The organism is Parabacteroides sp. PF5-6, assembly GCF_029504695.1.
In the GTDB taxonomy this organism is placed as follows: domain Bacteria; phylum Bacteroidota; class Bacteroidia; order Bacteroidales; family Tannerellaceae; genus QVMG01.
In genome coordinates this window covers 57672-115342 of sequence record NZ_JAQFIN010000005.1, presented here as the reverse complement: position 1 = coordinate 115342, position 57671 = coordinate 57672, and the positions used below count along the sequence as shown (strand labels likewise).

The 57671-nt window shown below is 46.7% G+C and carries 55 protein-coding genes, 1 tRNA gene and 1 pseudogene (2 of these 57 cut by a window edge); 6 read left to right on the top strand and 51 right to left on the bottom strand.

The annotated features are described in order from the left end of the window. The 9 genes from lysA to M2133_RS08090 all read right to left on the bottom strand — a co-directional run. Positions 1-632, bottom strand: partial view of a diaminopimelate decarboxylase gene (lysA, locus tag M2133_RS08130; protein WP_277465580.1) — the 5' portion only. It extends 526 nt beyond the left edge of the window; the window shows 632 of its 1158 coding nt (coding positions 1-632); the start codon lies at positions 630-632; its stop codon lies beyond the left edge, outside the window. Positions 633-711: 79 nt separating this feature from the next. Further along, positions 712-2025, bottom strand: a complete 1314-nt coding sequence (locus tag M2133_RS08125) for an aspartate kinase (RefSeq protein ID WP_277465579.1) — start codon at positions 2023-2025, stop codon at positions 712-714. Between the two features lie 54 nt (positions 2026-2079). Next, positions 2080-2751, bottom strand: a complete 672-nt coding sequence (locus M2133_RS08120; protein ID WP_277465578.1) for an ATP-binding cassette domain-containing protein — start codon at positions 2749-2751, stop codon at positions 2080-2082. Positions 2752-2834: 83 nt separating this feature from the next. Continuing rightward, positions 2835-3476: a bifunctional phosphoribosyl-AMP cyclohydrolase/phosphoribosyl-ATP diphosphatase HisIE gene (gene hisIE, locus M2133_RS08115; RefSeq protein ID WP_277465577.1), complete on the bottom strand. Its 642-nt coding sequence runs from the start codon at positions 3474-3476 to the stop codon at positions 2835-2837. Beyond that, the gene (gene hisF / locus M2133_RS08110; protein ID WP_277465576.1) at positions 3476-4228 is read right to left on the bottom strand and encodes an imidazole glycerol phosphate synthase subunit HisF; all 753 of its coding nucleotides are present in this window, start codon (positions 4226-4228) and stop codon (positions 3476-3478) included. The genes hisIE and hisF overlap by 1 nt, the downstream gene beginning before the upstream one ends. 316 nt (positions 4229-4544) lie before the next feature. Then, the gene (gene hisA / locus M2133_RS08105) at positions 4545-5261 is read right to left on the bottom strand and encodes a 1-(5-phosphoribosyl)-5-[(5-phosphoribosylamino)methylideneamino]imidazole-4-carboxamide isomerase (protein ID WP_277465574.1); all 717 of its coding nucleotides are present in this window, start codon (positions 5259-5261) and stop codon (positions 4545-4547) included. Between the two features lie 6 nt (positions 5262-5267). Then, a complete protein-coding gene (hisH, locus tag M2133_RS08100) occupies positions 5268-5858 on the bottom strand; it encodes an imidazole glycerol phosphate synthase subunit HisH (RefSeq protein WP_277465572.1) in 591 nt (196 codons plus the stop codon). A 230-nt stretch (positions 5859-6088) separates the two neighbouring features. After that, entirely contained in the window at positions 6089-8308 is a 2220-nt protein-coding gene (locus M2133_RS08095; protein WP_277465571.1) for a heavy metal translocating P-type ATPase, read from the bottom strand. 98 nt (positions 8309-8406) lie between these two features. Next, positions 8407-9369, bottom strand: coding sequence for a hypothetical protein (locus tag M2133_RS08090; RefSeq protein WP_277465570.1), 963 nt, complete (start codon positions 9367-9369; stop codon positions 8407-8409). Between the two features lie 359 nt (positions 9370-9728). On the opposite strand from M2133_RS08090, the pseudogene M2133_RS08085 reads away from it, so the two are divergent. After that, positions 9729-9917, top strand: a pseudogene (locus tag M2133_RS08085) (cell filamentation protein Fic); the annotation flags it as partial. 264 nt (positions 9918-10181) lie between these two features. On the opposite strand, the gene M2133_RS08080 reads toward M2133_RS08085, so the two are convergent. Next, positions 10182-10258, bottom strand: a tRNA-Asp gene (locus tag M2133_RS08080). 412 nt (positions 10259-10670) lie between these two features. Between M2133_RS08080 and M2133_RS08075 the strand changes: the two genes are divergently transcribed. Then, complete coding sequence (locus M2133_RS08075; RefSeq protein WP_277465569.1) at positions 10671-11480, top strand: hypothetical protein; 810 nt, start codon at positions 10671-10673, stop codon at positions 11478-11480. Then, a complete protein-coding gene (locus M2133_RS08070; protein ID WP_277465568.1) occupies positions 11473-11910 on the top strand; it encodes a hypothetical protein in 438 nt (145 codons plus the stop codon). The genes M2133_RS08075 and M2133_RS08070 overlap by 8 nt, the downstream gene beginning before the upstream one ends. Before the next feature lie 101 nt (positions 11911-12011). Here M2133_RS08070 and M2133_RS08065 read toward each other — a convergent pair whose 3' ends face one another. From M2133_RS08065 to folB, 3 genes are all read right to left on the bottom strand, one after another. Beyond that, the gene (locus M2133_RS08065; RefSeq protein WP_277465566.1) at positions 12012-12656 is read right to left on the bottom strand and encodes a MarC family protein; all 645 of its coding nucleotides are present in this window, start codon (positions 12654-12656) and stop codon (positions 12012-12014) included. Positions 12657-12670: 14 nt separating this feature from the next. After that, entirely contained in the window at positions 12671-14107 is a 1437-nt protein-coding gene (locus M2133_RS08060) for a monomeric [FeFe] hydrogenase (RefSeq protein WP_277465564.1), read from the bottom strand. A gap of 99 nt (positions 14108-14206) precedes the next feature. Beyond that, positions 14207-14569 (bottom strand): dihydroneopterin aldolase, encoded by a 363-nt coding sequence (folB, locus tag M2133_RS08055; RefSeq protein WP_277465563.1) that lies wholly within the window; start codon positions 14567-14569, stop codon positions 14207-14209. Positions 14570-14689: 120 nt separating this feature from the next. Here folB and M2133_RS08050 point away from each other — a divergent pair, with 120 nt between their 5' ends. Then, positions 14690-15058, top strand: a complete 369-nt coding sequence (locus tag M2133_RS08050; protein ID WP_277465562.1) for a polymer-forming cytoskeletal protein — start codon at positions 14690-14692, stop codon at positions 15056-15058. Between the two features lie 432 nt (positions 15059-15490). Here M2133_RS08050 and M2133_RS08045 read toward each other — a convergent pair whose 3' ends face one another. From M2133_RS08045 to M2133_RS08035, 3 genes are all read right to left on the bottom strand, one after another. After that, positions 15491-19177, bottom strand: a complete 3687-nt coding sequence (locus M2133_RS08045) for a DUF6383 domain-containing protein (protein ID WP_277465561.1) — start codon at positions 19175-19177, stop codon at positions 15491-15493. Positions 19178-21261: 2084 nt separating this feature from the next. Beyond that, positions 21262-23949, bottom strand: coding sequence for a 4-alpha-glucanotransferase (locus M2133_RS08040; protein WP_277465560.1), 2688 nt, complete (start codon positions 23947-23949; stop codon positions 21262-21264). A gap of 132 nt (positions 23950-24081) precedes the next feature. Further along, a complete protein-coding gene (locus tag M2133_RS08035; protein WP_277465559.1) occupies positions 24082-26622 on the bottom strand; it encodes an adenosylcobalamin-dependent ribonucleoside-diphosphate reductase in 2541 nt (846 codons plus the stop codon). A gap of 121 nt (positions 26623-26743) precedes the next feature. Between M2133_RS08035 and M2133_RS08030 the strand changes: the two genes are divergently transcribed. Further along, the gene (locus M2133_RS08030) at positions 26744-26884 is read left to right on the top strand and encodes a hypothetical protein (RefSeq protein ID WP_277465558.1); all 141 of its coding nucleotides are present in this window, start codon (positions 26744-26746) and stop codon (positions 26882-26884) included. Here the strand turns inward: M2133_RS08030 and dnaA are convergent. The 14 genes from dnaA to eno form a co-directional block, all read right to left on the bottom strand. Further along, the gene (dnaA, locus tag M2133_RS08025; RefSeq protein ID WP_277465557.1) at positions 26881-28287 is read right to left on the bottom strand and encodes a chromosomal replication initiator protein DnaA; all 1407 of its coding nucleotides are present in this window, start codon (positions 28285-28287) and stop codon (positions 26881-26883) included. The genes M2133_RS08030 and dnaA overlap by 4 nt on opposite strands. 363 nt (positions 28288-28650) lie before the next feature. After that, a complete protein-coding gene (locus M2133_RS08020; protein ID WP_277465556.1) occupies positions 28651-29538 on the bottom strand; it encodes an MlaD family protein in 888 nt (295 codons plus the stop codon). 30 nt (positions 29539-29568) lie between these two features. Further along, positions 29569-30675 carry an N-acetylmuramoyl-L-alanine amidase gene (locus M2133_RS08015; RefSeq protein WP_277465555.1) on the bottom strand — a complete coding sequence of 369 codons (1107 nt, stop codon included), beginning with the start codon at positions 30673-30675 and terminating at the stop codon, positions 29569-29571. Positions 30676-30903: 228 nt separating this feature from the next. After that, positions 30904-31347, bottom strand: coding sequence for a 50S ribosomal protein L9 (gene rplI / locus M2133_RS08010; RefSeq protein WP_277465554.1), 444 nt, complete (start codon positions 31345-31347; stop codon positions 30904-30906). Between the two features lie 22 nt (positions 31348-31369). After that, positions 31370-31639: a 30S ribosomal protein S18 gene (rpsR, locus tag M2133_RS08005; RefSeq protein WP_277465768.1), complete on the bottom strand. Its 270-nt coding sequence runs from the start codon at positions 31637-31639 to the stop codon at positions 31370-31372. Further along, a complete protein-coding gene (rpsF, locus tag M2133_RS08000) occupies positions 31639-31992 on the bottom strand; it encodes a 30S ribosomal protein S6 (protein ID WP_277465553.1) in 354 nt (117 codons plus the stop codon). Before rpsF ends, rpsR begins: the two co-directional genes overlap by 1 nt. A gap of 199 nt (positions 31993-32191) precedes the next feature. Further along, positions 32192-33889, bottom strand: coding sequence for a RagB/SusD family nutrient uptake outer membrane protein (locus tag M2133_RS07995; RefSeq protein ID WP_277465552.1), 1698 nt, complete (start codon positions 33887-33889; stop codon positions 32192-32194). Positions 33890-33901: 12 nt separating this feature from the next. Next, positions 33902-36880 (bottom strand): SusC/RagA family TonB-linked outer membrane protein, encoded by a 2979-nt coding sequence (locus tag M2133_RS07990; protein ID WP_277465551.1) that lies wholly within the window; start codon positions 36878-36880, stop codon positions 33902-33904. A gap of 183 nt (positions 36881-37063) precedes the next feature. Then, complete coding sequence (locus tag M2133_RS07985) at positions 37064-38269, bottom strand: FecR family protein (RefSeq protein WP_277465549.1); 1206 nt, start codon at positions 38267-38269, stop codon at positions 37064-37066. A 215-nt stretch (positions 38270-38484) separates the two neighbouring features. Beyond that, positions 38485-39060, bottom strand: a complete 576-nt coding sequence (locus M2133_RS07980) for a sigma-70 family RNA polymerase sigma factor (RefSeq protein WP_277465548.1) — start codon at positions 39058-39060, stop codon at positions 38485-38487. Positions 39061-39174: 114 nt separating this feature from the next. Then, positions 39175-42357: a SusC/RagA family TonB-linked outer membrane protein gene (locus tag M2133_RS07975; protein ID WP_277465547.1), complete on the bottom strand. Its 3183-nt coding sequence runs from the start codon at positions 42355-42357 to the stop codon at positions 39175-39177. A gap of 136 nt (positions 42358-42493) precedes the next feature. Then, a complete protein-coding gene (locus M2133_RS07970; protein WP_277465767.1) occupies positions 42494-43846 on the bottom strand; it encodes a Gfo/Idh/MocA family oxidoreductase in 1353 nt (450 codons plus the stop codon). A 151-nt stretch (positions 43847-43997) separates the two neighbouring features. Beyond that, the gene (locus tag M2133_RS07965) at positions 43998-45134 is read right to left on the bottom strand and encodes a DUF5009 domain-containing protein (protein ID WP_277465546.1); all 1137 of its coding nucleotides are present in this window, start codon (positions 45132-45134) and stop codon (positions 43998-44000) included. A 274-nt stretch (positions 45135-45408) separates the two neighbouring features. Then, entirely contained in the window at positions 45409-46695 is a 1287-nt protein-coding gene (gene eno, locus M2133_RS07960; RefSeq protein WP_277465545.1) for a phosphopyruvate hydratase, read from the bottom strand. Positions 46696-46871: 176 nt separating this feature from the next. On the opposite strand from eno, the gene M2133_RS07955 reads away from it, so the two are divergent. Beyond that, a complete protein-coding gene (locus tag M2133_RS07955; RefSeq protein WP_277465544.1) occupies positions 46872-47093 on the top strand; it encodes a hypothetical protein in 222 nt (73 codons plus the stop codon). A gap of 368 nt (positions 47094-47461) precedes the next feature. On the opposite strand, the gene rplQ is transcribed toward M2133_RS07955, so the two are convergent. From rplQ to rpmC, 21 genes are all read right to left on the bottom strand, one after another. After that, on the bottom strand, positions 47462-47977 hold the full coding sequence (gene rplQ, locus M2133_RS07950) for a 50S ribosomal protein L17 (protein WP_277465543.1): 516 nt from the start codon (positions 47975-47977) through the stop codon (positions 47462-47464). Positions 47978-47984: 7 nt separating this feature from the next. Further along, positions 47985-48977 carry a DNA-directed RNA polymerase subunit alpha gene (locus M2133_RS07945; RefSeq protein ID WP_277465542.1) on the bottom strand — a complete coding sequence of 331 codons (993 nt, stop codon included), beginning with the start codon at positions 48975-48977 and terminating at the stop codon, positions 47985-47987. A 12-nt stretch (positions 48978-48989) separates the two neighbouring features. Then, positions 48990-49595, bottom strand: coding sequence for a 30S ribosomal protein S4 (rpsD, locus tag M2133_RS07940; protein ID WP_277465541.1), 606 nt, complete (start codon positions 49593-49595; stop codon positions 48990-48992). Positions 49596-49719: 124 nt separating this feature from the next. After that, positions 49720-50109 carry a 30S ribosomal protein S11 gene (gene rpsK / locus M2133_RS07935; protein WP_277465540.1) on the bottom strand — a complete coding sequence of 130 codons (390 nt, stop codon included), beginning with the start codon at positions 50107-50109 and terminating at the stop codon, positions 49720-49722. A gap of 11 nt (positions 50110-50120) precedes the next feature. Beyond that, positions 50121-50501, bottom strand: coding sequence for a 30S ribosomal protein S13 (rpsM, locus tag M2133_RS07930; protein ID WP_277465539.1), 381 nt, complete (start codon positions 50499-50501; stop codon positions 50121-50123). A gap of 31 nt (positions 50502-50532) precedes the next feature. Further along, positions 50533-50649 (bottom strand): type B 50S ribosomal protein L36, encoded by a 117-nt coding sequence (ykgO, locus tag M2133_RS07925; protein ID WP_277465538.1) that lies wholly within the window; start codon positions 50647-50649, stop codon positions 50533-50535. A gap of 12 nt (positions 50650-50661) precedes the next feature. Next, the gene (gene infA, locus M2133_RS07920) at positions 50662-50880 is read right to left on the bottom strand and encodes a translation initiation factor IF-1 (RefSeq protein ID WP_178595779.1); all 219 of its coding nucleotides are present in this window, start codon (positions 50878-50880) and stop codon (positions 50662-50664) included. A gap of 5 nt (positions 50881-50885) precedes the next feature. After that, positions 50886-51671 carry a type I methionyl aminopeptidase gene (gene map, locus M2133_RS07915; RefSeq protein ID WP_277465536.1) on the bottom strand — a complete coding sequence of 262 codons (786 nt, stop codon included), beginning with the start codon at positions 51669-51671 and terminating at the stop codon, positions 50886-50888. Positions 51672-51676: 5 nt separating this feature from the next. Continuing rightward, positions 51677-53017 (bottom strand): preprotein translocase subunit SecY, encoded by a 1341-nt coding sequence (gene secY / locus M2133_RS07910; protein WP_277465535.1) that lies wholly within the window; start codon positions 53015-53017, stop codon positions 51677-51679. A gap of 3 nt (positions 53018-53020) precedes the next feature. Beyond that, on the bottom strand, positions 53021-53467 hold the full coding sequence (rplO, locus tag M2133_RS07905; protein WP_277465534.1) for a 50S ribosomal protein L15: 447 nt from the start codon (positions 53465-53467) through the stop codon (positions 53021-53023). Between the two features lie 23 nt (positions 53468-53490). After that, positions 53491-53667: a 50S ribosomal protein L30 gene (gene rpmD, locus M2133_RS07900; RefSeq protein WP_277465533.1), complete on the bottom strand. Its 177-nt coding sequence runs from the start codon at positions 53665-53667 to the stop codon at positions 53491-53493. A gap of 16 nt (positions 53668-53683) precedes the next feature. Next, the gene (gene rpsE, locus M2133_RS07895; RefSeq protein WP_277465532.1) at positions 53684-54202 is read right to left on the bottom strand and encodes a 30S ribosomal protein S5; all 519 of its coding nucleotides are present in this window, start codon (positions 54200-54202) and stop codon (positions 53684-53686) included. A 5-nt stretch (positions 54203-54207) separates the two neighbouring features. Continuing rightward, the gene (rplR, locus tag M2133_RS07890; RefSeq protein WP_277465531.1) at positions 54208-54552 is read right to left on the bottom strand and encodes a 50S ribosomal protein L18; all 345 of its coding nucleotides are present in this window, start codon (positions 54550-54552) and stop codon (positions 54208-54210) included. 21 nt (positions 54553-54573) lie between these two features. Continuing rightward, positions 54574-55125: a 50S ribosomal protein L6 gene (gene rplF, locus M2133_RS07885; RefSeq protein ID WP_277465530.1), complete on the bottom strand. Its 552-nt coding sequence runs from the start codon at positions 55123-55125 to the stop codon at positions 54574-54576. Positions 55126-55141: 16 nt separating this feature from the next. After that, a complete protein-coding gene (rpsH, locus tag M2133_RS07880; protein ID WP_277465527.1) occupies positions 55142-55537 on the bottom strand; it encodes a 30S ribosomal protein S8 in 396 nt (131 codons plus the stop codon). A 131-nt stretch (positions 55538-55668) separates the two neighbouring features. Beyond that, entirely contained in the window at positions 55669-55938 is a 270-nt protein-coding gene (rpsN, locus tag M2133_RS07875) for a 30S ribosomal protein S14 (RefSeq protein ID WP_277465526.1), read from the bottom strand. A gap of 9 nt (positions 55939-55947) precedes the next feature. After that, positions 55948-56505, bottom strand: coding sequence for a 50S ribosomal protein L5 (gene rplE / locus M2133_RS07870; protein WP_277465524.1), 558 nt, complete (start codon positions 56503-56505; stop codon positions 55948-55950). Continuing rightward, entirely contained in the window at positions 56505-56825 is a 321-nt protein-coding gene (gene rplX / locus M2133_RS07865; protein ID WP_277465523.1) for a 50S ribosomal protein L24, read from the bottom strand. The genes rplE and rplX overlap by 1 nt, the downstream gene beginning before the upstream one ends. Before the next feature lie 18 nt (positions 56826-56843). Continuing rightward, a complete protein-coding gene (rplN, locus tag M2133_RS07860) occupies positions 56844-57209 on the bottom strand; it encodes a 50S ribosomal protein L14 (protein ID WP_277465521.1) in 366 nt (121 codons plus the stop codon). A gap of 1 nt (position 57210) precedes the next feature. Further along, positions 57211-57477 carry a 30S ribosomal protein S17 gene (rpsQ, locus tag M2133_RS07855; protein ID WP_277465520.1) on the bottom strand — a complete coding sequence of 89 codons (267 nt, stop codon included), beginning with the start codon at positions 57475-57477 and terminating at the stop codon, positions 57211-57213. Then, positions 57474-57671, bottom strand: partial view of a 50S ribosomal protein L29 gene (gene rpmC, locus M2133_RS07850; protein WP_277465519.1) — the 3' portion only. Its footprint extends 3 nt past the window's final position; only the last 198 of its 201 coding nucleotides appear in the window; its start codon lies beyond the right edge, outside the window — the gene reads right to left on this strand; it ends in the stop codon at positions 57474-57476. Before rpmC ends, rpsQ begins: the two co-directional genes overlap by 4 nt.

Sequence of the window (57671 nt, the reverse complement as noted above, 5' to 3'; positions counted from 1 at the left end):
TCCTGGATCTCATTCATGCGAATGGCCAGGCCGCGGAAAGCAGAGATATCCGTGATCTGGGAACCGATATGGCTATGGATACCGATCAATTTGACATTCGGCAGACCGGAAAGCTGGTCCAACACACTTCCCAACAAGCTGAGGTTGATGCCAAACTTATTCTCTTTCATGCCCGTCGTGATCTTGGCATGGGTACGGGCATCGACTTCCGGATTGATACGAAGCGCCACGCGGGCCACTTTGTTTTTCTCCCGCGCCAATTCATCGAGGATATCCAGTTCGACAGCCGATTCGACATTGAAACAGAAAATATCATTATCCAACCCCAGGTTGATCTCCCAGTCGGCCTTCCCTACCCCGGCAAAAACAATCTTATCCGCCGGAAAGCCCGCGTCCAAAGCCGCGCGGATCTCACCGCCACTCACACAGTCAGCGCCAAAACCATAGTCGGCAATGATTGAAAGAATACGGGGATTGGCATTCGCTTTGATCGCGTAATGCACCTGGTAGTTATATTTTCCGGCCTCCGCTTTTACTGTATCCAACGTCTCACGTAAGAGTTCGATATCATAATAATAAAAGGGAGTCGGGATCTTTTTGAACTTCTCTAAAGGGAATTTTCCTTTTAACATATACTATAAATTAAAAGCCCCTCCAACCTCCCCGAGGGGAGGCTATAAGGGAGCTTGTTTATTATTCGGTTGGAGGGGCCTATTTATTGAACAAATGGTCGCTCAGCGCCTGCAGCGCCTTTTTCTTATCGGAGGCTCTGACCAGAAGCGACACATTGTAATTGCTTCCGCCGTAAGAGATCATGCGCACAGGGATATCTTTCAAGGCATGGATAATGCTGGCTTCGAAACCGATATTCTCCCATTCCAAATCGCCTACCACACAGATGATCACCATATCGGAATCGACTGTTACCGTACCGAATTTCTTCAGGTCGTCTACAATCTCATCCAGGTGTTTGCGGTTATCGATCGTCACCGAAACACCCACTTCCGAGGTGGTCACCATATCGATCGGCGTTTGGTAGTTCTCAAAGATCTCGAACACCTTACGCAGGAAACCGGTCGCCAGAAGCATACGTCCGCTTTTGATCTTGATCGCCGTAATATTCTCTTTGGCAGCGACCGCTTTGATCTTATCTTTTTCCGTCGCGTTCGAGATCAGGGTACCCGGTGCTTCCGGCTCCATCGTATTCAACAAACGTACGGGAATATTATTCAATTTGGCCGGCAGGATACAAGTCGGGTGAAGGATCTTCGCCCCGAAGTAAGCCAACTCGGCAGCTTCTTCGAAATGCAGGTTGCGCACCGGAGCAGTCTTGTCGACCATGCGCGGATCGTTATTGTGCATGCCGTCGATATCTGTCCAGATCTGAATTTCATCGGCATTCACCGCCGCACCAATCAGCGAAGCAGTATAGTCACTTCCCCCGCGTTGCAGGTTATCGATCTCGCCATAGGCATTGCGGCAGATATAACCCTGGGTGATATACAGGTCGGCATCCTTATGTTCATTCAACAGCTTCGTCAGTTTCTCTTTGATATACACCGGATCGGGCTCCGCGTTCTTGTCCGTACGCATATACTCCAGCGACGGCAACATGACCGAATGCACACCCAGCTCATTCAGGTACAGATTGACCATACCGGTAGAAAGCAATTCACCCTGTGCCAGGATGATGCGCTCTTCAAACAAGGTAAAGAGGTCTTTGGTAAAGGTGCGGATATAATCGAAAATCGTTTTTATATGTTCTTTGGCTTTCTGTTTATACTCGTCCGTCGTGTAAAGATCTTCAATATGGCCATAATATTTCATCGCCAGTTTATTGATGATCTCGTTAGCACCATCGGGGTTCTTTTTGTACAAGTAGTCGGAAATCTCGACTAACGAGTTGGTTGTACCCGACATGGCCGACAGTACGATGATATTGCGATCACCGACGATCAGTTTTGCTACGTCTTTCATTCTCTGTGCTGTTCCAACAGAAGTACCGCCAAACTTTAAAACTTTCATTTTCTTCTTTATGTATTAAATATATATAATGTGCGTGCAAAGTTACGCAAAAAATCATTCTCCGATGTCACTTAGCTGTGCATTCTCGCATTTGACTATACGCGCGGGATAATTATGTACCAATGTATAGTTGTGCGTTGTCATAATTACGGCTGTTCCTTTCTCGCAGATATCGTGGAGCAGTTGAACGATCTGCCCGCTGGTCTCCGGATCCAGGTTACCCGTCGGCTCATCCGCCAGGATCAGCTTGGGGTTATTCAACAGGGCACGGGCAATCACAATACGTTGCTGCTCACCGCCCGAGAGTTCATGCGGCATCTTATAACCTTTGTTTTGCATACCGACCTGCTGCAATACCTCATCGATCCGGGCATTGATCTCGCTTTTCTTCTTCCAGCCGGTCGCTTTCAGGGTGAACTCGAGGTTTTTGATCACCGTCCGGTCTGTCAACAGTTGAAAGTCCTGAAAGACAATCCCCAGCTTCCGGCGAAGGTAAGGGATCTCTTTCCGTTTGATCTTCTGCAGATCATATTCCATCAGCCGGATATTTCCACTTTTCACCGGGATCTCGCCATAGAGCGACTTCAACAGGCTACTCTTACCCGAGCCAACCTTTCCGATCACATACACAAACTCGCCGTTACGCAACGTCAGGTTCGCATCGCGCAAGATCAGGTTCTCATCCCGACAGATCTCTACATTTTCAAGGGAAAGCAAGCAATCCATAGTAAATCGAATTATGAATTATGAATTATGAATTATGAGAATTGGGTTATCTCCTTTTTCTCATAATTCATAATTCATAATTCTCATTTGTGTCTTTTCTTCAGTTCTCTCGCCAGATCTTCGATACGCAGTCCTTTGCTGGTCAACAGGACAATCAGGTGGTAAAGCATATCCGAGGCTTCGTAGATCAGTTTGTCATCGGTGCCGTTCGTCGCTTCGATCACCGTCTCGACAGCCTCCTCTCCTACTTTCTGTGCCATACGATTCACGCCCTTGAGGAAGAGCGAGGTCGTGTACGAGCCTTCGGGCATCTCCTGGCGACGCACTTCGATAAAGTTCTGCAGGTGTTTGAAAAACATCACCTCTTCTTCATTCTTCTCGCCAAAGCAGGTATCGTCGCCCGTATGGCAGACCGGGCCTGCCGGGTTCGCCTTGATCAGTAACGTATCGTTATCACAATCGGCTTTGATGGAAACGACCTCCAATGTATTGCCGCTTGTCTCGCCTTTCATCCACAACCGCTCTTTGGTGCGGCTATAAAAAACAACCTTGCCGGTCTTCACCGTCTCTTCGTATGCCTCTTCGTTCATAAATCCCAGCATCAACACCTTACTGGTTGTATTGTCCTGTATGATCGCCGGGATCAAGCCTCCTTGTTTCTTAAAGTCTAAATTCATTATTGTTCGTAATTCGTAATTCGTAATTCGTAATTCGTAATTGTCCATTACCTTACGGCTATATTCTGCCCACGAAGATACGCTTTTAATTCGTCAATCCGGATCTCTCCGAAGTGAAAAACACTGGCAGCCAGAGCGGCATCGGCTTTTCCCAACAGGAAGGCATCACGAAAATGCTCCATCGTGCCGGCTCCACCGGAAGCGATGATCGGGATATGCAATTGATCGGCCAGGCGCGCCAACGCCTCATTGGGGTAGCCTTCTTTCACGCCGTCGTGGGTCATACTGGTAAACAAGATCTCTCCCGCGCCCCGGTCTTCCGCTTCGGCCGCCCATTGGAAAAGGTCTTTCCCGGTCGGCACGCGTCCACCGTTCAGGTAACACTGCCACTGACCGTCTTCGTAGTTCGCATCGATAGCCACGACACAGACCTGGCTCCCGAAATTACGGGCGATCTCTTCGATCAAAGCCGGATTGCGCAAGGCCGAAGAGTTGATCGACACCTTATCCGCCCCGGCACTCAAGAGGCGATCGACATCCTGCAATTCATTGATCCCGCCACCCACGGTGAAAGGGATACTGATCTTTGCCGCTACCTTCTTGACCAGTTCGGTAAAGGTCTTGCGCCCTTCGTGCGAAGCGGTGATATCCAGGTAAACCAGTTCATCGGCACCTGCCCGGCTGTATTGCGCACCCAATTCCACCGGATCACCGGCATCACGGAAATTCACGAAATTCACTCCTTTTACCGTCTTTCCGTCCTTGATATCCAGACAGGGGACTATTCTTTTTGCAAGCATTATTTCTAATTATAGTTATTAATCTAATCAATTCTATATCCTATACTCTCGGGCTGTTTGAAACTTGATTTTTGAAGCCGCATAGCGGCTATCTGTGTCCAGCCCCGTGCGGAAGCGCGGGGTTAAGGATATATCAAAAAGAAAGACGCCACGTAGTGGTGTTATGTGTTTGTTTTTTACACATAGCACCACCACGTGGCGCTGCCGACACTCCCCCCATTGACCCCGCGCTTCCGCACGGGGCTGAATACAGATAGCCGCTACGCGGCCTTAAGGCACCTTCAAATATTTGTTCCATCTTCCACCTCATAATCCATTACAAAAATCGTTCCAGCTCTTTCAGCTGAATCCGTCCTTCGTATATCGCTTTGCCGAAGATCACCGCCGGGATATTCGCTTCCTCCAATTTCGCGATATCGGCAACAGAGCTGACACCGCCGCTGGCAATCACATAGACGGGCACCTCTTCCTGTATCTCCCGGTAGAGATCGACCGCCGGTCCTTGCAACATCCCGTCCCGGCTGATATCTGTGGTGATCACTTTCGTGATGCCTTTTGCATGATAATCAGCAATAAAAGGGATCAATTCCAACCGGGTATCTTCTTCCCATCCGCTGATCGCAATGCGTTTGTCTTTGGCATCGGCACCCAGGATAATCCGCTCGGCGCCATAGTGTTCGATCCACTGCGCGAACACCTCGGGGTTCTTCACGGCAATACTGCCGCCGGTCACCATCCGGGCACCGCATTCGAAGGCGATATCCAGGTCTTCATCCCGTTTCAGTCCGCCACCGAAGTCGATCACCAGACCGGTCTTCACCGCCAGGCGTTCCAACACCCGGTAGTTGATGATCCGTCCCTGGCGCGCGCCATCCAGATCGACCACATGCAAACGGCGCATCCCGTGATCCTCGAACAATTTGGCCACCTCCAACGGATCTTCGTTGTACACCTTTTTCGTTGCGTAATCGCCTTGCGTCAGACGTACGCATTTCCCATCAATAATATCAATTGCCGGAATCAGTTCGATCATGGATCATTATAGGTTTAAGAAGTTTTTCAATATCGTTTCGCCCACCGACCCGCTTTTCTCGGGATGGAACTGGGTGGCGTAGAAATTATCCTTATGTAAGGCCGCGCTGAACGGAAGAATATAACGGGTCGTGGCAGCCGTACAGGCATTCACCGGCACATAATAGCTGTGCACGAAATAGACATACTGCTCTTCCTGCTCGGCCGTAAAAAGCGCACTCCGCATATCCGAAAGCGTGTTCCAGCCCATGTGCGGCACTTTCTCTTCCTGCCGTTCGGGAATGAATCGTTTGACTTCCGCGTCAAAAACACCCAGGCAGTCGGCATCCCCTTCTTCCGAATGGCGACACATCAGTTGCATACCCAGGCAAATGCCCAGTACCGGCTGTTTCAGTTCCCGGATCAACTCATCCAACCTGTTGCTTTTCAGATGCTCCATCGTTGTCTGCGCCTCGCCCACACCCGGAAAGATCACCTTATCCGCCCGCTGCAAAATCTCCTTATCGGCCGTAATGACCGGTTGGATGCCCAGACGCTTCAACGCAAAATCGACAGAGTAGATATTCCCGGCATTGTATTTGATTATGGCAACCTCCATATTCTCCTTTTTTTATTCTGCCGCAAAAGTAACAATTCAATACCACATATCCCCTATCCCCTTTCATTAATATCCGAAAAATCACATTTTTCTTTCCTTTTGGCAGACTTTTCGCATTCAAATCCGTAGGGAATATGTTGCAAATAACAGGAGAAAAGAAGTGCTGATAATTGTCGACACTTGTGCCGATAATTATCGGCACTTTTTCTCTCCTGTACTTTTTTTGATATTTACCCGATCTTTTTCGCTTTCAAGCGCAGGCTGTTGGTGACCACACTGACACTGCTCAGCGCCATGGCGGCTCCGGCGATCATGGGATTCAGAAGAAAGCCGTTAAAGGGATAAAGTATCCCGGCGGCGATGGGCACACCGATCAGGTTGTAGATAAAGGCCCAGAAAAGGTTTTGGCGGATGGTGCGCACGGTGAGTTTCGACAGACGCATCGCTTCGGGGATCTTGGTCAGGTCGGAAGAAACAATGGTCATCTTCGCCACATCCATCGCGATATCGCTGCCTTTGCCCATGGCGATGCTCAGATCGGCCTGCGCCAGGGCGGCACTGTCGTTGATGCCGTCGCCAACCATAGCGACCGTTTTGCCCGTTGCCTGAAGCTGCTTGATAAACAAGGCCTTTTCGTCGGGCAGGACTTCCGCTTTATAATTCTCTATCCCGGCTTGGGCGGCGACCACACGCGCTGTCGCGTCGTTATCGCCGGTCAGCATATACACTTCAATGCCCGACGAACGCAATTGCGCGATCGCCCGGACAGAGCTATCTTTCAAGGTATCTGTAATGCCGGCCACGGCAAGCGCCTGCGATTCATCGGCAAACCAGATCACCGTTTTCGCCTCTGCCGACAGTCGCTCGGCCTCCGCCTGCAACAAGGGATCCAGCGTAATGGCGTATTCTTCCATCAGTTTCCGGTTCCCGGCATAATAGGTCAGGCCTTCCGAACGGCCTTTGATGCCTTTGCCCGTAAGGCTTTGGAAGTCATCCACCGGTGCTTCCGCCCGATCATCCAAATAATTGACCACCGCTTCGGCCAACGGATGCTCCGATTTTTTCTCCAGACTCAACAGGATATTCGCGGCACGATCGTTCGCATCCAGCCAGATCAGGTCGGTCACAATAGGTTTGCCGACGGTCAGTGTGCCGGTCTTATCCAAAACGATGGCATTCACTTTCCGGGCCGTCTCCAGACTTTCCGCATCTTTGACCAATATGCCCCGCTCCGCTCCTTTGCCCATACCGACCATAATGGCCGTAGGCGTAGCCAATCCCAAGGCACACGGGCAGGCGATCACCAACACCGTCACCATCGCCAACAGGCCATGCGTGAAGCCATCCGCCGGATCGAACAACAGCCACACGACAAAAGAGAACACCGCAATGCCGATAATGACGGGCACAAACACCGCCGCGATCCGGTCGACCAGCTTCTGTACCGGTGCCTTACTGCCTTGCGCATCCTGTACCAGACGGATAATCTGCGCCAGCATCGTTTCGGCACCGACCTTCTCGGCTTTGAACCGGAAACTGCCTTTTTGGTTGATCGTTCCGGCAAACACCCGGTCATCCTTTTCTTTCCGTACGGGCACCGGCTCGCCACTCAGCATGCTCTCGTCGACATACGAGCTGCCATCGTCCACCCGCCCATCGACCGCAATCTTCTCACCCGGCCTGACCAAAAGCAGATCGCCCGGTCGTACCCGATTGACCGGCAGCTCTTTCTGATCGCCCCAGTCATCGACGACCGTAACCGTTTTGGGCTGAAGCCCCATCAGCTTTTTTATCGCCGAAGAGGTATTACCTTTCGCTTTTTCCTCCAACAAGCGCCCCAACAGGATAAAAGCAATGATCACGCTGGCCGCTTCGAAATAGACATGCGGATGTACGCCCCTGGAAAGCCAGAAGTCCGGAAAAAATAGATTAAACAAACTGAAGAGATAAGCAATGCCCGTGCTCAGCGCCACCAACGTATCCATATTGGCCGAACCATGCTGCAATTGCTTCCAGGCATGGATAAAGAAATCGCGGCCAAGCCAAAAGACCACCGGTGTGGCAAACAGCCACATCCCTTCGTTGGCATACGGCATGTCCATCAGAAACATGCCGACGACCACCACCGGCAGGGAGAGAATAACGGCCCAGATCGTCCGTTTTTTCAATGTGTTATACTTTTCGAGATGTGCCTGCTCCACCTCATCGGGCGTATCCTCATCCAGATCGATCAACAGATCATAACCGGCATCCTGCACCACCTTCCGCAATTGTTCGGGAGAGGTTTCCGCCGGATCAAATTCAACTGTCGCCGTGGCTGCCGCATAGTTGATCCCGGCCTTCAAGACCCCTTCCTGCGCATTCAATACCTTTTCGACCCGCGCGGCACAGGCGGCACAACTCATCTCCATGACGGGGAAAGTCTGCTGGGTCACTCCATTATTTTTCATACGATCTTACACACTTTTACGCAAAGATCGGCATAATAATCATTCCCCGGTTTATGAACATATAGATTTGGTTGATAAAAGAGTGTGCGTGCCCACCGTCAGCGCAAGGCCCGGATAAGCTCCCGCTGCCGGCTGAAGAAGGCAATCCGCTCGATATCCGACGATTTGGTGATTAGCGTGGAGGCCCTGATGGAAGAAAAGACCCAGTCTCTGATTTTGGCAAACACCTCCCGGTCAAACGACGTGACGGAGGTCATTATAAATGCTTTCATCAATGTGTATTCCACCGTATCGGCTTTGATATACGCACAACTAAAAGGCACTTCGATATCCGTGATATAAAGAGAGACTTTATTGCCCGTCTCTGTAAACTCGCCGGTTATGGTCAATTCCTCCAAATAACCGACCAAAGCCAATAACTCCTCTTTGATCTGTTGCACGCTCTGCTCGTCAATCAAACCGATACTCTCAAAGAAATCAATCTCCTTGACCAAACGAATAAAAATACGCTGATCGAAAACATAGTATGAATCCTTGAAATTTTTGGCCAGCACATATTGTCTTTTTAACGCATCCGTCACCCATTCCGAAACGACTAAATCTTTAAACGGAACCCGCTTTTCATAACTGTAGTAATATTGCCAGCGAAAGATATTCAGCTTGGTTATTAAATCATACTTCGAAAAGATCTCCTGCGGCAGTGCGTTGGTAACCATACCGGTTTCCGTCGTTTTCATCTGACTGATCGACTCATAGAAGGCAATAAAATCAGTAAACATATGACGTCCACTCTCATCCGGGGCAACAAAATCAGGGAGCTTGATTCGCAGCGTCTTACTCTTTTCCAGATCGACCCCGATCAGATCGTCCAGCGATATCGATAACTTCTTGGCAATAACTGCTGCTTCCTGCAAGGTAAAAGGAACATCACTTCTCAATCTCCGATAGGCCGCCTCTTTACCCAGAGATAAGGATTCCATAAGCACGCGAACAACCTCATTCGTTTTCAGTTGCGTCTTTTTAATCTCTTCCAACAACAGGCGATGTAATTGATCTTCCATATCTAATCGATTCAGCAGATGACTAAAGCATACATTGATCGAACAAAAATAAGCATTTCTTTCTAACTATCTTTGTTTCTGCAAATCGAAGATAGGATGCGCCTCAGCATAACTCAAGCAAGCTTGATTCTGCGTTCGGCTTTCACTATCTTTGTTTCTGCAAATCGAAGATAGGATGCGCCTCAGCATAATTCAAATTTCTAATGATAGTAAAACATCAAAATTTCGACCAACTGATTGTAAATGAATATCTTTGAGCCGATAAAAATATCAAATCATGACTATTGAAGTAGAAATATTACAGTATCTGCATTTTAACCCGCTATCATCCAGAACGGAATTGATGACTGGAATTCAAACAACGGACTGCTCGCATCACCAGTAATGCTATTCTCGTAGCGAACAACTACTGCCCTATATCTTTTCGTTCGGTAGATTCGGTAGACTACAAAAAGGCGATGTTGCTTTTCTATGAACAGAATAATATCTCTGCCTTCAAAAAGGTATTCATTGAACAATTTGAATTTGCGGTGAAAACATATTTTTAACTCTTTACGAAAATAGGTTAAATTAATCTGTAATAGATCGCAAAACAAAGAGGGCAATTGAAATAACGGAAATCTAACTTAAGGTTTAGCAAGAAACAAAGGGTGAACACTTTTTCTTAGGAGGGTGAACACTTTGGGGGATTACTTTTGTCTTTTCCTGTCCAAATCGTGTCCTATTTTGTCTTAGGACAGAAAAAGAAAAACCCTACAATACATTTATATTGTAGGGTTTAACATATTTTGTCGCCTCTTATCGTAGGCTTTTGGCGGTATGGACGGGACTCGAACCCGCGACCCCCTGCGTGACAGGCAGGTATTCTAACCAACTGAACTACCACACCATTTTTGTTTTTTGAAGGGCAATCGCTCTTGATTGCGGATGCAAAAGTAGGGATTATTTTTGATTGTGCAAACTTTTTTTGATAAAAATTTATCTAAAAGAGTAAGCTTATTGATATCCAGTTTATTATAAAACGGGGGTGACGGGGTGAGCAGTAAGGGGGAGGGAAACTTCCTTTCCTGATTGGCTAAAGAATATTTCAAGTCATCACAACAGAAGCATTGCAAGCTATCACAACAGGAGCATTTCAAGCCATCATATATAGAGAGTGGAGTTTTTCGGGAGTGCGCGCATACGAATAATCTAAATTGTAACAGAATTCTACAGAATTACGGAGCGGATCAGGCAATTCGACTTGTGCTCTTGGAAAATTATTTATTTTTGTAGCTTAATCTACTTTAAATCTTCAATGTATGACAACAAAAAGGAAAATCACACGTGTAGAGGGCAACGAGCCTACGGGCTCAAATGCTCCGAGAGAGAAGTTTAAACCCACTGCCGAGAGCCAGTCGAAGGCGAACACATTGCGTCTGTTCGCGGGCTTGTCGTGGCTTGTGGCTATCGTAGCCCAGGTGGCGGCTATCGTATTGTTGCTGCGCCAGCAACCGATAAACATGACACTCATAATCGTAGCCATCGTAATCGACTTGGCGGCGGCCATCACGGGAGCGCTGTTATGGAAGAAATCCAACCGGTTCGATCCGGCATCTAAAGAGCAGAAGTTCAAATTCTTTATGCAGAGTCAATTGGGCATGGTGGTTGCTTTGATAGCTTTCTTGCCGCTGATCGTGGTGATCTTGACGAATAAGAACATCGATGCCAAGCAAAAAGGCATTCTGGGTGGTATAGCCGGTGTAGCCCTTGTGATCGCGATGTTGTTCGGTGTCGATTTCGCGCCGCCTTCCGTGGAGCAATATACCGAAGAGGCAAACCGGGTGGAGTGGCTTAATGAAGGAAATGATTTTGTGTACTGGACAAAGTCAGGCACGGTATATCACCTCTATTCCGATTGTTCATACATAAACACAGACCGTACGGATGAAATCTTCGAAGGCACAGTCGCCAACGCGCACGAAGCCCGTAAAATCACCAGCTTATGCAGCCGTTGTGAGCAGAAAGCGATCAAAACGCGCAACCTTAACGAGAGTGATTATGTTAGTACCATAGTAGAGAATGTATTAGAAACAGAAGAAAACGAATTAAAAACAAAAGAAAATGATTGAAGCACTTAAAGGACTGGTTACCGACCAGATCGGAAAGATTATTTCGGAACAGAAAGAAATCCCGGCTACGCAAAAGAAGAAAGCAACAGACGCCGCAACCTCCTCTTTCCTGGATGTATTAACCCAGCAGACATCGGGCGGCAACGCCTCGTCGTTAGCCTCGTTATTGGGCGGCGGCGCATCGAGTTCGTTGCAGAAAAGTATCGCGAGCGCGGTCTCATCGGCCCTCACCTCGAAAGCGAATCTATCGAAAGGCGTGGCCGACAGCGTGGCAGGTATTATCGTATCGACCGTGATCTCTTATTTGAATAAAGAGAGTAAAGGTGGCGGCTTAGACCTCGGCTCACTCTTGGGAAGCCTGGCAGGCGGAAGCTCCAAAGGTGGTGGCGGACTGATGGATGCTGTCGGCAGCCTGTTCGGCAAGAAATAAGGATATCTTATCTTTTACAATTACGAATTAAAAATTAAAAATTACGAATTAAAAATTACCACCCTTTAATTCGTAATTTTTAATTCGTAATTCGTAATTGTTCAGGCTCCTGCCTGATTGAGTATGCTCACCAGGATCGGGCGAACGCCACTGACAAAGCACTCCACCGCAATCACCATCAGGATCAGGCCCATCAGGCGCATCATCACATTATTACCTGTCTCGCCCAACACCTTCACCAGACGGGTCGAAGTGCGCAGGATAAAGAAGGAGATCAGATAAACCGCGGCGATCGTGCCGACCAGTACCGCTTTCATACTCATCGTATCCGCATCTTCCATCAGGATAATGCCCTGGGCAATCGCTCCCGGCCCGCACATCATAGGGATAGCCAGTGGTGTGATCGAGATATCATCGGCATAGGTCTTGATCTCTTCTTTCTTCAGTTTGGCACTCGCGTACTTGGCCTGCAGCATATCGTAGCCGATGGCAAAGATCACAATCCCGCCGGCAATACGAAACCCATCGGTCGAGATGCCGAAGAACTTAAACAACAACTGCCCACAGAAGGTGAAAGTCATCAATGTAATAAACGAAGCAATCGTCGCCCGCTTCACAATGGCTTTGCGTTCGGTATCATCCAATCCGTTTGTCATGGTCAGGAACACAGGCATCGTGCCCAACGGGTTGGTCAGGGTAAAGAACGAGGTAAAACATAATAGAGCAAAAGGCAATAAGGTTTCCATACGTATTGATTTGTTTAGAATTTAGTAAGTTCTTTGATCAACTGCTTCTGCGCCGACATCTTATCAGCAAAGGTACAAGGCCCTGTCACGCAACCGCCTTCGCACGCCATCACTTCAATAAACTGAGCCGGTGCTTTCGCCGTCTTGGCATAGGCACGCAACAGGCTCACGTTCTTCTTCGTCAGGTTGGCGATCTGTATCGCATTCACATTCCCTTCTTTCAGATTCGTCTTCACGGCATTGATCACCCCACCGTTCTGCGCAAACCCATACGCTTCGCGCGAAGCAGCAAACACGACCGAATAAGGCTGCGTTTCTTCCAGTTGGATATCCATCCCGTTCCAGACCGAAGCGATCTCTTCGAAAGTCATCGTAAAGTCGACCTCCGGATTCATCCGCACCTCTTTCCGTTTCGCCACGCACGGCCCGATAAACACCAGTTTGGCGTCCGGATACTTCTCGCGCACAATCTTAGCGGTATAATACATCGGCGAGCCGGTCGACGAGATATATTTCTTCAGGTCCGGGATATGCTTCTCGGCCAACTGCGTATACGACGGGCAGCAACTGGTAGTCATAAACGGCTGCCCTTCGTGCATCCGTTCCAGGAGCTCTTCCGTTTCCAGGCGAGTCGTCTCCATCGCTCCCTGCGCCACCTCAACAACATCGGCAAAGCCCAACGCTTTGATCGCGCCATATACCTGTTCCACCGGCGCGGTAAACTGTGCCAGTATCGCCGGCGCCACCATCGCCACCATCTGTTCCCCATTCCTCAGGTGTTGCAGGATATCAAACACCTGCGAGATCTCGAAGATCGCCCCGAAAGGACAGGCGTTGATACATTTGCCGCAATAGATACATTTGGATTCATCGATATGTTCCACCCCGTATTCGTCTTTGGTGATGGCTTTCACCGGGCAGACCTCCTCGCAAGGGATCGGGATATACACAATCGCGTGGTAAGGACAGTTCTGCTGGCATTTCCCACAGTTGATACAAATATCATGATCGATCTTCGCCTGTCCGTTCGACTTGAAGCGAATCGCCTCTTTCGGGCAGTTGAAATAGCAGCTACGCGCCACGCAGCCCCGGCAAAGGTTCGTTATCTCATAGTTCACCGAAACACAGGAAGAGCACGCCTCATCGATCACGCACATCAGGTTTTCCTTCGTTTCGCCCTGCCGCGACAAGGCTCGCCTGGCGTATTCGGACAATGGCGTCAGTTCATCCTCTTCGTCCGACATATCCAAGCCCAATAGCGGAAGCGTTTTATAGCGCCATACCGCCCGTTCTTTGTGTACACAACAGCGTCCCTGTACTTTAGCTCTTTTTGGCGTCAGCTGAATAGGTAAACGGTCTATATCTTCAAGTAAGCGATTCTCTTTCCACAATCGCACCAAACGCGCCAATAATTCGTGGCGCACGATCATTACATTATTGGTAAATGCCATATAAATTCTGTTGAAGTTAGAAGTTAGGAGTTAGAAGACCTTCGAAACCTCTACTATTAACTCTTATTTCCGGGGACAAAGGTAAATAAAGAAATGTTACTAAACATATTTTTCGCGCAGAATAACCACAGCACTTTCGACATCACCCCCAAAGGGAGGCGTCAGTTTGGCCACCTTCACCTCGATAGCCGTCAACTGCGGAAATGCCGCTTTCAAGGCCGACAGGATCCGTCCGGCCAAGTGTTCCAAGAGCCGGGAAGGAATCTCCATCTCCTCTTTGACCCGGGCATACACCTCGGCATAATTGATCGTATCCTCCAGTTCATCACTCCGTACTGCCGCCATCAAAGGCGCCGTCAACGCCAGGTCCACCACAAAGTGATTGCCCACTACCCTCTCCTGCTCGGCAACGCCATGATAGGCGTAAAACTTCATCTGCCGTAATTCAATTGTTGATTCCATCTTCTATCTTCCTTCTTCTAAAATCTACACAAAACTAAACCTTTCTACAAAAATATACTCTATATTTGTAACTATTCGGTATTTTGAACTGAATACTTACCTATTTAAACGATTTTAAAGATGGCTCTAAAGCAGAAAGAAGAAATATCGGTAGGCGGATTGCATAATACCATGGCTTCCAGCACCACGGTCAAAGGCGATATCCTGACCGAGAACGATTTCCGTTTAGACGGACGGGTAGAAGGCAATATCACCTGTAGTGGCAAATTAGTGATCGGCCCCAAAGGCAAAGTGACCGGAAAGGTGATCTCCGACAACGCGGAAATCATGGGCGAGATCGACGGCAGTATCGTTGTCAAAGCCAAACTGGTGCTCAAAGCCTCCGCCGTGATCAAAGGCGACATCCAAACCCAAACCATCGAGATCGAACCCAACGCCCGCTTCAACGGCAGCTGCGTTATGTCGGGCGAGGTCACTCCGCAAGCTTAATCCTGCGCATATCGCTAAACCACATTTAGACAGATTTTTTTTGAACCACAAAGCTCTCCTCCTTTGAATCGAAGATCGGCCTTAGCCAAAAGGAGGAGTACGGCGAGGTACGAGCCGGGAGGTGGTTAGATTCTTCATTTTCTTATTAATAAATAGCCAGATAGTCTAACCACCTCCCCCTCTCTTCGTTCGGGTACTCCTCCTTTTCAAAGGAGGAGAGCTTTAGGAGACTTTTTATACCCTTCTTCTATCTTCTAAGAAAAAAACAAACCCGGCAGGAAACCTGCCGGGTCGTTATTTTTTTCATTTTCGCTTTTCACAAAGCTACTGATGAATATTTACTTTAGTTTGATCTCATTCGTTCCCTTTCGCAAGGTACTTACGCCCACAGGCGTGCATGAGATATATAATTTATTTATTAAAAATATCTTATTATTTTACCAACGCTTTCGTAGCAACGCCGTTAACAGAAACAACAACCACACCTGCCGGAGCAGCGATGGTAGCTTCGTCACGGTCAAGAACCACGTTAGCCACAACCTGACCTAAGATGTTAGCCACAACCACTTGTTGGCCGGCAGCACCCTTGATCGTTACAAAACCTTGACCAGCTACTACGTCAACCTTAGCTGCATCAATCATACCGTTTGAAGTCGGATTTTCTTCCGTTACTTCCAGGTTGAAGATTTCAGCTTCGTTGTTACCCATAGCGTCAGTCAGAGAGATAGAACCTGTCAATACAGGAACACCATTCTGGATTTTCACCCATTCGCCAGTTGTTCCGGCTACAGCGTTAGCTTTAGATTCGATCATAAAGTCAGCAGCTTCTTCGTCGTTCATCAGACGGAAAGAGAACAATACCGGAGTATGTACACCTTCTTTGCTGTCTTTATCAACTGTAGACACATCGATCGTGTTTTTCTTAGCTTCCAGAGCAGAGCTGGCGATAACCAAGCTTTCTACGTCTTTTTCGTCTTTCACCAACTTACCTTCTACAAATGCCAGGCGAGTATATTTCTTTTCCAGTTGGAATTTTTCTTTGTCAGCACCTGTATAAGCAGCTACAGAGTCAGCCAAGCTTACCAGGAAGCGACCGGTCATATAATTAACTTTTTCAGTCTTATTATGCGTACAGTTCGGATCCAAACCTTGACATTCGTCACATACTTCACTTACCACTTCATCTTCAACATCTTTGAAGTCGAAACCAATCAGATACTGCGGCATGATACTACCTCTCTGATATTTGATATTCATGGCAGAGTTCTTCGTCATACCTTTACCTTCAACACCTAAGAAGTTGATCTGAGATACGCGATCTTTGTTGTCTTCACCGTTCACCGGAGTTGAGTATACACTGTTAGCGTCTTCGTACAGATATTCTTTACCTGTAGCTTCAGATTTCGCGCGGAAGATCTTAGCAATTGTCAAGTCTTCACCCAGGTCACGATACAACGGTTGTTTGTCTACTTCAATAGAGAATGCAGAGTTTACAATTTCGCTACTATTAGCATCTTCCAGGATACCCCAAGTCAAATCTAATGTATTGTTGTCAACAGATACTTTTGATTTTGCGTATTGGTTGTCTCTATACCATCTGTAATAGATATTCTGTCCTTTTGAATCTTCACGTCCTGTATTAACAAAGTTAGGATCATCTTCCCAGATATCTTCTGCACCAGAATATTCTTTCGGCACCCAAGTGTCAAATGCTACACCACCTTCGTTAGTAGCAGAACCTTTCGTACCTTCTACATACAGCCAACCGTTTCCAAACAGATTACCATTGTGATAAACAAACGGACCAAACTTAGTCGTGCTGTTCAAATTGTCAGCGATCAATGTTTCAGGATTTTCCGGATCAATTTTAGCTTTCGCCAAATCCTTGATGAAGTTCACTTCAACCAAAGTATAATAGCAATCGCCACCTTCTACTTCATTGTTTTCTTTCAGGAAGAACAGAGTGGCATCAGCTGCTTTTTCTGTCAAGAAATACTTCTTAGAATCTTTGTTATACGTTACATAACGTCCGCCAAACTGATAGTGATCTGTTACTTTCAATTTGTAAACATCACGTGTCAGACCAGCAACAGCAGTCGTTTTATAGCCATAAGCATCCGTAAATTGTTTTTCAATTGTAAAGCGGATACCTTTGCTATCAGCATCAGAAGCTACCCAGATTGCAGAATCCAGATCACTCTTTGCATCAACCGGTCTGTCCATAGCCAGATTATGCAGATATCTCAGGATATAACGAGAGTTCAATTCCGCCGGAATAACTTTATAACCGATTGTTGCAGTTTTAACGTCTGCTACAGCTTCATAAGCTAATGTGTCACCCCCTAAGAAGAAGAATGTTTTGTCTGCGCTTCCTTTATACGTTACGCCGTTATTAGAGAAGTTTTCAGTCTGAACATTAGTAAATTCACGGTTTGTGATCTTAGTTGTAGCATACGTGCTTGAACCGGTAGTTTCAAATACCCACTGTGCAGCCGGCATATGGTGGAAGTTCTGACGCGGAGCTTTCTCTACATATTCGAATGTTCCGTCCAGAGACATTTTCGCATATTTACCGATGCGGCCTTTATTCTTCGCGTCAAATACACCAACAACTTTCAACAGATAAGCTCCGTTAGTGATCTTAGCCACTGTATATTCCTTTGAATCAGAGATTTTAATAACCATACCTTTTTCAGGCTCAGCGTTATCCTTTGTCAAAGTATACACATAGGTAGAACCCAAGCGAGCATAAGTTAACTCTTTTTCAGCCTGTTGGAAATCAACAGCAGCACTTGCCGGCCACATCGCACCCTTCAGCACCATCGGAGCTACATATTTTCCTGAATAATAATCAGAAGCCTTTGTGTTATCAGCCGCTACCTGACCATTAGCTGCGGCCTTAGTAATATACAGCTTAGAAACCAAAGAGAGTGTTCCGTTAGCATTATAGTAAGCCTTGAAAAGATAAGAGTCCGGATGACGCAAACGAGTCTTCGCATCTTTTGAATTATATAGATCATCAGTAGTCAAATGAATAAGACCATTGTTAACCTGACCTGTACCGTCTACATAAGAAGTATCCACAACCAGATATTTATCACCAGCTTTCAATGCATACCAATCACCACCTTTATATTTTACTGCCATTTCCGGATCAGAGTCCTTTTGCCATGTACCGTAAGGATACATAGAGATAAAATTAGCATTATCTACACTTTCTTTCCAATAGTCACCTGCACCCGGGTTACCCAGTGAAGATGTCAACCATACATGTTTTTTAGATTTCGTAGGATCTTCACCATAAGCCAATTCATGACGTTCAACAGCCTGAGCTTGCAGAGACAATTCCAGCGGAGAGCCGTTTGTCGGTGCAGGAGAAAGAGTTAACGAGAATGTAGACTCCATTGTTGCTACCAGTTCTCCGCGATCAGCATCATATACACCAGTCTTTCCTAACTGCGTATTCAGTTCATTCGGGCTTAAAACAAATGTACCTGTTGTGGTATACGGAGTCAATTCCAGGACATCACCAGAAGCTCTCATCTTTGTTTCATCTTCAAAGATCATAGCACCGATTTTACCCCCATCAATAGCCAATGCAATAATTTCATCGCTATCCGCTACACGAGAGAAAAACTTTTGGTTTGCCAGTACGGTATTCACCACAGTTGTAGCAATCCACTCAGTGATATCACCACCGATTGTATTGTCGATATCACCAACTTCTTCTGCTGCAGTTGCAGAGTTCAAAGTCAAAACAGTGCCAGTGAAATCATTTACAAATTGATAAACGCCATTTTTAACGGTGATTTTCCAGCTAGCACGTTGAAACTCATTCAAACTTGCAGGCATAGATATAGCCACTAACTTCTCACCTTTTGTATCTACAGCTAAGAATTCGGCACCAGCAGCCTCTCCAGTGTAACCACTTGCTAATCCAAGTAAATAGCTCTTAGTTGAGACAAACTTGTCGCCATCTGCTGGACCGTTGGGATCGATCTTTAACGCAGAAGCTCCAAAACTAATCATCGCAAAGAGTGCGACCAAGAGTGTAAAAAACTTTTTGTTCATAATAAAATAAATTAATATTAATACTAAAAATAATATGTTCGTTGTCATCGCCCTATGGCGGAATATAGCTATAATAAACTAACGATTTTTCTGTACAGGAGCGGGAGGGGGTTCGTTGGGGAAAGGCGGGGTTTCGTACAGAAATGCCTATGCCATTGATAAGAAAGCCTTTGCAGGAGCGAAAAAAGAGATAGAAAGCGTTGTTCGTAAAAAAGAATTATCTACCTTTGCAATTGACTATTTTATTTGTTCATTATCATTAGTCATCCCCCACTTCTAAATAAAACCCCAAGTTTCATTTTGGCCTATATGTTAATGTACGCGTACATTATTATATACCGTATCGATGCAGGTTGCAGAACGGCCGCGTCAGGCAAGATTACGTTCAGTCAGAAACGAAGTACCGGTGTTTCGCCGTCCAAAGCGCAATGTTTTGTCAAGCAAAGTGTGATGTTTTTTCGAATAAAGTGCAATGTTTTGAAAAAGGGGGTTGTGCCGGAGGTCAAATAGTTTGATATTCGAATATTTCAGATAATAGCAGATGGACTATCTCGGCTCCTTGCCTGGACAGGCGAGGGGGACCGCTGCTTGCAGCGGTGGAGTGGTTGTCTTTATTGACAGTTTATTGATGTTTAGCTATTTGCAAACAAAGACAACCTCTCCACCCCCGCAAGCGGCGGTCCCCCTCTCCTGTCCAGGAGAGGAGCTTAGATACTACCAGTTGATATCTTTAGGATCTTCTAATCGTTTGAGATGTGAAGATTTACGATATCAGTATCCAGGCTCCTCTTCTTAGACAAGAAGAGGAGCCAGGAATGTCCATCTGCTATCACCGGAAAATCTTCCGATTTTCTTCAATCTCTCGCTCCGCGCCTACTAACTACTAACTACCCACTACCAACTACTGAAGAAAATCTTCCGATTTCCTTCTATTTACCGCTCCGCGCCTACTAACTACTAACTACCCACTACTAACTACTGAAGAAAATCTTCCGATTTTCTTCAATGCGATTTCTAAACCACTGAAAATGAAGCGCTAATATTCTCTTCATAAACTACCGGTAGTTTGCGCACCAACTACCGGTAGTTTGTTCGCAAACTACTAATACTTTGTTCGCAAACTACCGGTAGTTTGAAAAAGGGGGATTACGGCAGCAAAGACAAGGAGTAGCTATTTGTTGACAACCGTCAACACATTTGTTGATAATTATCAACAAATGAATAGTCCCACAAAATCCCTGCCGGCCTTTGGCCAAACTCCGCCGGCCTTTGGGGAAACCCTGCCGGCCTTTTCGGTAAAAGAGGCGGCTTGGTAGTCGAATGGCAGATGTTAATAAATGTAAGCGACAAATAGTGGTAAACCGATCATTCCGCACAGAGTTTTTCGTTTTTTTACTACCATCATACAGCCGGGACAGGCGACAATGTTAAACCGATCACTGTTGGAGCTCTCCAACAGGTACCAGAAAGTTACTTACAGGATTTTCACTGCTTTTTTTATTATCTGAAATAGCTATATGGTTGACATACAGAGGCAAAAGAAAATCCTGTATGATGTAAGTAAAAAAACGAAAAACTTTGTTCGGAGGGTATTTTGGGGGTTTAGCCACGGATCACATGGATTTAATATGTTCGCAAACTGCGCGCCACGCGCGTGGCGCGTTTCAAATAGTTTGAGATGTGAAGATTTTTAGCCGCGGACCACACGGATTTATGTATTTTGTTTGTGTCCTGTAAGGACAGTGAGCGCTGAAAGCGCGTTAGAGCCCAGCCCAGGGTCAGCAGGCCGTTAGGTCTGCGCAACCCTGGGTCGGGACACACCCACACACAACGGAGCGCTGAAAGCGCGAAAGATTTGCTTTCGCGCCTTCAGCGCTCCGTTTTTATATGTATCCTTAACCCGGGGTGGCGAACCTCTTCAAGGTTCTGACCCCGGGCTGATGTATTACGCGCTTTCAGCGCTCATTGTCCTTTCAGGACGATCGTACACAAATCCTGACTCATAGTAAATCATTTAATCAGTAGAATCAGAGTTCAGAAATCTTCACATCTCCTTCCATTCCCCGCTCCGCGCCTACCAACTACCAACTACTAACTACCCACTACTGAAAAAACCTCCGGTTTTTCCTCTTTCATCTTCGCCCCGATCCGGAGATCAGGGAGATGATCTTTTCGTTTAGGGTGTCGGCTTGCATCAGGGCTTCCAGGGTGATGTGCATGCGGTAGCGCCAGTAGTGGTTCGGGTCGGCGGGCACGTTGATGCGTTCGGGCGTGATGTCGGGGCGTTTGACCGCGTCGTCCATAGCAAACCAGTCCTGGATCGGTATGATGGCCAATATCGACGGGGTGGCCAGGTGGTTGGAGATGATCTGCGAAGCGATCTCCGTCGTACATTCCTCGGGCGCTTGGCCGGGACGCTGCAGGACATGATTGTAATAGCGCTGAATCTTGCCGCGGTCTTCCTGCCACCAGTTGCGGATGGGCGACATATCATGGGTCGAGGTCGTACAGACCGAATGATACGGCAGGTTGAACATATCGGCAAACTCGCGGTGGGCGGTCTTTGGCATCCGTTCGATCTCCAGGCTTAGGATCTGCAGGCGGTTCATCACCTCCGGAACAGACTGCGGGATCATGCCCAGGTCTTCGCCGCAGACCAACATATCGGTCGAGGTCACCAGCGGGGTCAACCGGCTCATGGCCTGTACTTTCCAGAAACCATTGTGGCGGTGATAGAAGAAGTCCCAGTAGATCTGATCGAAGGCATAGCGGTCGGCTCCACTCAGTTCCTGATAGATCAGCGAACTGGAGCCGGAGATGCGCGGATGAAACTTAAAAGGTTCACGCGGATCGCGCAGGAAAAGCACCTCATTGGCAATGGCAAACAGACCGTTTTTGATCCGCTGCGATTGCTCGTCGTCGCGCCCTTCGAACAGGGCGGCGATCTTACGCTGTGTATCGCACGAGGGTTTGAGAATCAGGTAGTCCGAAGCCCATCGTGCCAGGTAGGTCGACTCCACCTCATCGGCCCGTTCGCCAAAGAAATACGCCAGGTGTTTGCGGTGGATATGCGGCGTGGTATAGCGTTCTTCGTCGAACGGCATGCCGTAATGTTCGATATCACTGCGCAAGAGCGGCAACGCCGGATTGAAATGTCCGCATAGCCCTTGAATATAATCCAATGGAATCTCCCAGATACGGAAGAAACCGAGGATATGATCGATGCGGAAACAGTCGAAATAGTCGCCAAGCTTACGGAAACGTTTCTTCCACCAGGAGAAATGGTCTTTCTCCATCACCTCCCAGTTGTAGGTCGGGAACGACCAGTTCTGCCCGATCGCCGAGAAGTCGTCGGGTGGCGCTCCCGCCTGTCCGTTCATATTGAAATACTGGGGCTCGGTCCAGGCTTCGATACTGGTACGGTTCACGCCGATCGGCAGGTCGCCTTTCAATACGACCCCGTTTCGGCGGGCATAGTCGGACACCCGTTTGAACTGTATATGTAATACGTATTGTAGGAAATAGGAGAAGGAGATTTCGGGCCACGCCTTACCGGTCGGTGCACAGAGCTGCTGAATACGGCTGGGCGAATAAACGGCATCTTCGCCCCAGCGGGTAAATTCCGGTGTGCCGTGGGTATCACGCAGATAGCAATAGGCGGCATAAGGCATCAGCCAGCCCTCGTTCTGCTGCAGGAAAGCCTGGAACTCCGGCGTCGCCAGTATCGCCTCGCCCTCCTGCCGGAAATACGCCCGGCAATAGTCTAATTTGCCCCTGTTGGCACGTTCGTAATCCACCGATTCCTGCTTGTTCAATTCTTCCCGCAGCGCGGCATAATGGGCAGCGCTCTTCTTGTCGTTCAAGGCGCCCAGCCACGACAGGGAGATATACATCGGATGCAGGGCGTAGATCGAGATGGCGCTATAAGGATAAGAATCGCGCCAGCTATGCGTCATGGTCGTATCGTTCATCGGCAGGACCTGGATGACGCGTTGCCGCGTGCGTTTGACCCAATCGACCAATTTATATAGATCGCCCAGATCACCTACGCCGAAGCTCTCTTCGGAGCGCAAAGAGAAGACGGGCACGACCGTTCCCGCACATCGCCAGAGCGGCAGGTTCTCATTGAAAGTCAGGCCGGAGACAATCGTTGTGTCGCCTTTCTTCTGCGGCGGCAGATGCAGGACCCGGTTCTCACCGGTTTCCCAGTAGACCGGTTGTTGTGTGTCCTTATCCCAAAGGATAAATTTGTATTCCAGCGGATAGGTCAGTTCGCCGGCATCCAGGTCGATATGCCATTCGGGGAAGGTGTCGCAACTCAGCGGCAGCGCGCGTTCCGGTTGCCAGTTGCCCAATACGGGTTGATTGCCCACGATCGCCACACATTGGTTCTTCTCCACGCGCGGCGCCGAGACCTTGATCATCAGCTTCTGTCCGCTACAGATCACCCGTTCGTAGGTATTGCACGGATGAGCAAAAAGGCTCTGTGTGAAGGCCGAAGAATAAAACGGCAGGTTCTGCGGACAGGTCTGCCAGTAGTCGTAAAGGGAATAATTTTGCGAACGCCCGTCGAACGTGACCCGGTGGTTCCTTTCCCATTCTTCAAAGATTTGTTTATCATTGACACTCAGGAAATAGCGGTATTCCAGCGAAGGGGTATCCGCCGGGATATCGAGCTCGAGCTGCCAGTTGCCGTCTTCGGTATAATGCATTTCGCGAGCCAAAGCCGGCTCCCACGAACCCAGTTGCGGGATGGAACCGACGATACATATTCTCTGTCCCCACACGGTGTGGAAGTTGATGTGAAAGCTAACCTTCATGCTGTTTTTCTTTGTTTGCTACGAATGTACAAAAATATATACATGAAAAAGAGTGAAAACCGCAGGGTATTCGCTCTAAGAATACCGCAAACGTTTTCACTCCTTCTATACTAACTACCAACTACCAACTGATCAACCACATTTGGAAGCCCCGCAATTGGTGCAGATCAGACAGCCTTCCTGGTAGATCAACGTTTCGTATCCGCAGGTCGGGCATTTCTGTCCTTTGGCTTCGGCCCCGTTGGGCAGGTATTTCTTCAGTGCCCGTTCGACCCCGTTCTTCCAGGTATTGATCGACTCGCTATCCAATTCCATGCCCTGTACCAATTTGATCACCTGATCGATCGGCATGGCATAACGCAAGACGCCGGAGATCAATTTGGCGTAGTTCCAGTATTCCGGGTCGAACTTGCCGTCCAAGCCTTCGATGGTCATCTTATAACCGCGTTTGTTGCGGAACTGGAAGTCGTAATGTTTGTCGCCATCTTCGTCGTACGACTTGATGATATAGCCCTTGGTCACGTTCTTGGGCAACATAATACCTTCGTCGTCGTCGGCCAGACCGGTAAAGATCTCATACGGACGGCCGTTCAACAGACCGACAAAAGCGATCCACTTCTCTTTGTTGTTCTGGAATTTCACCACATCAGCCTCCAGGATACGCGGGCGGGTAGAGACGATCACCGGCAATTCCATGCAGTCCTCGTCTTTTTTCTTCTTCTTATCGCTTGCGGCCACCAATACACCGGAACGCGAACCGTCGCGGTAGACCGTACAACCTTTACAACCACATTTCCATGCCTCGATATACAAGGTGTTCACCAGTTCTTCGGTAGCTTCGGCCGGCAGGTTGATGGTCACACTGATCGAATGGTCGACCCATTTCTGGATCCGTCCTTGCATGCGAACCTTCTGCAACCAATCCACATCGTTGGAAGTAGCTTTATAATAAGGTGACTTGGCAATCAATTCATCGACCTCTTCGGAAGTATATTTCTTGGTCACCGAATAGCCATTGGCCTGCATCCAGGTGACGAACTTATGGTGGAAGACGATAAATTCTTCGTAAGCATCGCCCGTCTCATCAACAAAATCAACGCGGACAGACGCATCATTCGGGTTCACCTTGCGGCGACGTTTATAGACCGGAAGGAAGACCGGCTCGATGCCCGAGGTGGTCTGCGTCATCAGGCTGGTGGTTCCCGTCGGAGCAATCGTCAGGCAGGCGATATTGCGGCGGCCATACTTCACCATATCTTTATACATCTCCGGATCGGCTTCGGCCAGGCGATTGATAAACGGATTCTTCTCTTCGCGCTTGGCATCATAGATCGTAAAGGCGCCACGCTCTTTGGCCATCACAACCGATGAACGATAAGCCGCCAGCGCCAATGTCTTTTGTACCTCTTCGGCACATTCGGTCGCCTCTTCGGTGCCATAACGCAAACCCAAAGCCGCGATCATATCGCCTTCGGCCGTGATTCCGACTCCCGTACGACGGCCTTCCAGGGTTTTCTTCTGAATCTTTTCCCATAAATGACGCTCCGCCTCTTTCACTTCCAGTGTTTCGGGGTCGGCATCGATCTTTTTCAAGATCTCTTCGATCTTCTCGGCTTCCAGGTCGATGATATCATCCATAATGCGCTGGGCCAGTCCGACATGCTTCTTGAAAAGCTCAAAGTCAAAGTATGCCTCTTTCGTGAACGGATTGACCACATAAGAATACAGATTGATAGCCAACAAGCGGCAACTATCGTACGGGCAAAGCGGAATCTCGCCGCAAGGGTTGGTCGAGACCGTACGGAATCCCAGGTCGGCATACACATCGGGCACCGACTCGCGGATGATCGTATCCCAGAAAAGCACACCGGGCTCGGCCGATTTCCAGGCATTGTGGATGATCTTATCCCACAACTCCCGCGCATTGATCGCGTTTACCGTGGTCGGATTGTCCGAATCGATCGGATACTGCTGCTGGTAGTTCACGCCATTGACCACCGCGTTCATAAAATCGTCGTCGATCTTCACCGATACATTGGCACCGGTCACCTTGCCTTCCGTCATCTTGGCATCGATAAACGATTCGGAATCCGGATGTTTGATCGAGACGCTCAACATCAACGCACCGCGACGACCATCTTGCGCCACTTCGCGGGTCGAATTGGAATAGCGCTCCATAAAAGGAACCAAACCGGTAGAGGTCAACGCCGAGTTCTTCACCGGAGAACCTTTCGGACGGATATGCGACAGGTCGTGCCCTACCCCGCCCCGACGCTTCATCAACTGCACCTGCTCTTCATCGATCCGGATAATCGCACCGTACGAATCGGCCAGCCCGTCGATCCCGATCACAAAGCAATTCGACAACGACGCGATCTGGTAGTTATTACCAATGCCGGTCATCGGACTTCCCTGCGGTACGATATAACGGAAATGATCAAAAAGATCAAATAGTTCTTTTTCGGAGAGAGGATTCGGATATTTCTTTTCTATCCGGGCAATTTCTTTTGCTAAACGGTGGTGCATGTCATCCGGCGACTTCTCGTAAATATTCCCGAAGGCGTCTTTCAGGGCATATTTATTTACCCATACTTTTGCGGCTAACTCATCACCGGTAAAATAATCGATGGAAGCTTCAAAGGCTTCATCAAAGGTGTACGTTTTTGAACTCACGGCTATATGTTTTAAGTAAGAATTATTTTCATAGTGCAAGATTAGTAATTGTTTGGTTATTGACCAAATTATCAAAGAAAAAAAAGCGTGCTTGTTGAAAAGTTTTCCAAAACGTCAGATAATGCAACTAAATATCAATTATTTACAACTTCAAGGAGCAGGAAAAGTTGTCCAAAAAGAAAAACCAAACATTCCAAGCAACAACAAAAAAAAGAGAACCCCAACGGAGGCTCTCTTTCCTGAAATATTCTTTTCGGTTTAATTCTTCTTCAATAGATTTTCGATTTCTTCGACCGACGAACGGAACGATTTGCTGATTTCAATCTGATCTTTTACCATTTTACAGGCATGCAAGACCGTCGCATGATCTTTCTTCCCTACAATCTTTCCGATATGCGAGAAGGAATAATCCGTATACTTCTTCGATAAATACATCGCGATCTGGCGTGCCTGAACAATTTCCCGTTTTCTCGAATTGGTTTGGATAAGCGATAAATCCAGGTTATAATAATCGCAGACTACTTTCTGGATCGTCTGAACGGAAATCTGTTTCTTCTCCAGTTTCACGTTTTGATTGATCACACGCTTAGCCAACGAAAGATCGACTTCTCTATTATTAATCAACGCGTGTGCCATCAGGGAAACCAGGACTCCCTCCAGGTCACGTACATTTTCAGTGACATTCTCCGCAATGAAATCGAACACATCTTCCGGAATATGGATACTGTTCTGATCCATCTTATGACGCAGAATCTTCTTACGCAGTTCCAGATCGGGACGTACCATCTCAGCAGTCAGCCCCCATTTCATACGGGTGATCAGGCGCTCCTCTATCCCTTGCAGGTCAACCGGTGCCTTATCGGAGGTCAATACCAGTTGCTTTCCCAGTTGATGCAGGTGGTTGAAGATATGGAAGAAGGTATTCTGTGTGCGATCCATACCGATCAGTTCCTGGATATCATCCAACAACAAGACATCAATACCTTGGTAGAAGTTCAAGAAATCATTCGCTGTATTCTTACGAATAGCATCCGTGTACTGAATACGGAACAGATGCGAAGAGACATACAACACTTTCTTCTCCGGATAGAGTTCCCGGATACGCGCACCGATGGCATGACATAGATGGGTTTTCCCCACACCGGATGGTCCGTAAAGGAAGAGCGGATTGAAGGTGGTCTTCCCCGGATTCTTGGACACTTCCTCTCCGGCAGTACGCCCCAGGCGATTGCTCATTCCTTCAAAGAAAGTCTCAAAGGTGTATTTCGGGTTCAACTGCGGATCCAGATCCAAATTTGTCGGTTGCGCAAAGGGTGTCGGCGCTTTCGTAATATCTTTTGCCTGTTGCGGCTTGGCCGGCGCAGTAGATGCATTCGCTGCCGGATAATCAACTGTTCCGCCATTAGTATTATCGACAACAGTAATCCGATAACAAAGGATCGTACCCTGACCGATTACCCGATGGATCGTTACACGCAAAACATCCACATACTTGGCTTCCAGATATTCATAAAAAAATTGGCTGGGGACTTGTACGGTAAATTTATTCTCTTCGTATGACAACGGTACAATAGGCAAGAACCAAGTCGTAAAAACGGCTTCCGGCACTATGTCTTTAATAATTGCAAGACAGTTATTCCACAAAATGTGATGGTCTTTCTGCATTTTAATATCTCTCTATAACTTCTATTTCTGTTTCAATGGGAAGACAAAGTTGTAGATTTAATTCGAAAAAAAAAAGCGCGGTCAGGATTGCCAAATTACACTCTCCAATACTCTATTTACCCTCAACAGGTTACGCTCAAGACATTGATAAACAACCCTTTGAACCATCAGCAAAAAGAAAGAACCTCTGTAATAGAGGTTTCCAAACAAAGAGACAAAAAAAAGACCTCCCTTCGCACGGAAGGGAAGTCTTTTCTATCTCACTTTAATTGAACGTCTTATACCGGCAAAAGCGAAAAATCATATTCCGACCTAATTAGAACAATTCTAAATAAGATTAAAGTCTTTATTTCTTTTGCATATTTAAAAAATAGAAAAATGCACATAACGTTTTGGATTCTGCCGCAAATCAAACAAAAGGTCAGATGCATTCTGAGTCGTCTTATTCAGGTTTTCATACAAGGCTTTGTCGTTCATCAGCAAACCTAAACTATTATCATTCGAGTTCAGCTTTTCCGTCGTCATCCGCAGATTTGCCAGGGTGGCATTTATCTCCGTTATAGTCGTAGCAAAATCAAGGTCTTTAATCGTACCACTCACCACCGAGAAGTTATCAGTCATCGTTTTCAGGTTTCCGACAATCACAGGCACATCATGATCCAATAACCGGTTCAGTTCCCGGGTAGAGACTTCCAGGTTGGAAGTCGTCCGTTCGATATGCGTCAGCGACTGGCTTAATGCCGGATGATTCACAATCGCCTCAAGCCCGGCCAGGATAGAATCAATCTTAGGAAGCATCTCCGCGACACCCGGAAGGATCTTTTCCTGTATGGAAGCCATCATATCCTCTTCCATACGTCCTTCGATAACCGAACCGGATTTCAGATACTCCGAAACATACTTATTCAGGTGCAGGTGCAGCTCGGCCCCACTCAACAAGCTCTTACTGATCAAAATATAACTGTCTTTATTGACTTTCATCTCCTTGTCCAGGCTGATCTCCACAACAATACGACCTTCCGCACTCTTATAATCATACGCAATACTGCGAACCAACCCGACTTTATACCCTTCGACATACACCGGACTCGAAACCGTCAGGTCTTTCACATTATCGAACGACACAAAATAATGGTTCACCGGTTTAAACAAATCGATTCCTTTCAGGAAGTTTATCCCGATATACAACAACACCAAGCTAATGATCGTCACCAACCCTATCTTCGCTTCTTTTGTAAATGAATGTTTCATCTTCTTCAATCTATTTCTTTTTGACTAATCCTATTTGACTTTCTTCCCATCCTTAAAGGATATGATAAACGCATCTTTGAAATCTTTCAACACCTGCTGTCGGATCTTTTTGATTTCGGCCAACGAAGTCGTTTCGCCATGCGTATATTTATACATTCCGTTCTCCGTATAATAATTCTCGCTCGAATAGCCTTTCAATTCTTTAGCTTTAACACCCAATTTTTTATTCGACGCCAGGATCTGCACCTTATAGACGACAACACCTTTTGTCGCCGTTGCCGCCGTTGCCGTTTGCGTACTGCCCAAAGATTTCGGCGCTGTTTCTTTCGCCGTTGCAGCGACAGGGGCAGCCACCTGACGACCCTGCTTCCGGTCATATTCACGTTTATAACCCGTAAAGGCATTACTAATCGCTTTGGCCAGGTTGTTTTGCCCTTCGGCAGACTTCATATATCGCTCTTCCTCTTTATTCGAGATAAAACCCAACTCCACCAGGACACTGGGCATGCTGGTTTTCCGAAGCACCAGAAATCCGGCCTGACGCACCCCTCTATCCGATCGTTTACAGGCAACAAAACCTTTCTGGATCTCCGAGGCTAAAGAGATGCTTTGCTCGATATGCTTATTTTGCATAAACTCAAAGATGATATACGACTCAGAGGATTTCGGATCAAAGCCTTCATACTTTTGCATATAATCATCCTCCAATAAGATCGCCGCATTCTCGCGCATAGCTACCTGAAGATTTTCATCCGTACGCGCCAACCCCATGGTGAAAGTTTCCGCCCCCCTGACCGCCGCATTCTTTACCGCATTGGTATGAATCGAGATAAAAAGATCCGCCTTATTCTTATTGGCGATAAATGCACGATCATCCAAACCGATGAAACGGTCTGTACTGCGGGTATACACCACCTTGACATCCTTATGATTCGCCGAGATCAGATTCCCCACCTTGAGGGCCACAGCCAGATTGATCTCTTTCTCTTTAGAAGAGGCACCGATAGCACCAGGATCACTTCCCCCATGCCCGGGATCGATCACAACTGTAAACGTTTTCCCACCCGCCGCGACATGAGGCGCGAACAAAAACAGCGCAACTAAGAGGTTTATATACAGAAAAAGCTTCGTCTTCACGTCTTCATTCTCTTATAAATCAGAGGCAAAAGTACTCTTTTTTTGCAAGCATTTATATTTTGAATACAAAACATTGCGCTTTCGTCAACAAAACATTGCACTTTCGCAAACAAAACATTGCACTTTCGCAGACAAAACATTGCGCTTTCATCGGCAACACACACACCGCTTCACCAACAAAAAAGGGCAGCCCATCGGACTACCCTCTTTCTTCTTTATGCTTTGATCTTATTCAGATACTACTTCGAACGGGATCTCTACCGATACTTCTTTATGAAGTTTCACCTGTGCTTTGTAGCTACCTACTTCTTTCACAGCTTCTTTGATGTAGATGATCTTACGGTCTACGTTATGACCCAGTTTTTCCAAGGCTTCTGCCACCTGGATATTCCCTACGGAACCGAAGATGGTACCGGTTGAGCTGGTCTTTGCACCGATAGTCAACGAAACGCCTTCCAGCGTAGCGGCCAATGCCTGTGCATCTTCTTTGATCTTAGCCAATTTATGAGCGCGTTGTCTCAGGTTTTCAGCCAATACTTTCTTTGCAGATTCAGATGCGATCACTGCTTTACCCTGAGGGATTAGAAAGTTACGTCCGTAACCGCTTTTCACTGTTACGATATCGTCTTTGTAGCCTAAGTTTACTACATCTTCTTTCAAAATAACTTGCATATTCTGTCTCCTCTCTTTATTATTATTTCATTAAATCGGTTACGTAAGGAAGCAACGCCAGGTGACGGGCACGCTTCACTGCCTGCGCAATGCGACGTTGGAACTTCAAAGAAGTACCGGTGATACGACGCGGAAGAATCTTCCCTTGTTCGTTCAGGAATTTCTTCAGGAATTCAGGATCTTTATAATCGATATACTTGATACCGCTCTTTTTGAAACGGCAATATTTCTTTTTCTTTACATCCACTGAAGGCGGAGTCAAATATCTGATTTCTGATTGAGCTGCCATAATTAATTTTCTTTTACTGTTTCTTTAGACGCTTTCAAATTTCTTCTCTTCGCTGCATATTCTGCGGCATATTTGTCCTGACGGAAAGTCAAGAAACGGATCACCCGCTCATCCCGACGGAAGTTGATCTCCAGCTTCGCGATGGTTTCAGGTTTCGCTTTGAACTCAACCATCTGATAGAAACCAGTGGTTTTCTTCTCAATCGGATAAGCCAGCTTGCGCAAGCCCCAGTTCTCTTCATTCACGATTTCCGCCCCTTCATTCTTCAGGAGAGTCGTGAATTTTTCTACCGCTTCCTTCATCTGTGCATCAGACAAAACGGGAGTTAAAATGAAAACGGTTTCGTAATTGTTCATAAACTCTGTTTTATTTTAATTGATTAATAAAATTTAGCGGGGCAAAGGTAGGGATAATTTCTTTGGGTTCAAAGTATTTGCGCAACAAATATACGCATTATTCGCCGCATTCCGATATCAGGCAATAAACAACAGGGGCTACCCCGTACATGAGGCAGCCCCTTGATTTTTACAATTGGTCTTTATACATAAGCCGGGATTAATAACCCGGGTTCTGTTCGATCAGGTTGTTGGATCCCATGATCCGTTCCGGGATGGGGAAACGTTCCAAGTTCTTATTATTGGTAGCTTTATGATCCCACCAGTCTTCGGTGACGTAAGCATCCCAACGGATCAGGTCCGTACGGCGGCGTCCTTCACCCAGGAATTCCAATTGCCATTCTTTCAGGATACGGTATTTATCCAGGTTGGCAGCCGTACAGGGATCCGGGTCAGCACCCAGGAAATAACGTTTACGAACGGCATTGAACAGGTTGGCCGCTTCCTGTGCATTACCGGCACGGTATTCACATTCGGCCAACATATAATACATCTCTGCCAGACGGATAATAGGTACATCGGGATTAAACTTCATCGTACGGTCAGTCTGATTGGGTATCGGCACCCTTTTAATCAGACGGATTCCCGAATTCTCTTCCGCCAGCATCATCCCTGAAGGAAGATCATTTGCCGTCGGATATTCCGCTGTTCCGATCTTACTCATCTGAGCAATCTGATCGACAAGATTCAATACTTGCCCGGAATACTCACGAGCACCCATAGCCGATTCCCCGGTGATCGGATTGGTCTGTTCACCCACCATAAACATTCCCCGGTATTTTCCATTGCCTTCATACACATAAGGTTGTTTCCGGATATCCTGATCATGGAATTTGGAGTAAACACTTCCTAAAGTATACGGATATATTTTCCCGGTCGGATCCAGTGAAGGCATCAAAGCAAAACCATTATTCCCGTTCTGGTCGATATTCCCCAGATAAACACGGGAGTTATAATGGAACCAGCGATCATAATAAGCCCCGGTTTGCAGCCCGGAGAAATCATTGGGCACTGTCCAAAGAATTTCCGTACTGACGTCATTATTAAACCCAAAGACATTGGTCCAATCCTCTTCCAGCTTGTAAGCGCCATACGTTCCATTGATAATATCCCGACAGATCTGTGCGCATTCGGCAAACATATCTTTGCCGATATATTGTTGAGCGCCGAAATACAACTTTGCTTTCAATGCTGCTCCGGTTGCCTGATTAATCTTTCCGGTTTCCTGCGCGCCCAGTTCGGTCTTTTTCGGCAGGTTAGGAATAGCATCGGTCAACAAAGAGTCGATAAAGTTGAAGGTTTCCAATGCCGTACTTCGGCCTTTCATCTCTTCCTGGGTAGAGAGGTATAATGGAACGCCTCCAAAGAAATCCAACCCATCCAGATAAAGTGAAGCCGCCAGGGTTTGCTGTTGCATCAACATGGACTCTTTCGTTCCGGCCGGAAAGCCCATCGCGTCAAAATCCACATATTTTTCGATATCTTCCAACGCATCCCAGGCTAAAGCCACTCCCATGGCAAAGCCATAGAATCCGTTATAGATGTTCGACATCTCCGCGCTATATTCATGGTAATGCCAACGCAGGAATTGTCCTCCGTCGTACCAGTCGCTCCCCCGGGTAGGCTGAGCCACCTCATCTGTTCCCAGTTCCTGCATACACCATCTCTCCGAAGCACTGCCGACATACCATCTCCAGTGTGTAAACGGACGATTGAACCGTTGCCATACATTATCCTGTGAATCATAGAAAGTAGAGGGAACGGTCTGGCTATAATACTCCGCATCGATATCACAACTGGTCATACCAAACAGCACGAACAGACTTCCTATAATTGTATATAATTTCATTCTTTTCATAATGTTCCTGTATTAAAAATTAAACTGTAAACCCATAGTAAACGAACGTGCCAAAGGCTGCAAACCCTGTGTGTTATCTACCTGCTGATGCCAGTCGATACCGTTATCCAATCCGGACGTTTTAACCGTCGACGGATCATTTCCGTCATATCCGGTAAAGGTATAAACATTATTGATAGAAAGGTAGAGACGGGCACGGTCTAACATCTTCGCGTACTTTTTCAGGTTGAAAGTATATCCGAGGTTGATATTCTGGATCTTCAGATAAGAACCATCCTGCAGGAAGAAATCTGATAATTCTTTTTCTCCTTTGATATGCGCATATTCGCCATACGCTTTCTTCAACACATTCAGGTTACCGACATTGGCAATACCATAATACATATCCACCGCATTATAAATATCTTGCCCGAAAGCGCCGACCAGCGAAACCGACAGGTCAAAGTCCTTGTAACTTACGGCATGGTTCCAGTTCAGGAAGAGGTCAGGCGTATAATCACCCACATGGTATTTATCTTCGTATTTCTTCTGGCTGGCGGGGATCACTTCACCTTCCGCGTTATACAACAACCAATTGCCTTCGTCGTCAAAGCCGGCGAATTTCCACAGATGGAATTGTCCGATCTTTGATCCTTCTTCTATACGAAACGCATCACCCGGTGTTCCCGGAGAAGGGAATCCTCCTTTATTGAAATAAGATTGATCACCCCATAAGGTTTCAATTTTCCCTTTCGAGCGGGAAAGCCCGACATTCATTGTATAGTTCCAATCTTTAGAGCGTACGATATCGGCTCCGATCTCAAATTCCCATCCTTTTTCCGATTTCACCCCGATATTCTTATGCATGGTCTGCTGGGTATAGGGAGGCTGTGGCACCTGCACTTCAAAAATAATACCGTCGCGTTCGCGTTCGTAGATATCAAACTTACCATAGATGCGGTTATCGAAGAGCGAATAATCCAGACCGATGTTCCACTCTTTCTGTTCTTCCCATTTCAGATCCGGGTTGATATTCCGGGTCGAACCATACGAATTGGCCCATGCACCGCTGGGTAATAACCAATAGGTATCCGAGCCGTACATATTTGCCGAATAACTCGCGTCGAAATCGTTATCCCCTACCACACCATAACCGGCACGCAGTTTCAGGTCGTTCACCCAGGGAATATCCTGCATAAACGATTCTTCGGATATACGCCAACCGCCCGACAGAGACCAGAAGTTACCCCAGCGGTTGTTCACGGCAAACTTGGACGATCCGTCGCGGCGAATCGTAGCCATGACCATATATTTATCCTTATAAGCATAGTTCACACGTGCGAAATACGACATCAGTTTCTGGCTGATATCTTTATTGGAGCCCATTTTAGCTTCACCGGATTTCAGGAACTTACCCTCACCCATGTTCCAGAATTGAACCAGCTCATTGGTGAAATTCCAATTCTCCATATCGAAACTTTCTTTGTTTTTCTCCCAGTAATTGTATCCGGCAGTGGCATTGATCGTATGGTCGCCAAAAGAATTAACATAATTGAGATATCCTTCCGTATTCAAATACTCTTCTTTACTGAATGCCATTCGTCCCCAACCGGTACGTCCGTCTTCAAGCTGTCCTTTACTGTATTTGGAATCCCATTGATGCTGTTCCCACTGGCGATTTTCATACCCTACTGTCTGCGTGGCAGAAAGGCCGGGGACCGCCAGGATATTTACTTTAACCGTAGCATCCGGCTTAAACCATTTATCCAGTCCTTCATTGGTATTCAGAGCTGCGTTAGCAATCGTATTCACTTCCAACGTTTCATTCAGCCAGACATTGTAGCCGGTCTGACTATCCGGATCGTAAGGCGAACGCGTAGGGTTATTGCCCAGGGCATACATAAAATTGGGAGAATACTGCCCTCTCGAGTTCTGTCGGTAGTCGGCATGCGTTTTGATTTCCAACCAGCCGTCAAGCAATTTAAAGTTTGCATTGACACGTCCGGAATAGCGCTGGCTACTATCGAACTTTTTCACCCCTTCCATATCTTCATACGACATAGAAGCATAGATGTTCGCGGCCTCGCCACCGGCCTGTAAAGTAACCACATGGCGTTGCGACCACTTGTTGGTATTCAGCGACTCATCCCACCAATCTACTGCGGAGCCATAGTTTGTGCCCCGGTTATGCGCCACATATTCTTCGGCCGACAGCAGATCGGGTTTGTTGGTCGGCTGTTTGTATATGGCTTCGCCCACATACGTCAACCGGGCTTTGCCTCCTGTGTTTTCTGCTCCTTTGGTCGTGATCAGGATCACCCCGTTTGTCGCACGTGTTCCGTAAATAGCCCCTGCCGAAGCATCTTTCAACACATCGATCGAAGCAATATCTTCCGGCAATACCGAACGCAGGTCGGCACCCGGCATACCATCGATAACCACCAACGGAGAGGTTGCCGCATTGATCGACCCCATACCACGAAGTTGTATATCGGCACCGGAGTTAACGCTCGAGCTTTCGTGCAAGACCAGACCGGTGATTTTTCCGATAAGGGCGGACGCTACGGTCGAGCCGCCTACCCCTTTCAATAATTCGTCGCCTTTCAGCGAAGAGATCGAGCTGGTCACCTGCTTCTTTTGCATCGTACCATATCCGATGACTACCGCCTCATCCAACAAATACGCATCTTCATTTAGCGTAATATGTATTGTCGCATGGTTACGAATAGGTATTTCCTGTGTCACAAATCCGACATAAGAGACCACCAAAGTCCCGTTCGGATTTGCGCTGAATGAGAAGCCACCGTCGATATCTGTGATTGAGCCACGTGTGGTCCCTTTTTCAAAAACATTCGCGCCGATAATGGGTTCACCGTGCGCGTCGGCCACTGTCCCACGAATAGTAATCAGCGATTGCTGAGCGGTTTCAGAAACCTTTTCTTCCGCGAGAGCGGAAGCACTCACTGTCTGCGTAAAGGAGATCGCAAGCAGCATAACGAGTGGGAATCTCATAATACTTAAAGTCCGACGCATTTCTTGACAGAATGCGCTGCTAATAGATTTAAAATTCATACTTTTGTAATGTTTTAGGATTAAAAAAATGTTTTTTTTGATCTTGCCGCCGGAGGGTATTCGCAGTACTCTCCGGTTTTTTTACAGATGTTTCCTTAGTTTATATCCATGCAGTATTCGTTTTTAAGGTTTAACATTCAGTTTTATTGATTCGTTCTCTACAGAATAATTGATCGGAGTAGTCAGCGAGATCACATGCAGGGTCTCTTCAATGGTGTTTTTCAGATCCAGTTTACCTTTGACCTGAATAGGATCTATCTCATTTGAATTGTAAGTTATTTGTACATTGTAATAACGTTCCAGTTTCTTCAGGATCGCCGACAAAGATTCCGACTCCGACATGATCAGGTTGTATTTCCAGCAGATATAATAAAACACATCTACCGTGTCGAGGTGGATTTCATTGGTTGATTGGGTCAATGTGTACCGCTGATTGGGTTTGATAACCGTAGGGGTATCGCTGATCTTATTCTTTATCGCAACAGATCCGTTGGCCAGGACAACAGATTGAATTTCGTCATTTCGATAGGCCGAAACATTAAACGCAGTCCCCAATACCTCGACTACCATCTGGCTGGTCTTTACCACAAACGGCACCTTTTCATTGCGTGCCACTTCAAGATAGATCTCTCCTTCGAGGTAGATCTCCCGCTTATTACCCGAGAACGATTCCGGATAGATCAGTCGGCTGCCCGAGTTGACCCACACCTTTGTCCCGTCGCTCATCGAGACTTGCATTGTTTTTCCATACGGGACATACAAGCGGTTGTAGCCTATCGTATGCTCATCGGAAGAGGCGATATTCTCGATCCGGGAAGAGTTGACCGAGATATTCCCTTCGGCATCATATTCCAATTCGACATTCTGATCGGTCATTTCGATCTTCTGCTCATTGGAGAAGACCAACAGGACATTTTGCACCGAGTCTTCCGCCAGGGCCATTTCGGAGAGGATCGATTCATAATCGACCGGAATCTCAACGGCTGTCTTCTCCCAAAGGAAATAAAGGGAAGAGGCAAGGACAAGGATCAATACTGCTGCATATTTCAATACGTTGCGTATCATCCGCAGGCTACGTCCTCGTTTTCGCTCCGCCTCTATCCGGTCCCACAATCGCGCCTTGTCGTACGCGGAGAGTTCTTTCTCGACAATCTTCAACCGGCCGAAAGCCTGCTGCAGATCTTTTATATCTTGTTCTTTTTCCGGATTATCTTGTTTCATTTGCTTCAATAATGTATTATCGCCGGCCAACAAATCCAACAAGGCATGGAAGATCATTTCATCTTCCAATAAGCTCTTGTAGCGCGCTATTTGTTCTTCGTTTTTCACGTTAGTAGTCGACCGATTTACTTTATAGACGGTTTATCCTTCCGTTTGTACTCACTCCAATACAAAAAAATAATCATCAAAGATAAAAAAAGCGGTTTGCCAATATTTTCCATAAGCTTGGCAAAGTTTTGCCACACAGGTTGCAAAGTTTTGTCAGCCTGATGGCAAACTTCTGCCAACAGCATGGCAAACTTCTGCCAACGGCATGGCAAAACTTACTTCAGGTATAATCCGACAAGGAGAATAAAGACTTTTAAGTCCATCGAAGTGCGGACCTTCTCCAGGGCGCGGTGCACCAGGTTACGGGTCGATTGGTAGCTAATGCCCAAAAGCTTGGAGATTTCTTCGTAGGAGAGTTCCATCTGGTAGCGCAGATAGATGGCTTCTTTCTGGCGATCGGATAAAAGGTTCATCACCGTTTCGAAACGCTCCTGGATATCTTCTTCCGGCTGTTCATCGTCGTAGGTAAATTCAATAAGAAAAGGGAGTTCTTCGGGGGGAAGAGGCACGATGCGCCCGTTTTGCGACAGATTGTCGACCAGGGTATTTTTCAGCGAGACGCATAAATAGAAGAAAGGATTCTCCACCTCCGGCAGTTTGGCGCGCCGTTGGTGCAATTTCACAAAGACATCCTGGATACAATCTTTCACCAGCTCGTCGTCTTGCACAAATTTACTGCCATAGCGAAACAACTTATCTGACGTTTGCTCGAATAACACAGCAAAAGCATCCGCATCACCGGCTTTAAACTGCCGCCACACTTCTACCTCATCCCGGAACTCTTTAGGCATACGTACTTATTTACTTTTTGCAACCATGCAAATTCAATGGACAAAGATAGTGAACATCCCACGAACTACCAACAACGAATTACGGCAGAAGGTTGAGTCAAAAGCAAGACATATCTATAAGGTAATATTAAGCCCAAAAGAGAAGGTGCGGGCCATGGGATTGATGTCGTTATGCCAGTCGATGCCCTGGTTCAGGCCGGTGATATTGACGGTAGAAGGGTCGCTTCCTTTGTAGCGGGTAAAGGTGTACGCATTATTAACCGACAGGTAAAAGCGAATCTTATCCAACAGCCGGGAGTGTTTCTTCAGGTTGTAGGTATAACCCAGATAGATATTCTGTATCTTCAGGAAACTGCCGTCCTGCAGGAAGAAGTCGCAGAGCTCTTTCTCGCCTTTGATATGCGCATAGTCGGTATAGGCTTTCTTCAGAACATTGAGGTTGCTGACATTGGATATTCCATAGTACATATCGATCGCATTATAGATATCAAAGTCGATATAGCTCAATAGTGTCAGGCTCAGGTCGAAGTTTTTATAGGTAAGCGCGTGGTTCCAATTGACGGTCAACCGGGGATAATAATTCCCCATATACTGTTTATCCTCGTTCCTTTTCTGACTGGCGGGTATCACTTCTCCGTCTTTATCGTATAGGAGCCAGTTCCCATTCTCATCGAATCCGGCAAACTTCCACAGGTGGAACTGTCCGATCTTCACTCCCTCTTCTATCCGGATGGCATTGCCCGGTGTCCCGGGCGAAGGGAAGCCGGCCTCATCGAAATAAGACTGATCGCCCCAAAGCGATTCGACTTGCTGCGTCAGCGATGAGAATCCGATGTTGGTCGAGTACTGCCAGTCTCTATTACGAACCATATCGTAACCGATCTCAAACTCCCATCCTCTCTTGGACAACACACCTACATTCTTAAACATGGTCTGATGAACATAGGGAGGCTGCGATACCTGCACTTCAAAGATTAACCCGTGATTTCTTCGGCGAAACAGATCGAACTTTCCATACAACCGGTGCTTGAAAAGAGAATAATCCAAACCGATATTCCATTCTCTTTGCTCTTCCCATTTCAATTCTTTATTCAGGTTGTTTACTTTGCCGTACGAATACGACCAGGTTCCACCGGGCAGTGTCCATAAAGCGTCCGAGCCATACATGGTTGCTGCGTATTCGGCTTTGAAACCGTTATTCCCTACCACGCCATATCCCAAGCGGAATTTCAAATCGTCTAACCAATAACAATTCCACATGAACGGTTCTTTAGACAAGCGCCAACCGGCCGAGAGCGACCAGAAGTTTCCCCACCGGTTATTGGCGGCAAACTTCGAAGAGCCTTCGTGCCGGTAGGTTGCCATCAGCATATACTTATCTTGGTAGGCGTAATTGGCACGCACGAAATAGGCCAGTAGCTTCTCGGTGATGCTTTTGGAGGAATACATACCGGCTTCGCCGGTTCTCAGGTCTTTGCCTTCACCGATATTCCAGTATTGCACCCGGTCGTTCGTGAAGTTTTGATTTTCCACTCCGAACGATTCATTGTTCCTCTCCCAATAGCTATATCCGCCTACGGAAGTGATTGTGTGATCGCCGAAAGTATTCATATAGTTCAAGAAACCTTCCGATGTCAGGAACTCGGTCTTGCTGAAGTCCAGCTTGGCCTTCCCGGTGTATCCGTATTCCAACTGTTCGCGGTGATGTCGCGACTTCCATTGATGCAGTTCCCACTGCCGGTTCTCGTAAGCGATGGTTTGTTGCAGGGAGAGTCCGGGCAAAGACTGGATGTTCAGTTTCAAGGTCACATCCGGTTTAAACCATTTGTCCAGCCCTTCCGAAGTGGAGGTTGCCGCATCGGCAATGGTATTATAGTCGAGGTTTTCATTCAGCCAGATATTGTATCCGGTCTGGCTATCGGGATCATAAGGGGAACGGGTCGGATTGTTTCGCAAGGCCTGGTCTAAGTTTGGGGTATACTCTGCCCCTACTCCCTGGCGGGTGTTCTGGCGGTAATCGACATGCGTTTTGATCTCCACCCAATCGTCCAACAGTTTGAAGTTGGCATTCACCCGTCCGGAATAACGGGTACTTTCTTCGAACTTCTTCAGTCCTTTCATATTCTCGTACGACATGGAAGCATAGATCTGGGAGTTGTGCACGCCGCTTTGCAGGGAGACGACATGGCGCTGAGACCATTTGTCGTCGTTCATCGATTCGTTCCACCAGTCGGCTTTCGATCCATAGTCCGTCCCGCGATTGTATTGCACATATTCTTCAGCGGTAAGCATCCTGGGTTTATTGGTTGCCTGTTTCAGAACGGCTTCACTCGAATAGTTGAGTTTAATGGCTCCATTGGTTATTCTACTCGATTGGGTGGTGATCAGTATCACACCGGTCGAAGCACGCGAGCCATAGATTGCTCCGGCGGAAGCATCTTTCAAGACATCGATCGATTCGATATCTTCCGGCAGTACCGACCGGATATCGGCGCCGGGCATACCGTCGACAACGATCAGCGGTTCCTTCTCCGCGTTGATTGAGCCCACCCCGCGCAATTGAAGCGTGGCATTGGCATTCACACTCGACGTTTCATGCAATACCAATCCGGTGATCTTCCCGATCAGAGAGGCGGCGACTGTAGAAGAGGCTGTTCCTTTCAACAGATCATCGCTCGAAAGGGAGGTAATAGCACTGGTCACCTGTCTCTTTTGCATCGTTCCGTATCCGATCACCACCAGTTCGTTCAAGAGGTTGGCATCTTCCTGCAGAAAAATGAGCAAAGGGCGGTCGTGTGTGGTGATAGGTATTTCCTGGGTGACGAAGCCGACATAGGAGACCTGGATTGTCGCGTCGGGCTGGACAAAGAAGCTGAAACGGCCTTCGTTGTCGGAAACGGTTCCGTTGGTAGAACCTTTTTCGATGATATTGGCGCCGATAACGGGGATTCCGCCCGGGTCATTCACGCGCCCGTGGATAACGACTTTGCGTTCATCGGCAGCATGGTTTTCAGGGCTTTGATTCTTGTAGAGCACAATCTGTCGCCCAACGATCGAATAGCGGATATTCCGCCCCCGGGTGATCTGTCGGAGCAGGTTTTCTATCGTGTCTTTCGGCCGGGTGATCTCGATCTTCTCCGCCAGATCGGGCAGGTTGGTATTGTAGAAAAAGATATAGTCGCTATTGCGTTCGATATGTTCGATCACCTCTTCTATCGTGTGTTGGCCCGGCTCAATATCCACGTGGTTGGACTGGGCTTGCACACTGCCCCAGCCCAAAGCCAGAAAAGTTATCATCCATATAAAGATTCTTTGCCGCATAGGTTTAGTAAAGTTCGTAAAGATAGTAATAAATGAGTCGTATGCGGTTGAATGCATGAAAAAAGCCGGCTGCAGAGAGTGCAGCCGGCTTGAGAATATTGTGTTTGAATGCTTATTCAGAGAATTCAACGGTGGTGAGCTTGTTCCAGGCGCCACGGGTGAAGTCGGGGATTTCGACCGGTGCGGAGTTGTTGTCCAGAGAGATCTCGGTCAACGGGATCAGGCAGCAGGATTCGGCCAGGTCGTACACGTCCATATCCAGGGGTAATCCGTTCTGCAGGCAGTAGATCATCCGGTAGTCCATGATAAAGTCCATACCGCCATGGCCTCCGACCTGTTTCGCTTTCTCTTCGATGCCTTTAGCGATGGGGTGTTTGTATTTCTCCATCAAAGCTTTGCGTGTATCTTCGTTCACGAAGCGGTGGGCGTTGAGGTCTTCATGGTTGGGCACCCCTTCCGAGTCGACGGTTCCGGCATTCAAAGCGAAGCCCGGCATCGGGTATTTGTTGGCAAAGCCTTGGGTACCCGACAGCTGGAACATCCGGCTGTAAGGACGGGGAGAGGTCACGTCGTGCTGGATCATGATTGTTTTCCCCTTTTCGGTACGGATCATTGTCATCGTATGGTCGCCGGCGCGGAAATCGGTCACCTCTTCGCCGGTTGTTTCTTTGATATACGCCGGGTTACCTACGGCTTTCGTATCCATAGACACCAGGTAATTCATCTTATCGCCGCGGTGAATGTTCATCGCCAGCGCGACGGGCAGCAGTCCGTGTGTCGGATAGACGTCGCCCCGGTGTTTGCGGTTGAAGTCCATACGCCAGTTGTTCCAGTAGGATCCCCAGAACTGTTGCAAGCCATGGATATACGCGCCTTCGCCGTGCAGGATCTCACCGAACACGCCTTGTTGCGCCATATTCAATGAGGTAAGCTCAAAGAAGTCGTACACACAGTTTTCCAACTGCATACAGTGTTTGCGGGTTTTCTCCGAGGTATCGATCAGCTCCCAGATCTCTTCCATAGTCAATGCCGAAGGCACTTCGATAGCGACATGCTTACCGTCTTTCATGGCCTGAACACCCATACGGGCATGGTTCAGCCAGTCGGTTGCGATGTAGATCAGATCGACATTCGGCAGAGCCGTTACCTGACGCCAGATTTCAGCGTCGCCATAGAATTCTTTCGCTTTCGGTTTTCCAAAGCGTTCGACCAGGTTCTTGTTTACCGCTTCCACGCGTTCCTGGCGAAGGTCGCAAAGGGCAACGATTTCGACGCCGTCGATCTGGGCCATACGGTTTACCGCACCCGGACCGCGCATACCCAAACCGATAAAGGCTACGCGTACCGTCGGAATCGGATCGGCTGTCAAGCGTAATACATCTTTCTGACCTGCGGGGCGGGAAGGCACTGGAGTTTTAATCATCTGACCTACTACCTCCCCACAAATAAACAGGAAGCAAGTCATTAGTACAAAGACCAAAGATTTAGTTTTCATGATAACATTTTTAATTAATACTTAATTCAATCAAAGAGTAGACAAGGCTTCTCCTATATAGATACACCGTTTCATGTCTTTGTGTTTACAAAAATACGAAAAAAACAAGTCTTGCCCGGCTTTAGACCTTCAAAAAGACGCCGCGTTTATACATCAGCCATAATATCAGGTAAATGATCGCGGCATTGCTTGCGGCGATCAGTGCCGGGTAGTAGGCGCCGATATACTGCTCGAATCCACGGAAGAGGGAGTGGCTGACACTCTGGAAACTGACACACATGGCCAGCATATAGGCCACGATGGAATTCATGCCGTAGACCTTCAGCCAGGTCGTATGCCGGCGGTAGCCTTTGTAATCGATCAGGTAGTAGAACAAGCCCATCAACAGGAAGCAATAGCCGCTGCTGACCAGGGTCATCGAGCTGGTCCAGATCTTTTTGATCACCGGCATCTGCAGGTGCCATAGCCATCCGGCGGCGACCAGGGCGGCACCGATCGCAAACAAGAGCATCAATTTCCGTTTCTGTGTCGTCACCTTGTTTTTCAGGATATGACCGGCAAAGACACCGCTGAGTACCGTCACCCCGAAGTTCAGGCTGCTCAGGATCCAGGTATAGCGGTAGCGGGGAGAAAAAACAACGCCCCCATCTTCCACACGGGCACCGTCGCGGAAGCGGCCCAGTACGGCGCGATCGACCCATTCGGCCAGGTTGCCGTCTGCCGTGTAATTGCCTCCGCCGAAACCGTCGACCGTCACAAACTGCATCAGCCCCCAATAGCCCAACAACAGCGCGGCAGCGGTAGCGATCTGCGCCTTGATGCCCACATGCAGAAACAACAGCGCGGCAATCAGGTAGCCCATCGCAATGGCCTGCAACGTATTCGAGTAGAAATAGATTCGATCGGGATCCAACGCCAAAAGATTGCCCTGACACATCATTCCGAATATCCAAAGCAAAACGACCCGCTTGATAACCCGCCGATAGACCGCCATCTTATCGGGCAATTCCCGGTAGCGCGACAAAGCAAAAGGCATCGACACGCCGGCCATAAACATAAACAAAGGCATCACCAGGTCCCAGGTCGAGAACCCCTCCCACCCGATATGGCTGAAATTCCACATCAAACGATCGAACCACGGCGCATCCACCGCACGCGCCAACGGATGCATGATCCCTTCCAAAGCCACCAGGCAAAACAAATCGAAGCCCCGGAGCACGTCCAGCGACTCTAAACGTTGAAGAGCAGGTTTTTTCATGATAACAGAGCAATTAGGTTGTTTTCAATAGATTGCCGGACAAACGTACAACACTTTCGGCAGAAATGCAACCCATCCGACCGGCTATTTCCGGTATGAGGTACGTCATAAATTGTTTTGAGGTACCTCATAATTGTTTTTGAGGTACCTCATAATTTGTTTAGAGGTACGTCATAATTATTTTTGAGGTACCTCTTACTCTTTTTTCTGCCCTAAGGATCCAAAAAAAGCGGCCCCGTTGTGGAGCCGCCTTCCTATACTTTGAAATAATTCCTTACTTCTTGAACGTTTTGTAGCCATAACGTGCCAAATCGCCCAGCTCTTCTTCGATACGGAGCAATTGGTTGTATTTAGCCATACGGTCGGAACGGCTCAGTGAACCGGTCTTGATCTGACCTGAGTTGGTTGCTACAGCGATATCGGCGATCGTAGCGTCTTCGGTTTCACCTGAACGGTGAGAAGTAACGGAAGTATAACCGTTGCGGTGAGCCATTTCGATAGCATCCATTGTTTCTGTCAACGAACCGATCTGGTTCACCTTGATCAGGATAGAGTTGGCGCAACCCGTTTCGATACCTTTCTGCAGGAAGTCAACGTTGGTTACGAACAAGTCGTCACCTACCAACTGGCATTTGTCACCGATCTTGTCGGTCAGCAGTTTCCAGCCTTCCCAGTCGTTTTCGTCCATACCGTCTTCGATAGAGTCGATAGGATACTTGCTTACCAGTTCAGCCAGGTATTCCGCTTGCTCGGCAGAAGAACGTTTGGCGCCGTTGGGGCCTTCGAATTTGCTGTAGTCGTAGGTATCTTTCTTGTTGAAGAATTCAGAAGCGGCACAGTCCAGAGCGATTGTTACGTCTTTACCCGGTACATATCCGGCTGCTTCGATTGCTTTGAGGATAGAGTTCAACGCGTCTTCTGTTCCTTCCAATGTCGGAGCGAAACCACCTTCGTCGCCCACTGCCGTGCTCAAGCCACGATCGTGGAAGATCTTTTTCAATGCGTGGAATACTTCAGCACCCATACGCAAACCTTCCCGGAAGCAGCAAGCGCCTACCGGACGGATCATGAATTCCTGGAATGCGATCGGAGCGTCAGAGTGTGAACCACCGTTGATGATATTCATCATCGGAACCGGCAATACATAAGCGTTCGTGCCACCGATATAACGATACAAAGGCAGATCCAGGTAGTTAGCTGCTGCTCTGGCAACCGCCAAAGAAACACCCAGGATAGCGTTAGCTCCCAGTTTGGATTTTGTCTTCGTGCCGTCCAGAGCGATCATCTTATAGTCGATCTCCCGTTGGTTCAAAGCGTTCATACCCAGAAGAGCCGGAGCAATCGTTTCGTTTACGTTCTTCACAGCGTTCAAAACACCTTTACCCAGGTAACGTTTTTTGTCGCCATCGCGCAATTCGATCGCTTCGTTTTCACCCGTTGAAGCACCAGAAGGCACAGCTGCACGGCCAAAAGCGCCGGAAGCCAAAAGAACATCTACTTCTACCGTCGGATTACCACGGGAATCCAGAATCTCTCTACCTGTTACTTTTACAATTTCCATGTTGAAAAAACCTTTAATTAGTTAGTTTATATATAAATACCATATCTTTCTTCGCTCCTGTCCCGCCTCGGCGGAACGCGATCGCAAATTTAGCAAATAAAAAGGAATAGGCGATAGTTTCTTAGGAGATATCAGAGAAAAAATGTACTTTTATACGATAAAAAACGCAAAACAAGATGACAACAGTAATTATCGACGAAACAAAGAAGGAAGGGCAGGAAATACTTCGCTTTTTGCAGAAGCTTAGTTGCGTCAAAATCTTAGAGACGCCAGAACCTCCTTGCCAAATGAATGCAGAAGAGCTACGAAATTCGGTCGACAGAGGTTTCCGGCAATACCAAAACGGACAAACAATCTCCCACGAAGAATTCTTAAAGAAGCATGAAAGAGGGTTATAATCTGGACACCCGAAGCCGATGATAGGATCGAAGAGATCTGTCAATACTATGAAGAAAAGAGTTTACGAGCTGCCAAAAAACTATTCGCGGATATAAAACAAGCTGCTGAGCGACTTAAATCCTTCCCCTTATTGGCCAAAGTAGAAGATCTCTTGATAGACAAAGAAGTGATCTATCGTTCACTAATCGTTCGCAGGCATTATAAGATCGTTTATTTTGTTGACGAGCAAAATGAGGCTATTGTCATCACAACAGTCTTTGACTGCCGACAGAGTCCACGCAGATTGAGACGAAGAATGAGGTGAGGCTAAAGCAAAAAAGAGGAACCCCAGTTGGGATCCCTCTCTCTATAGCTTAGTACAGCCTGATTATTCAGCTGCCTTTTCTTCTGTAGCTTCCGCAGCGGCTTCGGCCACCGGTGCTTCTTCCTGTACGGCAGCTGCCGGAGCAACTTCCGAAGCATCGGCTTTCTTGCGCGAACGACGGGTTCTCGCTTTCTTGGCTGCTTTCTCTTTCAACATATTCTCGTTGTAGTCTACCAGTTCAATGAAGCACATGGCTGCATTGTCGCCCAAACGGTTACCGGTCTTGATGATACGCGTGTATCCACCCGGACGATCGGCTACCTTCTGTGCTACCTCCTGGAAGAGTTCGGTTACAGCATATTTATCCTGCAAAGTACTGAAGACTTCACGTCTGGAATGTGTTGTGTCCGTCTTGGACTTATTGATAATGGGCTCGACATACTTCCGTAGCGCTTTCGCTTTGGCTGTTGTTGTGAAGATCCTTTTGTGTTTGATCAAAGAACAAGCCATATTGGAAAGCATTGCTGCACGGTGAGAGGCAGTACGACCCAGATGATTGATTTTCTTATTATGTCTCATCGTTTAGTTACTCTTTATCTAATTTATACTTTGTGATATCCATACCGAATGAAAGATTCAGGCTCTCAAGCAATTCATCCAGCTCGGTGAGCGATTTCTTTCCAAAGTTACGGAACTTCAGTAAGTCATTCTTATTGAATTTAACCAGTTCACCCAGTGTTTCTACATCAGCAGCTTTCAAACAGTTCAACGCGCGTACCGACAGATCCATATCTGCCAATTTGCTCTTGAGCAATTGACGCATATGCAATACTTCTTCATCGAATTCTTCGTTGCCATCGACATCAGCCGTTTCAATCGCGATCTTTTCATCTGAGAATAACATGAAATGATAAATCAGAATCTTTGCCGCTTCTTTCAACGCTTCTTTCGGATGGATCGATCCATCGGTTTCGATGTCGATCACCAATTTCTCGTAGTCAGTCTTCTGCTCCACACGGAAGTTCTCTACTGCATACTTCACATTACGGATCGGCGTATAGATGGAGTCGATCGCAATAACGCGAGGATCAGTGAAAAGTTCACGGTTCTCATCGGCAGGCACATAACCACGGCCTTTATTGATCGTTAATTCGAGTTGGAAACTTGCTTTCGGTTCCAAACGGCAAATCACCAGATCAGGGTTCAATACTTCGAAACCTGTCAGTTGTTTGCCAATCTCACCGGCTTTGAACACTTCGGAGCCCGAAACTGTAATACTTACTTTTTCATTCTCTATATCGTCAACGATATGCTTGAAACGGACTTGTTTCAGGTTCAGGATAATGTTTGTTACATCTTCAATCACACCGGGAATGGTACCAAATTCATGTTCCACACCTTCGATCTTAATGGATGTAATAGCAAAACCTTCGAGTGACGACAGGAGAATACGGCGTAAAGCATTACCTATAGTAATACCGTAACCGGGTTCTAACGGACGGAACTCAAACTTGCCGTGAAAGTTGTCCGCTTCCAACATTAATACTTTATCGGGTTTTTGAAATGCTAATATCGCCATGGAAATCAATTATTATTTAGAATACAATTCTACGATCAACTGCTCTTTAATGTTTTCAGGAATGTCAGCTCTTTCGGGCATATGCAGTAATTTCCCGCTCATAGAAGCCTGATCCCACTCAATCCATGGATACTTGCTGTGGTTGAAGCCCGACAGAGCATCGGCCACAACTTCCAAAGATTTTGATTTTTCACGTACACCCACAACCTGTCCCGGCTTCAGCGAGTAAGAAGGAATATTTACCACCTTACCATCAACCGTAATATGACGGTGAGAGACTAACTGACGGGCAGCCGCACGTGTAGGAGCAATGCCTAAACGAAATACAATGTTATCTAAGCGTATTTCCAGTAACTGCAGAAGCACTTCACCGGTAATTCCTTTCGAACGGGAAGCTTTCTCAAACATGTTACGGAATTGTTTTTCCAATACACCGTACGTGTATTTAGCTTTTTGTTTCTCTTTCAGCTGCGTACCGTATTCCGATGTTTTTCTCTTGCGAGAATTACCATGCTGGCCCGGAGGATAGTTCTTCTTTGAAAGTACTTTATCCGGTCCGAAGATGGGTTCACCGAACTTACGGGCAATTCTTGTTTTTGGTCCAGTATATCTTGCCATTTTTTAATTGTTTTACTGTTTCGTAGAAATCAGGAACCGTGCAGCCGCGATTACAGAGAGGGAAAGGTCAATATGCAATCTATTCACAATCCGAGACTCCTTCAGAATGAAACGTTATGATTAATTATACTCTTCTCTTTTTAGGAGGACGACAACCGTTATGTGGCAATGGAGTAACGTCAACGATTTCCGTTACTTCAATTCCTGCACCATGGATCGTACGAATAGCAGACTCGCGTCCGTTACCCGGTCCCTTTACATATACCTTCACTTTTCTCAAGCCCAGATCGTACGCTACTTTCGCACAGTCCTGTGCAGCCATCTGAGCGGCATACGGAGTATTCTTCTTAGAAGAACGGAATCCCATCTTACCGGCAGAAGACCAGCTGATCACCTGACCATCGCTATTGGCAAGCGTTACAATAATGTTATTAAAAGAAGAATGAATATGAGCTTGACCCATTGCGTCAACCTTTACATTTCTCTTCTTCGCTGCGACTGTTTTCTTTGCCATATTAACTCTTATTATTTAGTAGCTTTTTTCTTGTTTGCAACTGTTTTCTTCTTACCCTTACGCGTACGAGCATTGTTCTTTGTGCTCTGTCCACGAAGAGGCAAACCGATACGATGACGAACACCACGGTAGCAACCGATATCCATCAATCGTTTAATATTCAATTGAACTTCTGAACGAAGATCCCCTTCTACTTTGAATTCTGCGCCAATTACTTCACGTATTTTTGCAGCCTGGTCGTCTGTCCAGTCTTTTACTTTGATATCGCGATCAACACCAGCTTTTTCTAAGATAGAGTTTGAAGCACTACGACCAATACCATAGATATAAGTCAAGGCAATCTCTCCTCTTTTATTTTGTGGTAAGTCAACACCAACTATTCTTATAGCCATATACTTTTAATTAATTTGCAAAATTAATAAATTATCCCTGACGTTGTTTAAACTTCGGGTTTTTCTTGTTAATCACGTACAAGCGGCCTTTTCTACGAACGATCTTGCAGTCGTCGCTCCGCTTCTTTAAAGATGCTCTTACTTTCATATCTTGTAATTTTTATTTGTATCTAAAAGCAATTCTTCCTTTCGTCAGATCGTATGGAGACATTTCCACTCTTACTTTATCGCCCGGCAGGATCTTGATATAATGCATACGCATCTTTCCTGAGATATGGGCGGTAATTTCATGTCCGTTCTCCAATTCTACACGAAACATAGCGTTTGATAACGCTTCTACAATTACTCCGTCTTGTTCTATTGCTGCTTGTTTAGCCATATATTTTAAATTGCATTATCGCCTAAAACTTCTTCTAAAAACTGGAATGAAGAAAGGATCTGCGGTCCGTCCGGACGAATAACGATACAATGTTCGAAATGAGCCGAATATTTGTTGTCTCTTGTCCTGACTGTCCATCCATCCTTTTCAATGATCACATTCCGACGTCCCATGTTGATCATCGGTTCGATACATATACACATACCGTTCCGCAACAAGGGACCGTATCCCCGGCGTCCGTAGTTCGGCACTTCCGGTTCCTCATGCATACTTCGTCCGATACCATGTCCCACCAGTTCTCTGACAACAGAGTAACCTTTGGCTTCACAATACGTCTGCACCGCATGCCCTATATCCCCAATACGTGCGCCTTCTACCGCTGCTTTGATCCCGATATAAAGTGACTCTTTTGTTGCTTTCAACAGTTCTTTCACTTCGGGGCTCACCTCTCCCACACAAAACGTGTAAGCCGAGTCGCCAGTAAATCCATTTAAAGTCGTACCGATATCAACTGAGATGATATCCCCTTCTTTCAAAATTTGTTTGGCCGAAGGTATACCGTGCACAACGACATCATTTACTGAAGCACAGATTGAATTTGGGAAACCGCCGTATCCCAGGAAGGCCGGAGTTGCTCCGTGATCGCGAATGAATTCTTCCGCTATTTGATCTAATTGAAGCGTGGAGACACCTGGAGCAATATGTTTGGCTAACTCGCCTTGCGTTTTGCCTACCAGTTGATTTGCCTCACGCATCAACTCTATTTCTTCATCTGTTTTTAGATAAACCATTCTATTTAATAAGCAGCTGCAGAACCTGCACGGCCTTTAATTCTACCGGATTTCAACAATCCATCATAATGACGCATCAACAAATGGCTTTCCACTTGTTGCAGCGTATCTAACACTACCCCTACAAGGATCAATAAGGAGGTACCCCCAAAGAATTGAGAGAATTCCATACTTACCCCAAAGATACGGGCAAACGCCGGCATGATAGCTACCAATGCCAGGAAAAACGCGCCCGGAAGGGTTATACGGTCCATGATCGCATCGAGATAATCCTTGGTAGACTTACCCGGCTTCACTCCCGGTATAAAACCATTGTTCCGCTTCAAGTCATCCGCCATCTGTGTCGGATTAATTGTAATTGCCGTATAAAAATAGGTAAACAAGATAATCATCAAGGCAAATACGAAGTTGTACCAGAACCCTGTATTATCCATGAAGGCTGCCCAGAAAGGACTTACTTCACCTGTATTTGAAAAACCTATAATGGAGATCGGAATAAACATGATTGCCTGGGCAAAGATGATCGGCATCACATTCGCTGCATTCACTTTCAAAGGAATGTACTGACGAGCGCCGCCATATTGTTTATTTCCAACGATCCGTTTGGCATATTGAACGGGCACTTTACGTACGCCTTGTACCAAAAGAATAGCACCTGCAATTACAAACAACAGGAACACGATTTCAGCCAGGAACATCACCAGACCACCGGTCTTTTCACTTGTACGGGAAACAAATTCCTGGAACAAGGAGTGCGGCAGACGAGCAATGATACCCACCAAAATGATGAATGAGATACCGTTACCAATCCCTTTATCCGTGATTCTTTCACCTAACCAGAGCACAAACATACTACCTGCGGCCAGAATAATCGTAGCGTAGATAGAGAAGAATATCCCACTGGGCAAAGCTGCTCCTACGGATCTAAGCTGAACACTGAGGTTCACCAGATAAGTCGGTCCTTGCAATAAAAGAATAGCGATTGTCAGATAACGTGTGTATTGATTGATTTTTCTCCGTCCGCTTTCCCCTTCGCGTTGCATTTTCTGCATGGCAGGCACTGCGATAGCCAACAGCTGCATCACGATCGAAGCAGAGATGTAAGGCATGATACCTAATGCAAAAATGGACGCGTTGGCAAACGCACCTCCGGAGAACATATCCAATAAGGCTAACAGACCCCCACGGGTTTGTTCTTGAAGAGCGGTCAACGATTGAGGGTCTACCCCCGGAATCACCACGTATGTTCCGAAGCGATAGATCGCCACGAACAAAAGAGTGGTGAGGATCCGGTTTCTCAGATCCTCTATCTTCCAAATATTTTTAATTGTTTCAACTGCTCTCATAACTTAGAGTTTAACTGCTGTTCCACCTGCGGCTTGAATGGCAGCTTCTGCACTTTTAGAGAAAGCGTGTGCTTCAACATCTAACTTTGCGGTAAGACTACCTTTACCAAGAATTTTAACCAATTGAGAAGAAGAGATAAATCCTGCATTGATCAATTCTTCCACGCCAATCTTAGTCAGCTGCTGAGCTTCTGCCATTTGTTGTAAGGTGGAGAGATTGATTGCTTTATATTCTACTCTGTTAATATTCTTGAAACCAAACTTCGGTAAACGTCTTTGGATAGGCATCTGTCCACCTTCGAAACCAATTTTCTTGGAATATCCTGAACGAGACTTAGCCCCTTTATGTCCACGAGTTGAAGTTCCACCTAATCCTGAACCCGGACCACGTCCGATTCTTTTTCTGGTCTTGGTAGATCCTTCAGCCGGTTTTAAGTTTGATAAATTCATATCTTTATGTTTTAACCTATTTATTACTCTACTACGGAAACCAAATGTTTCACTTTATTTACCATACCCAGGATAGCTGGAGATGCTTCATGTTCTACAACCTGATTCATCTTCTTCAAACCTAATGCGTCCAAAGTTCTCTTTTGGTCTTTCGGGCATTTAATTCTACTTTTAGTTTGCTTTACTTTAATAGTTGCCATAAATATCCTCCCTTAATTAACCTTTGAACACTTTTTCTACAGATATACCTCTGTTCTGGGCAACCATAAACGGACTTCTCATCTCAGCTAATGCTTCAATCGTAGCTTTCACCAAGTTATGAGGATTTGATGATCCTTTTGATTTTGCCAAAACGTCAGTTACACCAACACTCTCCAACACGGCACGCATAGCACCCCCGGCTTTAACCCCGGTACCGGCAGTTGCAGGTTTCAAGAATACCTGAGCTCCACCAAATTTTGCCACTTGCTCGTGAGGAATCGTACCTTTATGGATAGGCACTTTGATCAAATTTTTCTTAGCAGCTTCCACGCCTTTGGCAATGGCAGTTGTTACTTCACCGGCTTTGCCTAAGCCCCAACCGATGATTCCGTCTTCGTTTCCTACAACGACAATCGCAGCAAAACTGAATGTACGTCCCCCTTTGGTTACTTTTGTAACGCGGTTGATTGCCACCAATCTGTCCTTCAACTCTAAGTCGTTGGTCGATTTAACTCTATTACTAGTTCCTACCATCTTCTTTAAAAATTAAGGCCACCTTTACGTGCTGCGTCTGCTAATTCTTTAATTCTCCCATGATACAGATAACCGTTACGGTCGAATACTACGGTCTGAATACCCGCTTCTTGTGCATTCTTCGCGATTTGTTCACCTACCTTGGCTGCGATTTCTTTCTTCGGAGCTTTGTCTTCCATTTTCAGAGAAGAGGCTGCGGCCAAAGTTTTGCCGGTCGTATCATCAATTACCTGTGCATAGATCTGCTTGTTGCTTCTAAACACAGTAAGGCGTGGACGTTCAGGAGTTCCTGATACTTTCCCACGGATGCCTTTCTTTATTTTAAGTCTTCTTAATACTTTCGTTGTCATGATAATTTCAGTTTACGTCGATTACTTACCAGCTGATTTACCAGACTTTCTGCGAAGTACTTCACCCACGAATTTAATACCTTTCCCTTTATACGGTTCCGGTTTACGGAATGAACGAATCTTTGCACAAACTTGTCCGATTAATTGTTTATCAGCCGACTCAAGGATAATAAGCGGAGCTTTATTTCTCTCCATCTTCGTTTCCACCTTAATTTCCGGCGGCAGCATCATATAGATGTTGTGGGTAAAGCCCAAAGAGAAATCCAATAACTGTCCGGTATTGGAAACACGGTAACCAACCCCGATCAGTTCCAATTCTTTTTTGTATCCTTCGCTCACACCGATGACCATATTATTGATCAGCGAACGATACAGGCCGTGCAAGGCGCGATGTTGGCGCTCGTCGGTCGGCCGGGACACTTCAATTGTTCCGTCTTCAAACTTAACAGCAATTTCAGGATTAACCTCTTGTTTGAGTTCACCTTTCGGCCCTTTCACTGTTACTACATTATCCTTAATCGTCACGGTTACTCCCGCGGGTACCTGGATGGGTAATTTTCCTATTCTTGACATTCTTCTTCCCTCCTCATTAATAAACGTAACATAATACTTCACCGCCGATCTTCAGATCGCGGGCTTCTTTGTCGGTCATCACCCCTTTGGAAGTAGAAACAACTGCAATACCCAAGCCGTTCAATACGCGCGGCATCTCTTTGTAACCTGTATACTTACGTAAACCGGGCTTCGAAACTCTTTCAAGTTTCTTGATAGCATTCACTTTGTTTACTAAGTCATACTTCAAGGCAATCTTGATACTGCCTTGAGGACCATCATCTACAAACTTAAAATTTAAGATGTAGCCTTTGTCAAAAAGGATCTTTGTGATCTCTTTTTTCACATTCGACGCAGGGATTTCCACTACTCTGTGGCCCGCTTTGATTGCGTTGCGCAACCGCGTCAAATAATCTGCAATAGGATCTGTCATAAATAATTTTAATTAAATTGATCCCGGCTGTCGGGACAATATTTAAAAACTCAATCTTTCTTGTTGTGTGAGGAACAGCCTCTCTCCTTAGCGGAGAACAGGCTCTTCCCTTTCCGAGGTATAGCCTCTTCTTACCAGCTTGCTTTCCGTACGCCGGGGATCAAACCGTTGGATGCCATTTCACGGAATTGAATACGTGAAATACCGAACTGACGCATGTATCCTTTCGGACGGCCGGTGAGTTTGCAACGGTTGTGCATCCGTACCGGCGAAGCGTTCTTAGGCAGTGCCTGCAAAGCTTCGTAATCGCCTTCGGCTTTCAGCGCTGCTCTTTTCTCAGCATATTTGGCAACCAGCTTGGCTCTTTTCACCTCGCGGGCTTTCATTGATTCTTTTGCCATATTCTTCGTTTAGTCTCTTTTAATGTTCTTGAAAGGCAAACCAAATTCTCTCAGGAGTGCATAGCCTTCTTCATCTGTTTTCGCAGAGGTGACAAAGGTAATATTCATTCCTAATATTTTGGTAATATTATCAATATTAATTTCAGGGAAGATGATCTGTTCCTGGATTCCGAGGGTGTAATTACCCCGTCCGTCCAGTTTACTTTCAATCCCTTTAAAGTCACGAATACGGGGAAGAGCTACGCGAACGAGTCTTTCCAGGAATTCATACATTTGCTCGCGGCGCAGGGTAACCATCACACCGATCGGCATTTTCTTACGCAACTTAAAGTTTGAAACGTCTTTCTTAGAGATCGTTGCCACCGCTTTCTGACCGGTAATATTGGTCAACTCCGTGATAGCTACATCAATGATCTTCTTGTCAGCCGTTGCCATACCCAGACCTTGATTGATCACGATCTTTTTCAGTACAGGAACCTGCATAGCTGAACTATATCCAAACTCTTTGGTCAAAGCAGGAACGATTCTTTCCTGATAATCTTTCTTCAGATTGGCTGTATTGCTCATTATTTAATTTCCTCCCCTGATTTTTTTGCGTAACGTACTAACTTACCCTTGCTGTCCAGTTTACGACCAATACGTGTCGGCTTGCCTGATTTAGGATCCAATACGTTCAGGTTCGAAATATGAACGGGAGCTTCTTTCTTCTCTACTCCTCCCTGAGGATTTTTTGCATTCGGCTTGGTATGCTTGGATACCATATTAACACCTTCCACAATGGCACGGCTGTCTTTCACGAGCACCTGCAGGACACGTCCTGTTTTACCTTTGTCTTCGCCGGTATTAACAAATACTATATCGCCTTTTTTGATATGTAATTTACTCATTACTTTACGATTTACGAATTAAAGCACTTCAGGTGCAAGTGAAACGATTTTCATGTTTGTCGCACGAAGTTCACGAGCTACCGGACCGAAGATACGGCTGCCGCGGATATCGCCTGCTGCGTTCAACAATACACAGGCGTTATCATCGAAACGGATATACGAACCGTCCTGACGACGGATCTCTTTCTTTGTACGTACGATGATCGCTTTTGAAACCGCACCTTTCTTTACATCACTGGCAGGGATTGTACTTTTGATCGCCACAACGATCACATCACCCACCGTTGCATAGCGCTTGCGGGTACCGCCTAATACGCGGATACACAAAGCTTCTTTTGCACCGCTGTTATCAGCGACTACTAATCTTGATTCTGACTGTATCATCTTACTTAGCCCTTTCGATTATTTCTACTAATCTCCATCTCTTTGTCTTGCTCAACGGACGAGTTTCCATAATCTTTACGGTATCGCCGATATTGCAATCGTTCTTCTCATCATGCGCATGATATTTCTTCGTCTTATTCACGAACTTACCATAAATGGGGTGTTTTTCCTTCCATTTAATAGCGACCGTGATGCTTTTATCCATCTTGTTGCTGGTCACTACGCCCATTCTTTCTTTTCTTAAATTTCTCGTTTCCATCCCGATCATTTTTTGTTGTTAAGTTCTCTCTGACGCAATTCTGTTTTCATGCGCGCAATTGTCCTGCGTTGGTCTTTGATCAGTGCAGGGTTGTCCACAGGCGAAATGCTGTGGCCGATTACTTTCAGGTCGTAAGCGGCTACTTCAGCCTCTACTCTTTCCAGTAATTCTTTTGTACTTAGTTCTCTAATTTCTGCAATCTT

What these genes read in the sequence shown, in the direction of transcription:
- secY (WP_277465535.1), bottom strand. Translation starts at nt 53,017, where the DNA reads ATGAGAGCAGTTGAAACAATTAAAAATATTTGGAAGATAGAGGATCTG.
- eno (WP_277465545.1), bottom strand. Translation starts at nt 46,695, where the DNA reads ATGGAAATTGTAAAAGTAACAGGTAGAGAGATTCTGGATTCCCGTGGT.
- hisF (WP_277465576.1), bottom strand. Translation starts at nt 4,228, where the DNA reads ATGCTTGCAAAAAGAATAGTCCCCTGTCTGGATATCAAGGACGGAAAG.
- ykgO (WP_277465538.1), bottom strand. Translation starts at nt 50,649, where the DNA reads ATGAAAGTAAGAGCATCTTTAAAGAAGCGGAGCGACGACTGCAAGATC.
- M2133_RS08125 (WP_277465579.1), bottom strand. Translation starts at nt 2,025, where the DNA reads ATGAAAGTTTTAAAGTTTGGCGGTACTTCTGTTGGAACAGCACAGAGA.
- rpsE (WP_277465532.1), bottom strand. Translation starts at nt 54,202, where the DNA reads ATGGTAGGAACTAGTAATAGAGTTAAATCGACCAACGACTTAGAGTTG.
- rpsD (WP_277465541.1), bottom strand. Translation starts at nt 49,595, where the DNA reads ATGGCAAGATATACTGGACCAAAAACAAGAATTGCCCGTAAGTTCGGT.
- M2133_RS08070 (WP_277465568.1), top strand. Translation starts at nt 11,473, where the DNA reads ATGATTGAAGCACTTAAAGGACTGGTTACCGACCAGATCGGAAAGATT.
- dnaA (WP_277465557.1), bottom strand. Translation starts at nt 28,287, where the DNA reads ATGCAGAAAGACCATCACATTTTGTGGAATAACTGTCTTGCAATTATT.
- rpsN (WP_277465526.1), bottom strand. Translation starts at nt 55,938, where the DNA reads ATGGCAAAAGAATCAATGAAAGCCCGCGAGGTGAAAAGAGCCAAGCTG.
- infA (WP_178595779.1), bottom strand. Translation starts at nt 50,880, where the DNA reads ATGGCTAAACAAGCAGCAATAGAACAAGACGGAGTAATTGTAGAAGCG.
- M2133_RS08095 (WP_277465571.1), bottom strand. Translation starts at nt 8,308, where the DNA reads ATGAAAAATAATGGAGTGACCCAGCAGACTTTCCCCGTCATGGAGATG.
- M2133_RS07990 (WP_277465551.1), bottom strand. Translation starts at nt 36,880, where the DNA reads ATGAGATTCCCACTCGTTATGCTGCTTGCGATCTCCTTTACGCAGACA.
- rplR (WP_277465531.1), bottom strand. Translation starts at nt 54,552, where the DNA reads ATGACAACGAAAGTATTAAGAAGACTTAAAATAAAGAAAGGCATCCGT.
- M2133_RS08030 (WP_277465558.1), top strand. Translation starts at nt 26,744, where the DNA reads ATGCAACTAAATATCAATTATTTACAACTTCAAGGAGCAGGAAAAGTT.
- M2133_RS08065 (WP_277465566.1), bottom strand. Translation starts at nt 12,656, where the DNA reads ATGGAAACCTTATTGCCTTTTGCTCTATTATGTTTTACCTCGTTCTTT.
- rpsH (WP_277465527.1), bottom strand. Translation starts at nt 55,537, where the DNA reads ATGACAGATCCTATTGCAGATTATTTGACGCGGTTGCGCAACGCAATC.
- rplE (WP_277465524.1), bottom strand. Translation starts at nt 56,505, where the DNA reads ATGAGCAATACAGCCAATCTGAAGAAAGATTATCAGGAAAGAATCGTT.
- folB (WP_277465563.1), bottom strand. Translation starts at nt 14,569, where the DNA reads ATGGAATCAACAATTGAATTACGGCAGATGAAGTTTTACGCCTATCAT.
- rpsK (WP_277465540.1), bottom strand. Translation starts at nt 50,109, where the DNA reads ATGGCAAAGAAAACAGTCGCAGCGAAGAAGAGAAATGTAAAGGTTGAC.
- M2133_RS07955 (WP_277465544.1), top strand. Translation starts at nt 46,872, where the DNA reads ATGACAACAGTAATTATCGACGAAACAAAGAAGGAAGGGCAGGAAATA.
- rpsQ (WP_277465520.1), bottom strand. Translation starts at nt 57,477, where the DNA reads ATGATCGGGATGGAAACGAGAAATTTAAGAAAAGAAAGAATGGGCGTA.
- M2133_RS07970 (WP_277465767.1), bottom strand. Translation starts at nt 43,846, where the DNA reads ATGACTTGCTTCCTGTTTATTTGTGGGGAGGTAGTAGGTCAGATGATT.
- rplF (WP_277465530.1), bottom strand. Translation starts at nt 55,125, where the DNA reads ATGTCAAGAATAGGAAAATTACCCATCCAGGTACCCGCGGGAGTAACC.
- hisH (WP_277465572.1), bottom strand. Translation starts at nt 5,858, where the DNA reads ATGGAGGTTGCCATAATCAAATACAATGCCGGGAATATCTACTCTGTC.
- hisIE (WP_277465577.1), bottom strand. Translation starts at nt 3,476, where the DNA reads ATGGACAATTACGAATTACGAATTACGAATTACGAATTACGAACAATA.
- M2133_RS07945 (WP_277465542.1), bottom strand. Translation starts at nt 48,977, where the DNA reads ATGGCGATATTAGCATTTCAAAAACCCGATAAAGTATTAATGTTGGAA.
- map (WP_277465536.1), bottom strand. Translation starts at nt 51,671, where the DNA reads ATGGTTTATCTAAAAACAGATGAAGAAATAGAGTTGATGCGTGAGGCA.
- rplI (WP_277465554.1), bottom strand. Translation starts at nt 31,347, where the DNA reads ATGCAAGTTATTTTGAAAGAAGATGTAGTAAACTTAGGCTACAAAGAC.
- M2133_RS07995 (WP_277465552.1), bottom strand. Translation starts at nt 33,889, where the DNA reads ATGAAAAGAATGAAATTATATACAATTATAGGAAGTCTGTTCGTGCTG.
- M2133_RS07965 (WP_277465546.1), bottom strand. Translation starts at nt 45,134, where the DNA reads ATGAAAAAACCTGCTCTTCAACGTTTAGAGTCGCTGGACGTGCTCCGG.
- rplO (WP_277465534.1), bottom strand. Translation starts at nt 53,467, where the DNA reads ATGAATTTATCAAACTTAAAACCGGCTGAAGGATCTACCAAGACCAGA.
- rpmD (WP_277465533.1), bottom strand. Translation starts at nt 53,667, where the DNA reads ATGGCAACTATTAAAGTAAAGCAAACTAAAAGTAGAATTAAATGCCCG.
- M2133_RS08120 (WP_277465578.1), bottom strand. Translation starts at nt 2,751, where the DNA reads ATGGATTGCTTGCTTTCCCTTGAAAATGTAGAGATCTGTCGGGATGAG.
- M2133_RS08060 (WP_277465564.1), bottom strand. Translation starts at nt 14,107, where the DNA reads ATGGCATTTACCAATAATGTAATGATCGTGCGCCACGAATTATTGGCG.
- rpsF (WP_277465553.1), bottom strand. Translation starts at nt 31,992, where the DNA reads ATGAACAATTACGAAACCGTTTTCATTTTAACTCCCGTTTTGTCTGAT.
- rplQ (WP_277465543.1), bottom strand. Translation starts at nt 47,977, where the DNA reads ATGAGACATAATAAGAAAATCAATCATCTGGGTCGTACTGCCTCTCAC.
- rplN (WP_277465521.1), bottom strand. Translation starts at nt 57,209, where the DNA reads ATGATACAGTCAGAATCAAGATTAGTAGTCGCTGATAACAGCGGTGCA.
- M2133_RS07975 (WP_277465547.1), bottom strand. Translation starts at nt 42,357, where the DNA reads ATGATAACTTTTCTGGCTTTGGGCTGGGGCAGTGTGCAAGCCCAGTCC.
- rplX (WP_277465523.1), bottom strand. Translation starts at nt 56,825, where the DNA reads ATGAGTAAATTACATATCAAAAAAGGCGATATAGTATTTGTTAATACC.
- rpsM (WP_277465539.1), bottom strand. Translation starts at nt 50,501, where the DNA reads ATGGCTATAAGAATAGTTGGTGTTGACTTACCACAAAATAAAAGAGGA.
- M2133_RS08020 (WP_277465556.1), bottom strand. Translation starts at nt 29,538, where the DNA reads ATGAAACATTCATTTACAAAAGAAGCGAAGATAGGGTTGGTGACGATC.
- hisA (WP_277465574.1), bottom strand. Translation starts at nt 5,261, where the DNA reads ATGATCGAACTGATTCCGGCAATTGATATTATTGATGGGAAATGCGTA.
- M2133_RS08050 (WP_277465562.1), top strand. Translation starts at nt 14,690, where the DNA reads ATGGCTCTAAAGCAGAAAGAAGAAATATCGGTAGGCGGATTGCATAAT.
- M2133_RS08090 (WP_277465570.1), bottom strand. Translation starts at nt 9,369, where the DNA reads ATGGAAGATCAATTACATCGCCTGTTGTTGGAAGAGATTAAAAAGACG.
- M2133_RS08045 (WP_277465561.1), bottom strand. Translation starts at nt 19,177, where the DNA reads ATGACAACGAACATATTATTTTTAGTATTAATATTAATTTATTTTATT.
- M2133_RS08075 (WP_277465569.1), top strand. Translation starts at nt 10,671, where the DNA reads ATGACAACAAAAAGGAAAATCACACGTGTAGAGGGCAACGAGCCTACG.
- M2133_RS07980 (WP_277465548.1), bottom strand. Translation starts at nt 39,060, where the DNA reads ATGCCTAAAGAGTTCCGGGATGAGGTAGAAGTGTGGCGGCAGTTTAAA.
- M2133_RS08040 (WP_277465560.1), bottom strand. Translation starts at nt 23,949, where the DNA reads ATGAAGGTTAGCTTTCACATCAACTTCCACACCGTGTGGGGACAGAGA.